The following is a 56,988-nucleotide window of genomic DNA, read 5'->3' on the forward strand; positions in this document are numbered from 1 at the left end:
CCCGCCGTTCCACCAAATTGTTCCGTTCCAGGATCCGCAGATTTTCCGTAAGGACTTTGGCACTGATGCCAGGCAGGATTCGCTGAAGTTCCCGGAAATGGCGGGGACGGGCGGCCAGCGCCAGCAGCAGGTCAGTACGCCATTTCCCCTTCAAGACCGCTATGAAACAGTCAAAAGGACAGTCATAAGTCTTTCCGTCAAATTGAGCCATAGTTGTCCCTCTCACCACGCTTTCTCTCCGCTTTTCCTCACCGTCACCGTATCCACCAGGGTCCCGTCGGGCAGGAAGCACTGGATCCGGAGCTGGTCTTCCTGTTTTTCCAGCACTAGATAGTTATCCGTTTCCGGCTGGGGGGCCACGGTCACATCCAGGGCATGGCGCTTCCAGAGGCTGGGATACCGCACGTCCCCGGCCACCCCGGTAATCACATAGGAGGGACCCCGGTCCGCCCGCTGGAAGTCATAAATCTTTCCCCGGTTCCGGTAAGTATGGAGATGGGCACTGAGCACCAAATCCACCCCGTACCGGTCAAAGAGGGGCATCCATTCCCTTCCTTCCGGAGAGAACCCTTCCGCCCGGTCCCGTCCCGGCCGGGTTGCCGGATCAAAGGCATACTGGAGGGGGTCCTTGTGCATCAGTACAATATTCCATTTGCCCCGGTTCCGTGCCATGTCTTCCTGGAACCAGGCCTCCTGGTCCCGGGCCAGCTCCGGTTCCCATTCCTTCAGTTCCTCGTTCTGGGTGTTCAGCACCACAAAATGCACATCCCCCACCGTAAAGGAATAGAACTGGTTCCGGTATTTTTCCCGGCCATTGTCCGGCAGGGCGAACCGGTGGAGATACCCTTCCGGCATCCGTACCTTCCAGTTCAGGTCGTAGGTTTCATGGTTCCCCATCAGAGGCGCCACCGGGATTTTTTCCGCCATGGGTTCCACCACCCCGAACCAGGCGTTCCACTGGCTGTTGTCTTCCCCGTTGTCCACCAGGTCCCCCATGTTCACAAAGAAACTGGCGTCCGGGTTCCGCTGCCAGGCAGGCTGGGCGGTGGCCTTCCACATGCTGTAATCCGCCGACTGGGAATCCGGGAAGATCAGGGCCTTGAAGGTATTGCCGGCAAAGGCTTTCAGAGGCATCCACTCCGTGGCCTTCTTTCCCGCCCGGATCCGGTACTCATAGGCCTGTCCCGGTTCCAGCTGTTCCAACCGGGCCGTGTAGATCCAGGTATCCTTGCCTCCGTCTCTGAATTTTTCTTCCGTCACCGAAGCGACTGTCAGGGAACTTTCTCCGGTCTTCCGGTATTCCAGCACCGGTTCTTTCACCGGATAATCCGACTGCCACTGGATCACCCGGCTCCGGGAGGGATCCGCCGTCATCACCTGCCGGATGTTCCGGGCCTCCACCTGGTCCAGCAGATCATAATGGATGGCCGCTCCCCGGGCCTGGTCCACTTTTCCCAGGGCCCAGGTCCGGAACCAGGGAGAAAAATGCCAGACACCGGCCACCAGGGCCACCGCCAGCGCCAGGAACCCCATAAGGATCCGGCTCTTTTTTATGGAAACGTTCTTCTTCACCGTACTTTTCACTCCTTTAGTTCTGTACTTGCCTGTCTATAGCATAAAAGAATGGCCGCCACAATACAAATACTTTATGCTCATGGGATTTTATACGAAAACAGTATACTGACCAAAAGACCAAAAAGCAACAAGGAAGCAGAATCCCCTTCCTGCGTCTTGACACTTCTGAAGAAAAGCTCTATACTGCAGATGACAGATTTAAATTTATCAATATGAAAGGAGGCTGGCAGATGGAAGACCTTGCTTTTAAAGCCCGTTTGTTCAAGGCCCTGGCCGATGAAAACCGGCTCCACATCCTGGAACTGCTCCAGGGCGGGGAACGGTGTGCCTGCGTGCTGCTGGAAAATCTCCATCTGTCCCAGCCCACCCTTTCCCATCATATGAAGATCCTGTGCGACGCAGGGCTGGTCACTGGCCGGAAAGAAGGCAAATGGGTCTACTATACCCTGAACCGGGAAACGGCCCAGGAACTGGAAGCCCTGATCCGGGACCTGTTCCGGGAAACCCCGTCCTTCCAGCCGGCGGACTGCGCCTGCTCCAAATGCCAGTAAAATTTTTTGCGTTAATGAATCGATAAATTTCAATCTATAAATTTATTTTTCGGGAGGAATCTATTATGGAAAGAAAACAGGTACAGATTTTTGAACAGGCCATGTGCTGCCCTACAGGACTTTGCGGTCCTGCCATCGATCCGGAACTGCTGCGGATTTCCGCCGTACTGGACACCCTGGAAAAACACGGCATCCTGGTGGAACGGTACAATCTGAGCAATGCGCCCCTCAAATTCATCCAGACCCCGGCGGCAGCGGAATTCCTACAGCACCATGGGCCGGAGGAACTGCCCCTGGTCCTGACAGACGGAAAAATCTGGATGGCCGGCCGTTACCCCACCAATGAGGAATTCGCCCGGATGCTGGATTTCGCTCCGGCTCTGCTGGACGAAGCCTCGGCCCGTCAGGACAGCGGAACGGAAGAAGCCGGTTCCTGCTGCTGCGGCGGCGGCAGTGAAGAACCGGCTGCCGAAACCTCCTGCTGCTGCGGTAGCGGTGAAAAAGAAAGCAGCAGAGATTCCAGTTCCTGCTGCGGTTCCGGTTCTTCCAGCTGCTGTCAATGACGAAAGGAGACTGCCATGGAACTGTATGATCCTTTTGCCGCCATCCGGACCCAATATGTGTTCTTTACCGGCAAAGGCGGAGTGGGAAAGACTTCCACAGCCTGTGCCACCGCCGTGGCCCTGGCCGATGCCGGTCAGAAGGTGCTGCTGGTCAGCACGGACCCGGCTTCCAATCTCCAGGACATCTTTTCTCTGGAACTGAAAGAAACACCCACTCCCATTCCCGGTGTCCCCGGCCTGGAAGCGGCCAATCTGGACCCGGTGAAGGCAGCCGCCGCCTACCGGGAAAGTGTAGTGGGTCCTTACCGGGGGCTTTTGCCGGAAGCCGCTCTGCGGAACATGGAAGAACAGCTGTCCGGCTCCTGTACCATCGAAATCGCCGCCTTCAATGCCTTTACGGATTTCCTCACAGATCCGGAGACCGCAGCGGCCTACGACAAAATCCTTTTTGATACGGCCCCTACCGGCCATACCCTGCGGATGCTCCAGCTGCCTTCTGCCTGGAGCCAATTCATCAGTACCAGTACCCACGGAGCCTCCTGTCTGGGACAGCTGTCCGGTCTGGAAAACCGGAAGGCCCTGTACCGGCAGGCCGTGGAAACCCTGTCGGATCCTGGCCGCACCACCCTGCTCCTGGTAGCCCGTCCTGACCGGCCCCCGCTGCTGGAAGCGGACCGGGCCTCCCGGGAACTGGCCAAACTGGGCATCGGCAGTCAGCAGCTGATCATCAACGGACTGTTGGAAAAGACCGATGACCCGGTCACCGGGGAACTTTTTGCCAAACAGCAGGCGGCTCTGGAAGAAATGCCCCAGGGTCTGAAAGAAATGCCCTGCTGGCAGATTCCCTTCCGGAGCTACAATGTTACCGGCCTGGACCATGTCCGGGCTCTCCTAAAGGGAGAAGTTGCCCCTGCCACCAACCGGGAACAACAGGCTCCCGTCCATACCCTCCAGGAGGTGGCAGATGATCTGGAGCAGCACCATCGGAAAGTCATCTTCACCATGGGAAAAGGCGGCGTGGGAAAAACCACCGTGGCTGCGTCCCTGGCTCTCCGGCTGGCTCAGAAGGGCCACCAGGTGCTGCTGACCACCACCGACCCGGCCGGCCATCTCCAGGAAATCCTGGAACAGACGGACCGGATCCAGCTGTGTCAGATCGACGAACAAGCCGAGCTCCGCCGGTATCAGCAGGAAGTCCTGGACCAGGCTCGGAAAAACGGACTGAAGGAAGGAGACCTGGCTTACATCGAAGAAGACCTCCGTTCCCCCTGCACCCAGGAAATCGCCGTGTTCCGGGCCTTTGCAGAAATCGTGGCCCGGGCCGGGGATCGGATCGTCATCATCGACACCGCCCCCACCGGCCATACCCTGCTGCTCCTGGAATCCACGGAAAACTACGACCGGGAGATCCGCCGGACCCGGGGCAGTGTCCCTCCTGCCGTCCAGCAGCTGCTGCCCCGGCTGAAGGGACCGGAGACGGAAGTAGTGATCGTCACCCTGCCGGAAGCCACTCCGGTGTATGAAGCCCTGCGTCTGGAAGAAGATCTGAAACGGACCCGGCTGTGCAGCCGCTGGTGGATCATCAACCGTTGCTTCAGCCAGACTGCCGCCCAAAGCCCCCTGCTGAAGGCCAAAGCGGACCGGGAGATTCCCTGGATCAACCAGGTGGCAGCCCACTCCGGCGGCCATGCAGCGGTAATTCCCTGGAAACAGTCGGAAATCAAAGGAAAGGTGCTGGAAACCTTATGAACCGAAAACCTGTTGTCGCTTTTCTCTGTATCCAAAACTCCTGCCGGAGCCAGATGGCCGAAGCCTTTGGCCGTCACCTGGCAGAAGATGTGTTTGTCAGCCGGTCTGCCGGCACCTGTCCGGCAGACCGGATCAATCCCTCTGCCCAGCGGCTAATGCAGGACCTGTACGGGATCGACATGGAAAAAGAAGGCCAGTTCCCCAAAAAACTGGAAGACCTGCCAGCTCTGGACATGGTGGTGACCATGGGCTGCGGAGTCCGCTGTCCGGTACTACCCGGGGTGAAGGCCCTGTCCTGGGAAATCCCGGACCCGGCCGGGAAACCGGATCCGGAGTTCCGTGTCATTATGGAAGCCATCCGGGCTCAGGTGCTGGCCCTCCGGGACCAGCTGAAAGGAGCTGGCACAAAATGACGGACGCCAAAAATCCGGGCATCAGCCCGTTCCAGCGGTATCTCTCCCTATGGGTTTTCCTTTGTATGGCGGCCGGTGTGCTGGTGGGCCGTTTCCTGCCGGCGGTGCCCCGGTTCCTGGACCGGCTCCAGATTGACGGGATCTCCATACCCATTGCCATCCTGATCTGGATCATGATCTATCCCATGATGATGAAGGTGGATTTCCAGAGCATCCGGGAAGTGGGCCGGCACCCTAAAGGACTGTTCGTCACCTGGATCACCAACTGGCTGATCAAACCCTTTACCATGTACGGCCTGGCCGCTTTTTTCTTTTATCAGGTATTCCAGGCCTTCATTCCCCGAGATCTGGCCACCCAGTATCTGGCCGGCGCCGTGCTCCTGGGGGCCGCCCCCTGCACCGCTATGGTTTTTGTGTGGAGTACCCTGACCCAGGGGGATCCGGCTTATACAGTGGTCCAGGTGGCCACCAACGACCTGATCATCCTGGTGGCCTTCGTGCCCATTGTAAAATTCCTTCTGGGCGTATCCCATGTGACGGTCCCCTACAGCGTGCTTTTCCTGAGCATCTTCCTGTTTGTGGTGATTCCTCTGGCAGGGGGCATCCTGACCCGGGTCACCGTAATCCGTCAGAAGGGAGAAGCCTATTTCAACCAGGTCTTTATCCACAAATTCGATCAGGCCACCACCTGGGGACTGCTGCTGACCCTGTGCATCATCTTCAGTTCCCAGGCCCAGGTGATCCTGTCCAATCCCTTCCATATCCTGCTGATTGCCATTCCCCTGGTGCTCCAGACCTATCTGATCTTTGCCATTGCCTACGGAGCCAGCACCCTGCTCCACCTGCCCCACAGCATCGCAGCTCCGGCAGGGATGATCGGAGCCTCCAACTTCTTCGAACTGGCCGTAGCCGTGGCCATCGCCCTGTTCGGAGTCACCAGCCCCGCCGCCCTGGCCACCACCGTAGGCGTCCTGACGGAAGTACCGGTGATGCTGAGTCTGGTGAAGATAGCCAATAAAAAAAGAGGTGCTGCATGAAATAGGTAGCACCTCTTTTGTCAGCGGCAAACAGTCAGCGGTTAGCGTCCGGTGGAAATCAATTTTTCAAATCGACTTTGAATTGGAGAAAAACCGGAAGTCGGGACAGACGTGCCATGGCACGTCTTTGCAATGCTGCCGTGAGCCTGCTGACCGCTGACAAACACAAAGACGCCTGCATCTTTTGATGCAGGCGTCTTTTCCTAACCGGCAGCTCCCTATCCTCCCGGACCGTTTCCAGTCGAGTACTTTCGGCGTATAAGGGCTTAACTGCTGTGTTCGGCATGGGAACAGGTGGATCCCCTTAGCTATCGCCACCGGATTATGTAACTGAAGGCATGAGCCCTCAAAACTTCATGAAGAGACGTTCTTTCATCTAACGGCCCGATTTAAGTCAAGCCCTCGACATATTAGTACAGGTCAGCTTAACATATTGCTACGCTTCCACACCCTGCCTATCAACCTGGTAATCTTCCAGGTGTCTTACCAGCTTACGCTGTGAGAGATCTCATCTTAAGGATGGTTTCACGCTTAGATGCTTTCAGCGTTTATCCGTTCCGGACGTAGCTACCCAACTATACCCTTGGCAGGATAATTGGTACACCAGCGGTCCGTCCACTCCGGTCCTCTCGTACTAGGAGCAGCCCCCTTCAAATCTCTTGCGCCCGCGATGGATAGGGACCGAACTGTCTCACGACGTTCTGAACCCAGCTCACGTACCACTTTAATGGGCGAACAGCCCAGCCCTTGGGACCGACTTCAGCCCCAGGATGTGATGAGCCGACATCGAGGTGCCAAACCTCCCCGTCGATATGGACTCTTGGGAGAGATTAGCCTGTTATCCCCAGGGTAGCTTTTATCCGTTGAGCGATGGCCCTTCCACTTGGATGCCACCGGATCACTAAGCCCTACTTTCGTACCTGCTCGCCGTGTTTGGCTCGCAGTCAAGCTCCCTTCTGCCTTTACACTCCGCGCGCGGTTTCCGTCCGCGCTGAGGGAACCTTTGGGCGCCTCCGTTACTCTTTAGGAGGCGACCGCCCCAGTCAAACTGCCCGCCTAACACTGTCCCGGCGATCGTTGCTCGCTCGGTTAGAATCCCGATAATTGAAGGGTGGTATCCCAACGTCGGCTCCGGCANGCCCCACATCCTTTTCCACTTAGTATGGCATTGGGGACCTTAGCTGATGGTCTGGGCTGTTTCCCTTTTGACAACGGGACTTATCTCTCGTAGTCTGACTCCCAGGCTCTGCAGCATAACCATTCGTAGTTTGACAGGGTTCGGTAACCATTACAGTCCCTATCCCGATCAGTGCTCTACCGCCTATGCTTACTGCCTGAGGCTAGCCCTAAAGCTATTTCGAGGAGAACCAGCTATCTCTGCGTTCGATTGGAATTTCACCGCTACCCACGATTCATCCGAAAGTTTTTCAACACTCACCGGTTCGGTCCTCCACACGATTTTACCCGTGCTTCAACCTGATCATGGGTAGATCACTACAGTTTCGGGTCTACGAACACCAACTATCCGCCCTTTTCAGACTCGGTTTCCCTACGGCTCCGCATTTCCTGCTTAACCTCGCTGGTGCCCGTAACTCGTTGGCTCATTCTTCAATAGGCACGCCGTCGCTTGCGCTCCGACTGCTTGTAGACATACGGTTTCAGGTTCTCTTTCACTCCGCTCCCGCGGTTCTTTTCACCTTTCCCTCACGGTACTATGCGCTATCGGTCACTAAGGAGTGTTTAGCCTTGGAGGGTGGTCCCCCCGACTTCCCGCAAAATTCCTCGTGCTTCGCGGTACTCTGGATACTGGCCGCTCATCCGATCTTTCATCTACCCGGCTCTTACGGTCTGTGGCTCACCTTTCCAGGTGATTCGACTAGATTGGACTTTGCTTCTGCCAGTCCGTAACCCCAGGGAGCCGAAGCTCTCTGGTTTAGGCTCTGCCCTCTTCGCTCGCCGCTACTGTGGGCATCTCGTTTGATTTCTCTTCCTCCGGCTACTTAGATGTTTCAGTTCACCGGGTTCCCCTCCCGAAGGATGCCATCCCATGACGGATGGCGGGTTTCCCCATTCGGACATCCACGGATCGAAGCCTGCTTGCGGCTCCCCGTGGCTTTTCGCAGCTTACCACGTCCTTCATCGGCTCTTAGTGCCAAGGCATTCGCCGTATGCCCTTAGTAGCTTGACTTAAAATTGCTTCGATAAATTGTCTGCTCCTTTGTCGCTCGTCGTTCGCCATCCTCGACATACTAGAGTATTGTCTCCGGTGGCTCTCTTCCTCGCTTCGCGGATCAGAGCAATTTCTCTTCGCAATTTAAATTGNTCTCTCCATGCGGAGAGAGGATCACATTCGGTATTAGCATCCCTTTCGGAATGTTGTCCCCAACCAGAGGGCAGGTTGCCTACGCGTTACTCACCCGTTCGCCACTAAGAACATTCCGAAGAAAGTTCTCCGTTCGACTTGCATGTGTTAAGCACGCCGCCAGCGTTCGTCCTGAGCCAGGATCAAACTCTCCAAAATAGATATTTTGAAGAGCCGCTTGGCTCCCGAAAAACTAGCTTTGATTTTTTAACCTGGTTGTCATCCAGGTGACTCGATCTCATCACCGTAAAGGTGACTTGACCCGCACATCTGTCAACAATATTCAGTTCTCAAAGTTCGTCTCGCTGTCTCAGTGACAGCTTTTATAGTTTATCACGAATTTCCTTCCTTGTCAACAGCTTTTTTATCAAGCTGAAGGTATTGGAAGTGATTCTTGAAGTCATTCCCTCTCGAGAATGCTTAATTATAATACCATACTTATCCACAGCCTTCAAATTTGATATTTTAGCGCAGATTCGATTTATTTAAGTTTGTTTACGTAATTTTTACTTTTATATCTATTTTTTACATTATTTTTCTCTATTTTTTACTTTAATTTATGCTAAAAATAAAAGAACGTTTAATTGTCCGCTCCATACCGAACAATTAAACGTTCTTTTATTATATTTATTATATTTATTTTATTTTATTCAGTTTTGCAGCTACCTCTGCTGCTGAAGGGTCATCTCCTGTACAGGTCATAATCGGCTGTTCACCCATCATCACCGTGTCTCCGCTGGCGTAAGCTTCTGGTGCCGTTTTGTTGTTATGGTATACAGCGGCCAGATTGCCCATGACAAAATAGGACCGCTCTTTGCTGGACATGGATCCGGATGCGCTGGGAGTGATGAATTCCTTTTTGTTTACATACACCACCCCGTCTTTATTGTCCACGTGCTTATTGCTCCAAGCGTTGAGTTTCTTTACATAGTTTTCCCGCCGCTCTGTACAGGTAGGATGATCGCTCCAGCGGACATTCATATCCCCGTATTTCTCCAGGAACCGCTGCCATACAGCAGCCGTGGCCCCTGGATTGTAATTGGTATGGGTGATGTAGTCAAATGACAAATTGTCTGCTTCCCATTCCATCGGCTTGGACAGATGGACATTCCGGGTATAAGTATACAACTGGCTGATAGCGCCTCCGGCGATGCCTCCGGTAGCTGCATTGGCCATTTCGGCAAGTACGGCTGCATTCAGGGATTTCTTGACTCCCTGGATGGGATGGTCTTTCTGCCCATGCCCCAGCTCATGGCCAATGACTACAGCAATTTCGTCATCGGTGGGAAACAGAGTAAAGATCCCTCGATAGACGTTGACATTGTGGCCGATGGTGCAGTAGGCATTGGCATCATCGTTGGGACTGATGAAGTAGTTATAAGGTTTCTTATAGACGGTAGGATCCACCGCTCCGATCCCAGCAACCACATTTCCCATAATCGTATCCAACCGATTGTTCAGATACTCGTCTTCCACCACTCCTTCTTCTTTTTTCATCTGTTCGAACCATTCCTGCCGACCTTTATCTGTGTTGTTGTAGGTCTTGTAGACTCCCATGACTTTATCCCGATACATGGTCCCGGCAATGGCAGTCCCCAGCACATCTACTAAGACGCCTCCCGCTTCCGCACGGGGTACAGGCAGCGAACCAAAAGCAGCCCCCATTCCCAAAAGGCCTGCTAAAGTACATCCGATCAAGCGATTCTTCCACAGTTCCATCATTGCTTCCACTCCTTTATTTTCCATCCTGTACTTCTTTTGCAGAACAGAGACCCGTCTGCTGCCCCTGGGTCCACTCAATGGCATAACCATAGCCCAGTTCCAGCGGATCCGGTCCATACCGATTGTCTCCGTCTGTCCCTTTGGCAAAAAACAGATACAGCATAAAAAGCAAATTCACAAAAGGAATCCCCGTCAAGATCAAACACAGCTCAGATTGGCCCAGATCGTGGATCCGCCGCAAGACCAGGCTGTACCCCGCCACGGTCAAGAAGCCGATGCCGGGGACCGTACAAACAGCAAGGCTCAGGCTAACCGCCCCCAGAATCAAAATAGCAGCATCACTCTTGTCTGTCACGGACATCTTCACAAAGAGAACCCAGCATACAACAAACAATAAAATCAGGCCCACCAGGGTCAGCTGGCGTTTCAGGTACCTCTTCCGGTTCAGCCGGCCGCTGCACTGATAAAACTGTTCCCAGAATCTTTCCGGACGGACTGCACAATTCGGGTGATCCATTATCCTCTCCCCCCATTTTCTTCCCTTACGCCTATTTTAAACCAAAACAGACAGCCGGACCACTCCCTGCCAACTGTCTGTTTCCATTGCCTGAAAACCGTTTCCTTCTTTACACTCCCAGGCCCATATTCAAATCGATGATTCCTACTGCATAGGGTGCGATTTCATACTGCCCAAAGACAAAATGGATCTTGCCTCCTTCATCCAGGTAGTAGTTTTCCGGAAGTTTTTCCAATCCTTTAAAATCCTGGAAGAAGTAACCGCCTTTTCCATACTCTGTGTTCCAAAGAGCCTCATTGATCTTGTCCAAGGTGAAATGATTCCGCATCTTCAGCCCGATGACTTTCTGCCAGGGTACCAATTCTCCCGTCTGCAAATCAAAGGTCTTTCCCAATTCCCAGCTGGTGGGATGGGCGGCCCGTTCAATGTAATCGTATCCATAGGTCTGAAAAGACAGGTATCTCTCTCCATGATAGCTGACCTGATAGTCCACTCGGGAAGTCAGTTTTTCTTCCATAGTATTGGCTCTGTCATAATTTTCCCGGGAAACATTGGCCTGTTTTTCAAAATAACGGGAAATTTTCCGGGATACTTCCTGTTTCCCCACCACCCGAACCTGGGGATAATGAAGGATCAGATTCCCTTCCCGGATGACTCGGCTCCGAACGACCAGTCCCTTTTGGGCATAAACCACCTGGCCGGGGACATAACTCTGCAGTTCCTGCTCCACTACATGGTGAGCCGCTTCCGCTGCTGTCGTCGGCTGCAGCTGGGCAAAGCCGGTTCCTCCAAGCGCACACAAACCTGTCAGGAGCATCCCACAGGCAAGGATACGGATTTTTTGCTGGTCCATGAAACATCTTCCTTTCGATTTTCTCCATCATCCGTATTATACAAAGAGTCCTTCCCTGGTGCAAGGAAAAGAAGATTCCAGGGACCTTATTCAAAGACATATCGGATACTGATTGATTTCCGGCAGGAGATGGGGGTGCCTGAAACATCCCGAGCCGGCAGGAACCGCCACTTCCAGGCGACTTTCAGAGCCGCCCGGTCCAGCCGATCGTAACCGGAACTTTCTTCCAACCTGGCAGAAGTCACCGTGCCATCAGCACTGATCACCACACCGACAACAGGGGTCCCTTCCTCTCCTGCCTTCCGGGAAGCCGGAGGATATTCCTTGTCAAAGGGAAGCAAAGTGGCATCGCAGCTGAGGTCCTGTCCGGAAGATCCACTTCCTTCCTCCCCCGCTTCTCCGTTCCCAGAGCCATCTCCATTTGTTCCCCCATCCTGCCCCACTGCCGTCCCATCACCGGTTCCGCTGGACATGCTGCTGGAAGGAGTCCCAAAAGGAACTCCAGAGGCCGTTTTTGCTCCGCCAGGGGCCTGGACAGTTCCTTGATCGCTGACTAGACTGGGAGCCTCCAGCAGCTGTTCCAGCAGCGCTGCCTGTGCCTTCTCACCCTGATTTCCTGCCGGAGCCGTTTTCTCTTTCCCGCCTGGAACAGTCACCGGCATATCCCCACCGGATGTGCTTTCCCCACCTGTTCCTTCTCTCCCGGCAATAGGTTCTGCCAGGTGGACCCGGATCGGTCCGGGAGCCTTTTCCGGCAGGGACCGATGGGCATAGAGCAACGCGCCGCCCAGGGACAGGAACACCAAATGCAGGAAAAGTGACAGCCGAAAGTATCGATTCCATTCAGATTTTCCCATGATTCTCTCCTGCAGAAACGGAAAGAGAGAAATCCTTCAGACCAGCCCGTTTCAGTTCTCCCAGTATGCCCATGACCCGGCCATAGCTGATTTCTTTGTCAGCCCGCACCGTTACAGTCCGGCCAGGGTCTTTGACGGCTTCAGCAGCAGCTTCCTGTACCAGGGCCTCTACGGTCACCGGATGATCCTGGAACCAGATGGTCCCGTCTTTGGGCAGCGTCACTTCCAGTCCAGCCTTCTGCTGGAGGGATCCCCGCCCCTCCGGCAATTCCACCGGCACCCCTTTCTGCTGGGTCATGTACATGGTGCAAACAATGAAAAAAATCAACAGGAGGAATACCATATCGATCATAGGGGAAATCTGGATGGAAGGCTTCTTTCCTCCGCCAGACCGGTGCAGACGGATCATAGTCTGTCTCCTTCCTCCCGGGGCAATGTTCCGGCATTTTCCATAAAAGCATTGTCCATCTGCTCCACTTCCCCCATCACCTCATCGACTCGCTGGGAAAAATACGTATGGAAACAAATGGTCCCGATGGCAATCAGGAGGCCGAACACGGTCGTGATCATGGCTTCTGCTACACCAGCGGTCACCCCCAGAGGATTCTCCCACCGGTCTCCCAATGCTTGAAAGGAGGACATCATACCAGTGATGGTCCCCAGAAGGCCCAGGATAGGAGCCAATGTCACGATTACAGAAAGATAGTTCAGCCCTTTTTCAAAACGATTCACCAGCTGCTGACTCTCTCCCAAGACATAGCTTTCCTTTTCCCGAGCATCCCGAGGGGCTGTCAGCAGCCGTTCTCCCAGCCTGGCTTGGGCCCCGGGGGTCTGCCGGCTCAGCTGGAGGAGTTCCTCCCAATGCTGCTGCCGGACCAGCCGACAGAAATCCCGGGCATAATCCCGGCCGGAATCCTCTCGGCGAAAAAACGACCACCGTTCCAGGATGATGGTCAAAGATACCAGGGAACACAGCAGCAGCGGCCACATGACCAGTCCTCCCCGTACAAAATAACTCCAGCCATGCTGCAGCCAGTCGATCATTTTATCCTTCCTCTCTCTTCCAAGATTTTTTGGAGCAGCTGCTCCCTTCGGGCATCCGGTTCCGGACAGGCTGCCACCTGGAATACACCGCCTTCTCTCCTAACCTGGAACGGAGCTCCATAAGCCTGTTCCAACTTCTTTTCCTCCAGGACTTCCCAGGGCATACCCTGTCCCAACAGCCTTCCCCTGCCCACAAGGAGCAGCCGGTCACAGCAGCGGGCAGCCAGTTCCAAATCATGGAGGGACAGGAGGACAGTCCGCCCTTCCTGCGCCAGTCTCCGACACAGCCGCAGGACCAGCGCTTCGTAAACTGGATCGAGCTCCGCCGTGGGCTCATCCAGAAGGATCACAGGTGCCTGCTGGATCAGGACCCGGGCCAAAAGGACCCGCTGGCGCTGTCCCCCAGAAAGCGCCGTCACCGGCTGTTCAGCCTCTTCTGCCAATCCCAGGAGGGTAAGACAATCCTGCGCCATTTCCCGTTCCCGTCCATTTTCCTGCTGATACCAGGCCAGATGAGGATAGCGTCCCATGAGGACCGCTTCACGGGCCGTATACCCAAAAGAAAGCTCCCTTTCCTGAGGAAGATAGGCAATCTTCCGGCTCAGCACCGGCCGCGGCAGCTGTTCCAGAGCCTTCCCATCCAGCAGGATCTGGCCTCCCAAAGGGGGCTGGATCCCAGCCAAAGTCTTCAGCAGGGTACTTTTCCCGGCTCCATTGGGGCCGATCAGTCCGATACATCCCCCAGGTTCCAGAGAAAAATCAAGTTCCTCCAAAACAGGGTGTGTCCCATATCCCACTTGTCCTTTTACCATGCTCAATTCCATTTCAATATCCTTTCAGCAGCGGCTCCGGCCCCAGCTTAAAAAGTTCCCTTCCGTAAGCTCCGTTGGCCAGAGCCTGTATGCCATAGACGGCCATAGGAGACGCATCGTAAACATACCGGTCGGGCAGAGCCACCCGTCGGGCATACCCCTTGACAGCCTGAATAGACGGGTCCCCAAAAAACTGTTCCTGGAATCTGTCATAGGCTTCTTTTTCCTCTCCATAGGGAAGAGAAACCAGAAAAAAATCCGGATTTGCCTGGAGGATGGCCTCCCGGGTCAAGGGCTGTCCATTTTTCAGGCCAGCTTCTGCCAGTCCATTGCGGATATGGGCCCTGTGGCACAAGTCATCGTACAAAGAACCGGTGCCACCGTAGCGGCTCATGAGAGAAACCAGCATCCCCACCGGTTCCGGTCCCTGGATGCCGGACAGGACTTGTTCCGTCTGCTGCAGCCGTTCTTCCATCTGGGATATGACCTTTTCTCCCCCTTGGGGATTTCCCACAGCATGGGCCATGAGGCGGACATTTTTCTGAATCTGCTCCAGATCTACCGGCCCGTAGCAGACAACTACAGGGATCCCCATCTCTTCCACTTTCTGGATCAATCCAGGGTCGGACCAAGTGGATGCCAGGAAAAGGTCCGGCTTCACACGGGCCACAGTTTCCGGTGTGTAATCTCGCAGGACCGGCTCCACTTTCCGGGCCTCTTCTGCAACAAAGGAAATCCCCGGTTCCCGGTCCAGATAATAGGCTCCGGCCAGCCGTTCCGCCGGTACCAGGGTCAGCAGGGTTTCATCCAGATGAAGAGAATCGGTGAGGATCTTTTGGGGAGGATGGGACAGACGGACACTCTTGCCCCGCACATCTTCCACTCCATAGCCTCCCGGTTCCGGAGCCGCCGGCCCGCAGCCGGCAGCCAGCAGCAGAAACAGGATTCCCATGAGCCGCAGCAGTTTCATACCTATCCTCCTTTTTAATCCAAAAAAGGGGCTGTTTTGCCAACAGCCCCTGGTTTAACTGAAAAAGTGGATCCTTGCCCGAGTCCCTCCCGGAGCCACATAGTAGAGATTCCCCATCCGCAGTTTCCCATCCACCAGTTCGAACTGGGGCGCCACAATATCGCCCCCATCCGATTTGATTTCCACATCACTGAACTTCAGCTGTTTGTACTGGTTGGAAAAAGTCCCTTTGATGGAGTTGAACTTGATGATGGCATAGATGCCCTTGCCGGAGTAGAAAGAACCATACGTCAGGGTGGACCGGCTGTTCCCATCACAGAGCATTTTCAGGTCCAGCTGGACCAAGGTGCGGAAATAAGGGATATTGGTAGCATCCTCACTGTGGAGGTCATAGCCCATCACACTGACATTGTAAGCCTTGGTATCGATGTTGAAACCGCCTTTGGCATCGCAGTGCCCTTCAAAAATATCCGCAGTCACATTTTGAGCATCGATATAGCCGTTTTCATACTTGAAATTTCCCTTGACATTGGTAAATCTCAGTCCTGGGAGATTCAGTTTTGGCATATACAGCTCCCCTACGATCACCGGATCAGGCAAGTCTCCATTCACCGTGGCACTGGCGGTCACCCTTTCCTTGATATCCAAGCCAGTCCCCAGGGAGGAGGGATTCAGCGCCTTGATGCCCAGTTTCAGGTCATAGGTGGAAACCGCCGGTTTCAGATCCACATTGCCTTGGATATCCACCCCCTGGCCTTCCAGGGTCCCGCCCAGTTCTCCGGTGGAAAAATCGATGGTCAGCTTGTCATTGCTGTTGTAGCGCAGATCCGCATTTACATCCTGGAAAGTATGGGTCCGCTGCTTATAGTAGGCCGTCATCCGGCAGTGGTTCAGTTTTACATGGGCATCCACATTCTTCAGCTTGATGTCGAAATTCTTCTTTTTTTTCTTCGGGTCCGCTGGTTTCGGCACTTCTGCGGCCCGGATCCCCCGGATGTGCATGTTCTCCGTAAAAGTCAGTTGGATTTCCGCTTCATTGAGTTCCAGTTCCTGGATGGTCCGGGTGCTGATCTGCTTCAGCACAATGTCCAGCGGCCGTACCTGAAAAGAGCCGCTGGGGATGGATACCCGGTTGCCGTCATGGCTGCCTTTCCATTCCAAGTCTTCAAAACGGACACGGCCCAAGGGAGTCGCCGTCAGCCGTCCCACCGTTATGGTCCCGTCAAAGAAATGCTGTTTGGCCATTTCCCGGTTGAAGATCTGGGCCGCATGGATGCTGGCAATATAGGCCAGCCATACCAGCACCAGGATACTGGCCAAGACGCTGAGCAGGATCCATTTGATTTTCCGGCGGTGTTTCTGCAGGAATGCTTTCATGATGTTACCGCAGGGCCGCTACCGCTTCCTGCATATCCGGGGCGCCAAAGACAAAGGATCCAGCCACCAGCACATCGGCCCCCGCTTCCCGACAGGCCTTGGCGGTTTCTCCATTGACTCCGCCGTCCACTTCGATCAGGGCCTTCAGCCCCCGATCCTGGATCATTTTCTTCAGCCGGCGGATCTTATCCACGCTGGAAGGAATAAATTTCTGGCCGCCAAAACCAGGGTTCACGCTCATGATCAGGATCATATCCGCATAGGGCAGGATCTCTTCGATCTGACACAAGGGCGTTGCCGGATTTAGGGCCACTCCAGCCTGGATTCCCTTGGTGTGGATGGTCTGGAGCAGCCTGTGGAGATGATGGGTGGCTTCTGCATGGACACAGATCAAATCGGCGCCGGCGGCAGCAAAACTATCCACATAGTTTTCCGGGTTCTCCACCATCAGATGGCAGTCAAAGAACATCTCCGTCCGTTTCCGCAGGCATTTGACCACTGGAGCTCCAAAGGTCAGATTGGGAACGAACTGGCCGTCCATGACGTCGATATGGCACCAGTCGGCTCCGGCATCCTGGATACGGGCCACTTCTTCCCCCAGGCGGGAAAAATCAGAAGACAAAATAGAAGGCGCAATGATGGTCATGATTTCTTTCCTCTTTTCTTTTGTTCCGCCAGTTCCTGACGGATCGTACAATAGGAGGCATAACGGCTGGAGGCGATTTCCCCCCGTGCCACCGCAGCCTTGACTTCACAGTCTGGTTCATGGGTATGGGTGCAGCCGGTGAAACGGCAGCCGTTTTCCCTCTGCTGGATTTCCCGGAACCCAGCTGCCGCATTCTCCATCTGGAGTTCCGACAGGTCGATGTTCCCAAAACCAGGGGTATCCACGATATACCCCCCTGCAAAAGGGAGCAGTTCTGCAAACCGGGTGGTATGCCGTCCCCGTCCGATTTTGCTGCTCACATGACCGGTTTTCAAGGTGAGGGACGGATCCAGATGGTTCAAGAGAGTGGATTTACCCGCTCCTGAAGGTCCTCCGAAAGCCACCGTATTCCCCCTGACTTGTTCCAGGATAGGTTCCAGCCCCAAGCCTTCCCGGGCCTGGATGGGGAATACCGGATAGCCCAGCGGCTCATAAATGGATTGGAACTGTGCCACCAGCCCTTCCGGAGCCAAATCTTTCTTGTTGAGGACCAGGGCCGCCGGAATACCGGCGGCTTCCGCCAGGGCCAGGAGTTTATCCACCAGCAGGAAGCTAGGGTCGGGATCTCCGCAGGCGAAGACCGCCATCAGACAATCCAGATTGGCAACCAGAGGACGTTGGAGGAGATTTTTCCGGGAAAGGACCTCCCGGATCATCCCTTCCGTGCCCCGTGCTTCCAGTTCTACCCGGTCGCCAGCCGCCATGATGAACCGTTTCTGCTTCATCCGCCCCTTCACTTTGCAGGTATATAGCTGTCCGTCGTCTCCGGCCACATAGTAATAGCCGTTGTAAGTCTTGATGATTCTCCCAGTTGCTGTACTCACAGGGCTTTGTCCTCCGCCAGTTCTCCGTTTACATAAATCTGGACGCTGGCACCGGATCCCACATTCACAGTCCGGGTGATCCGGGTTCCAGGGGCCACTGCATCCGAAAAGATGGTCCGAGTGCTGCTGTCATCCGATACGATGATCTTCACATTTTTGGCATTGCCGCTGCCCGGTACCGTATAACCGATGGTCCGGGTGCTCCCGCCGCTGCCGGAACTGCTCCGACTCTTCTTTTCTTCCTTTTTCCCAGCAGATATCACCAGGCTCACTGTAGAGCCCTTGTCCAGCACAGCACCGCTGTCCGGGCTGCTGGAGAGGACTGTATCCTTAGCTTTATCGCTTTCCGCCGTCTGGATACTGCCAATGGTCAGCCCCATACTGCTCAGCTGGGACCGAGCATCCGACAGGCTCAGGCCGGTCAAGCTGGGCACCACAGTCTGGTTCCCGCTGATGTTCATCACCAAATCCACACTGGTCCCTTCACTGACTTTCTGTTTGGGGGCGATGCTCTGGGAGATCACAGTTCCCTGTGGCGCACCGGCTTCATATTTCACAGTGACGCTGCCCACTTTCAGTTTGGCCTTTTCCAGCATAGCAGTAGCCTCTGCCAGTGTCTTTTTCTTCAGGTCCGGCACCACTCCAGGTTCCGGTCCCTTGCTGACCACCAGTTGGATCTTCCGTCCAGCCTTGACCCTGCTGTGAGCGGCTGGATTCTGTTTGATGATCACTCCCGGGGTGGCCTTGGCATCGTATTCTTCCGTCAAGGTATACCCCAATTTATCCTTGGTCAGGATGGCTTCCGCCTCCACAATGGTCTTGCCCTTCAAGTCCGGGACCGTCACATCGCCGCTGGTATATCCCAGGATGGCATAGATGATCCCGCTGAGGACCACGATGGCCGCCAAGAAAAACGCCAGCAGCTTCTTTTTCCCATACCGTTCCAGCAGGCTGTCCTTTTCTTCAGCGTTCTCCTTTTCCGGTTTTCTGTCTTTTTCAGGCTGCCCAGTCCCTTCGGCTTTCTGGGACTGGAGCAGTCCATCCAGCATATCGCTTTTGCTGATGACCATGGTTTCGTCACTGACGGGCTTCTTCCTGGGCTGGGTCCAAGCCTCTTCCTCCAGGCCCGTATCCCCCAGGAGATGAGCCTGGGCATGTTTCAGGTCTGTCAGGAAATCATCTGCCGTGGCATAGCGCAGCCGGGGATTCTTGGCCAGGGCCTTGGTGATGATATTGTCCAGATAATAGGGAATGTCCGGATCATACCGCCGGGCCGAAGGCGTGGAAGATTCCAAATGCATCCGTGCCACTTCCAAAGGGGTATCCCCGTCATAGGGCAATTTCCCGGTCAGCATTTCGAACAGCACCACACCCAGGGAATACAGGTCCGACTGAGGAGTCACAGGCTGTCCCGCGGCCTGTTCCGGGGAAAGATAATAGACCGATCCGATGACATTCTTATCAGAAGCATTGCTAGGCTGCCCAAAAGCACGGGCGATGCCGAAATCGGTGATTTTGGGCACTCCTTTGGTGTCGATCAGGATGTTCTGGCTCTTGACATCGCAGTGGACGATGGAATGATCATGGGCCTGCTTCAAAGCTGAAGCAATGCCGATGGCATAACGGACCGCCGTCTTGTAATCCAGGGCCCCGTTTTCTTCGATTACTTCCTTCAGGGAACGGCCTACCACATATTCCATGACAATATAGTAAATGTCATTTTCATTGCCACTGTCATAAATATTGACAATATTGGGATGGGACAGGCAGGCTGCATTGCAGGCTTCCTGGCGGAAACGGGCCACGAACTGCTTGTCCTGGATGAACTGATCCCGGAGGATCTTGATGCCCACATCCCGGTGGAGGACCGTATCATAGCCATGGAACACTTCGGCCATACCGCCTCCGCCGATTTTGTCAATGATTTCATAACGGCCATTGAGCGTTATTCTTCCTTCCATTCTGCAGCCTCCAAATCAATGACAATAAAAGAGATGTTGTCGTCCCCACCGGCGGTCATAGCTCCGTTCATCAGGCCGTCTGCCAGCCTTTCCAAGTTCCGGTCTCCCATGATCCGTTCGATTTCCGCTTCTGTGATCATATTGGTCAGTCCGTCAGAACAGACCAGCAGTTTCTGGGCCCCGTCCAAGAGGACCTCGAAGGTATCCACCTGGACTTGAGGGTCCACCCCGATGGCCCGGGTGATCATATGCTTCTGAGCAGACGCCTCTGCTTCCTCCCGTGTCATCTGTTTCTGCCGCACCAGTTCCGCTACATAGCTGTGATCACTGGTGACCTGGCGCAGGGTCCCTTCCTGCCACACATAGATCCGGCTGTCCCCCACATGGGCCACGAAAGCGCTGTGGGAATTGGGCAGATAGACCGCTGTGAGGGTCGTCCCCATACCGGTGAAATTTTCTTTTTCCCGGGAAAGTTCCCAGATTTTTTTATTGATATTCTGGATACTCCGTTCTAAAAACGGAAGGATCTCCTTTCTTCCCAGTCCTGACAAATCCAGACGGCCCAGCTGATGGACTGCTTCATAGCTGGCCACTTCCCCCGCATCTGCTCCGCCCATGCCATCGGCAATGGCATACAGATCCGGTTCCCGTACCAGGATGCTATCCTCATTATTGGGACGCACCATTCCCCGGTTGGTCCGGCTCACTGCTATCATTTACTTCCGTGCCTCCTTTAATGCACTGGCCCGCAGCTGCCCGCAGGCCGCATTGATGTCCTTTCCCATTTCTTTCCGGACGGTCACGTTCAGCTTCCTTTTTTTCAGCAGCTGGAAGAACCGGTCCACTGCCTGATCGGTGGGACGGGCAAACCCCTTTTCCGGAACCGGATTGGCCGGGATCAGATTGATGACACACTCTCTGTGTTCCAAGGCATCTGCCAGACGCCGGGCATCTTCCGGACGGTCGTTGATCCCGTCCAGAAGGATGTATTCATACATGACCTGCCGGCCATTGCTCTTTTCATACGCATCGGCCGCCTGGATCACTTCCGGATAGGGATATTTCCGGTTGATGGGCATCAATCGGTTCCGCAGTTCCTGGGAAGCCCCGTGAAGAGAGATGGCCAGATTGATATTCCTGCCCTGGGCCGTCAATTCTTCGATTCCCGGGACCACCCCGCAGGTGGAGACAGTCATATTGCGATAGCCTATACACTGGCCCCGGTCACTGTGGAGGATATCCAGAGCCTTGAGCACATTGTCCAAGTTCAGCATAGGTTCCCCGCTGCCCATGACCACCACCCGGCTCACCCGTTCTCCCTGAGGCTGGAGTCCGCTCTGGAAGAAATACAGCTGGGCCAGGATTTCCGCCGCCGTCAAGTTCCGGACAAAGCCATGGAGCCCGCTGGCACAGAAGGCGCAGTTCATGGCACAGCCCACCTGGGACGACAGACATACGCTGTAGCCGTAATCATGGTGCATGAGCACAGTTTCCACCGTGGCTCCGTCCGTCAGTCCCAGGAGCACCTTGTGGGTCAGTCCATCCTGGGACCTATATTCTTTCAGGACCTTCACCTGGGCCGTGGCAATGGTATACTGGTCCGCCAGCTGCTGCCGGGCTTCCTTGCTCAGGTTGCTCATCTGGGCAAAATCGGTAGCAGCTTTTTCATAAAGCCAGCGGAACACCTGCTCTGCCCGGAACTTCTTCATGCCCAGGCCGCCCAGTTCCTCCTGAAGTTCTTCCAGGGTCAATCCCATGATTTCTTTTTTACACATGGTGCGTTCTCACTTTCGTTTGGCAAAAAGACAGAGATAAAACCCATTGATTCCATCCCGCTGGGGCAGGATCTGGAGCTCTTCCAGGCTTTCTCCCGTCACCGGATGGGAAAAAGGAACAGAAACGAACTCTGGATGTTTTTCCAGGAACCATTTCCGCATCCGGGTATTTTCATCCTGTTCCAGGGTACAGGTACTGTAAAGCAGACGGCCCCCCGGTCTCACATAGCGTGCTGCATTTTCCAGGATTTTTTTCTGTAAAGGGGGAAACTGGCTAAGAGACCGTTCCTCCTTCGTCCAACGGGCTTCTGCCCGGCGGTTCAGTACCCCCAGTCCGCTGCAGGGGGCATCCACCAGGACCCGGTCCGCTCCATTTTCCCATTCTGGGACAAAGACGGTTCCGTCCTGCTTTTCTGTCCGGATACACTGGATGCCCAGGCGGTGGGCATTCTCCCGGACCAGTTCCAGCTTGTGGTCATAGAGATCCAGAGCTAGGATTTCTCCCCGGTCCTGCATTTTCTGAGCCAGATGGGTGGTCTTTCCCCCCGGTGCACTGCACAGATCCAAGATCCGTTCTCCGGGCTGGGGATCCAATACTGCCGCATCCAGCATGGAGCTTTCGTCCTGGATGTAGATATCCGGTCCGAACTGTTCCACAAGGATTTCCAAAGAAGGGAGGCTGTCACAGATGAGCCCGTCAGGGGACCAGCGTGAAAGATGAGTCGCGATGCCTTTTTCCGCCAGTTTCTTTTGGAGGCTCTCCCGGCTCTCCCGAAGGGTATTCACCCGGAAAGAAAAGGCCGGACGTGCGTTGTCGAAACGGCAGAGTTTCACCGCTTCTTCCAGTCCGTAACGGAATTTCCACCGCCGGACCAGCCATTCTGGATGGTAATATTCCAAAGCAATCCGTTCCAGTTCATGTTCCGGTCCCTTGGGGAACTTCCACTGGTCCCTGGTCCGTGCCAGCTGCCGCAGCGCTCCGTTCACCAGTTTGGCAGCTCCTTCATGGACCCATTTCTTCGCCAGTTCCACGCTTTCGTTGCAGGCGGCAGAGACGGGGATCCTGTCCAGATACAGCAGCTGATAAGCCCCCAGACGCAGGATCACCAGCACCAGCGGATCCAGTTTCCGCAGCGGCCGGTTCACCACTCTGGACAGGTACCAGTCCAGCGTCCCCATGGTCTTTACCGTTCCGTACACCAGCTCCGTAGCCAGTTTCTTGTCCAGGGCCGACAGGGGCGCCCTGCGCAGTCCCTGGGCCAGAGCCAGATTTGCATAAGCTCCCTTGAGAAAGATTTGTTCCAATATCAGTAAAGCGGCTTCCCTTGGATTCTTCCCTGTTTCCTTCATTGTCCTTCCTCTTCCAAAATAAATGACCGTATGGCCTCTTCGATTTTTCCCATATCTGCCCGGGTATTGAAACAGGGTCCGTTGGGACGTTCGTTCAGTACTCCGATGACCGGCAGCGGAAACACATCCTGGATCCCGCTGGTCAGGTCCCGTTCACAGGCCACCGCCAGGATGGCCTTGGGCCGGGCTTTCTTTACCGCCTGCCGGGCCAGGGTCCCGCCGGTGGCAATGGCCACATGGACTCCGTATTTTCTTGACAGAGCCAGCAGCTGCCCCACTCCGCACCGGCCGCATTGATGGCAGTTGTTGATGTCCCGGGTCACTTTATAGGGACAGGTATCCAGTTGGATGCAGTGGGGGGTCAAGATCAGCAGCCGGTTGGCCGGCACTCGGATATGCTGCCGCCGGACCAGATGGTTGCTCACTTCGATAAAAGACTGCTCCACCCGCCGTTTGGAAATGCCCATGAGCTTTCCCAGGAAAAGAGCCAGCGGATAGAGGAAATTGATGATGTGCCAGGCCCAGAAATAAAAGAACCGGATGGTAGGAAAGCCCAGGATGGCCAGGACGATTCCCACCACCCCTGAACAGAGGGCCAGGATCACCAAGAGAACACCCCAGCCCACCACCCGGGGCAGCCAGGGATGGAGCTGGGTAAGCCCCGGCACCATGATCTGCCACAGGCCGTAGCCCGCCCCGGCCGCCAAAAGGACAGCCAAGGAGGCCAGTGCAATAAAAAGCCGTTTTTTCGGCCGGAATCCCATACTCATGATTTATGCCAGCCTGTCTCCAGCCTTCACATGCTTGCCATTGATGAAAGGCGCAGCAGCCATCCGCTTCTTTCCTTCCGGCTGGCATTCCAAGATTTCCAGGCTGCCTTGGCCGCAGGCCACCCAGAATCCCCGGGAATCTGCCCGGAGCACGGTCCCTGGAAGATTTTGGCCAGTAGTTTCCAATACCCGGCTTTTCCAGATCTTCAGCCGTTTGCCATCGGGCAGCAGGGTGAAGGAGCCCGGCCAAGGATCGAAGGCACGGATCTGATTGTGGAGTTCCTCCGCCGTTTTGTTCCAGTCCAGTTTCTCCATGTCCCGGGTGATGAGGGAGGCATAGGTAGCCTCTCCTGCCGGCTGCGGCACCGGCTTAAGGTTCCCTGCGGCAAGCTGGGGAATGGTATCCAGGAGCAGCTGGGCGCCCTTTTCCTTCAAGATGTCATGGAGTTCTCCCTGGGTCATCTCTGGGCCCACCGGTACAGATACTTTGCTGAGCATGGCGCCAGTATCCATTCCCACATCCATCTGCATAATGGTCACGCCGGCTTCCGTCTCTCCCTTTAGGATGGCATAATGGATGGGAGCCGCTCCCCGGTATCGGGGCAGCAGGGAAGCATGGACGTTGATGCAGCCGAATCGGGGCAGATCCAGCAGGCTTTTGGGCAGGAACTGCCCAAAAGCCGCCACCACAATGAGCTCGGGCTGGAGCTTTTCCATTTCTTCCTGGAATCCCGGGGTCTTCACCCGTTCCGGCTGGAGCACTGGCAGACCTTGGGTCAGGGCATATTCCTTCACAGCGCTCATCATCACTTTGTGGCCCCTTCCTTTGGGACGGTCCGGCTGGGTGACAACCGCAACGATTTCATATTGATTGGATTCCACCAGGGCCTTCAGGCTGGCCGCAGCAAATTCCGGAGTTCCCATAAATACGATTTTCATGCGTTTTCTTCCTTTGGTTTGGCAGAAAGGCTGATGGCCTTGTCAATGAACAGGATTCCTTCCAGATGATCACATTCGTGCTGGAGTGCCCGAGCCAAGAGGCCCTCTGCCGTCAGCCGGTAATGGTCCCCCTTCCGGTCCTGGAAATGGACGGTGATCTGGGCAGCCCGTTTGACCTCCCCCTCATAATCAGGTACACTGAGACAGCCTTCCGAATCCACTGCTTCTCCCACCGGATCCGTCAGCACCGGATTCACGAATTCCCGGATGCCTGCACCGTCCCCGGCGTCAATGACCACCAGCCGTTTGCTGAGGCCGATCTGAGGTGCCGCCAAACCGCAGCCATTGGCCGCATACATAGTCTCTGCCATGTCTTTCAGCAGACGGCCCAGTTTTTTATCAAATTTGGTAACAGGGACGGCCTTTTCCCGGAGGATCGGGGCTCCTACTTTTACAATATCATAGATTGCCATATATCATCGACTCCTATCGCAATTTTACTCTCTATTATACCATAGGAGACAAAAAAGGGGGGTGTGAAAAAATTCACACCCCCCGGTCGCGACCCGCGACCCTACACCACACTGATCGGATCTACATCGAAATACACATTGGCCATATTCCGGTATTCAGAGTGCCGGAGCCATTCTTTCACCGGTTTCATCTGGGAACTCTTCAGCAGCACATTGATCCGGTAGATTTGGTTCACCCGGGCTACGATAGCCGGGAACGGGCCTAAGATTTCCAAATGACGGCCGGTGTCCATTTTCCAGGCTTCCAAGGCGTTTACCAGACGCTGGGCCGTGGCCAGGGCTTCTTCCTCCTTTTTGTGGAGCACCGTGACCTTCAGCATCCGGATAAAGGGCGGATACGCCAGTTCCTTCCGCTGGGCCAGTTCCAATTTGGCAAAGCCGTCATAATCCTGCCGGGCCGCCAGCTGAAGGATAGGATTTTCCGCATCATAGGCCTGGAAGATCACCTGCCCAGGCTTGTCCCCCCGCCCCGCACGTCCGGCAGCCTGGGTCAGGAGCGCAAAACAACGTTCTCCGCTGCGAAAATCCGGCAGATTCAGCTGGGAATCAGCACTGAGGACTCCCACCAGGGTCACATTGGGGATGTCATGGCCCTTGGCCACCATCTGGGTTCCCAGCAGCACATTGTAAGCACCGCTGCGGAATGCCTGAAGGATCCGGTCATGGGCGAACTTTTGACCGGTAGAATCCTGGTCCATCCGCAAAGGCCGCACCCCCGGGCACAATTCCCGGATCTCTGTCTCCGCCTTTTCCGTCCCGGTCCCGAAGAATCGGATCCGGGAACTGCCGCAGTGGGGGCATCGAGTGGGCACTGGTTCCGTATGGCCGCAGTAATGGCATTCCATCAGCTGTTCCCGGGCATGGTATACCAGAGAAACGGCGCAGTTGGGACAGCTGAGAGCTTCCCCACAGTCCCGGCACAGGACAAAAGTGGAAAATCCCCGCCGGTTCAGGAGGATGATGGCCTGTTCCCCATTTTTCACGGTGGTTTCCAGCTGGTCACGCAGGGCATCGGAAAGGACGGTCCGGTTGCCCTGCTGGAGTTCTTCCCGCATATCCACAATGGATACTTTGGGGAGATGGCTGCCGGCTTTGGCCCGATGGGTCAGCCGCAGATGGGTGTAGACGCCTTTTTCCGCCAGATAATAGGATTCCAGATCCGGCGTGGCGGACCCCAGGACCACCGGCACTTTCCAATAATGCGCCCTGTACTGGGCCACCAGCCGAGCATGATAACTGGGCCGTTCTTCCTGTTTGTAAGTCCCTTCATGCTCTTCATCGATGAGGATCAGCCCCAGAGAAGAAAACGGACAGAACACTGCCGACCGTACCCCGATCAGTACCCGTGCCTGGCCGGAACGCATCCGGCACCACACATCGGCCCGTTCACCGGGGGACAGCCGGCTGTGGGCTACGGCCACTGCCCCGCCGAACCAGGCTTTGAAGCGTTTGACGATTTGACCAGTAAGAGCGATTTCCGGCACCAGGACCATCACCTGCCGGCCTGCTTGAAGCGCCCTGGCCGTCAGCCGCAGATAGACTTCCGTCTTACCGCTGCCGGTTATGCCCTGGAGCAGGAAAGTCCGGGCTTCCTGCTTTTCCCGGGCTTCTTCCACCGCCTGGATGGCCGCCTTCTGTTCACCAGTCAGTTCCAGGGTTTCCCGGGAAACTTCCATCCCCTCATAGCTGTCCCGGAGGACCCTTCTGCGTCCTTCCAGCAGCCATCCTTTCCGGACCAGGTTCCGCAGGACTTCCGCGGAGATTCCCTGTTTTTCCAACTCCCCTGCGCTGTAAACTTTTCCGGAACACAAAAGGTCCAGGGCAGCCTTCTGGCTTTTGCCCCGGACCTCTCCATTTCTTTCTGCAGCCAGCCCTTCCGGCGTTGCGGCAAAAGTCCGTTCGCTTTTCTCTCGCAGTTTGTATTTCACATCATAGGACAGGACAACGGCCTGCCGGGTGATCAGCCCCTTCAGGGCGTTTTCCCCTCCCGGTAGCTGGCGGATGGCCTTCCGGGACAGCGGCCCTTTCAGGGTCAAGAAATCATACAGTTCCTGCTCAGCTGCGGAGAGCCCGGCAGCTCCCGGCACCGCAACGTATTTCCCCACCGCAGCCAAACTGCGTTTCCCCGGGATGAAAAGCCGCAAGGCTTCTGCCAGGGTGCACAGGTAATACTGGGACAGCCAGTAAGCCGTAGCAAGCATTTCTCGATCGAACCAAGGTTCTGTCCCCACCACATCGGCAATATCCTTCAATTCCCGAGTGCGGTCCGGGTCCCGGTCCTCTTCCACGATGAAACCTTCCAGCAGCTGCTGGCCAAAAGGTACCACCACACGCCAGCCCTGGGTCAGGAAATCCAGTGTTTCCGGAACATGGTAAGTGAACTGTCGAAAGATATTTTTGGCCGGCAGATTAATGGCGACCTTTGCGTATTCCATTTCAGTCCAGTGCTTTTTTCAGCACTTCCACTTTATCCAGCCGTTCCCAGGGCAGTTCCACATCCGTCCGGCCAAAGTGACCGTAAGCTGCCGTCTGCCGGTAAATAGGCCGGCGCAGATCCAGGCTCTTGATGATCCCAGCCGGGGTCAGGGAGAAGTTCTTCTCGATCAGTTCCACGATCTTCTCTTCCGGAATGGCTGCTGTCCCAAAAGTGTTGATGCTGATGGAAACAGGACGGGCCACCCCGATGGCATAGGCCAGCTGGATCTCGCACTTCTTGGCCAGGCCGGCAGCCACCACGTTCTTGGCCACATACCGAGCCGCATAGGCTGCGCTCCGGTCCACCTTGGTGGGATCCTTGCCGGAGAAGGCACCGCCCCCGTGACGGGCCATTCCTCCATAGGTATCCACGATGATCTTCCGTCCAGTCAGGCCGGAATCCCCCTGGGGGCCCCCGATCACGAACCGGCCCGTAGGATTGATGTGGAATACGGTCTTTTCATCCAGGAGATCTGCCGGAACCACCGGACGGATCACCTGTGCCAGGATATCCTTCCGCAGCTGTTCCATGGAAACCTCCGGGCTGTGCTGGGCAGAGACCACGATGGTGTCCACCCGCACCGGCTTGTCATCATCATATTCCACGGTGACCTGGGTCTTCCCGTCAGGCCGCAGATAAGCCAAGGTCCCGTCTTTCCGCACCTGGGCCAGCCGGCGGGCCAGCTTATGGGCCAGAGAAATGGGCAGAGGCATGTATTCCGGAGTTTCGTCAGTGGCATAACCGAACATCATCCCCTGGTCCCCGGCCCCGATCTTTTCCTCTTCATCCCGGGCACCCTGTTTGGATTCATCAGATTCATCCACCCCTTGGGCGATGTCCGGAGACTGTTCGTCGATGGAAATCAGTACCCCGCAGGTGGCTCCATCGAAGCCGTATTTGGCCCGGTCGTAGCCGATATCGATCACCGTCTGCCGAGCGATTTTGGCAATGTCCACATAACAACTGGTGGAAATTTCTCCTACAATATGGATCTGGCCGGTGGCCACCAGGGTTTCGCAGGCAACCCGGGCATCCGGGTCCTTTTCCAGGATGGCATCCAGCACTCCATCAGAAATCTGATCGGCAATTTTGTCAGGATGGCCTTCCGTGACAGATTCAGACGTAAAAACTTTTTTCATTGTTTCCTCCTTACGCAAAAAAAATACTCCCAAAAATGAGAGTACCTATGGGACTCTCATCTTACAATCGACAAACCGCATTGCAGGAATTAGCACCGTTGGCCCAAGGCCATGGTTGCTGTGGTTTCACAGGGCCATTCCCTCCGCCACTCTTGATGAGCAATATGTAATTTTGCTTTGTAATTATATCAGATACAGTACGAAAATACAAGAGGGACCCGCTCAGTAATGGACCACGTCCTGCTCTTTCCGGATCCGATCCAGAATGGGCCGGGCGTCTTCGCTCTGGAGGAAGTCCCAGGTGGTGGCAGGCACCTGCTCCCGGACCAAGTCCCAATTCCCTTCCTGGATGGCCTTCCGCACGGTAGAAGCGCTGACCACTTCCCCCTGTTCTTCCCGGCGAGGGACTACGATGCACTGGATCCCCGCTTCCGGCAGCCGCTGCTGCATCACCCGATTGTAGAGACCTGTGACCACACTGGTAGGTTCTTCTCCCACATACCGGGCAGTGATGCCCAGCCGATGGGCAATCTTTGTGAAGATGGCCAGATCCAGATTGGCATGGCTGGCGATCACCGCTTCCGCATCTTTTTGGAAATAGCTGGGGAAGGTGGCCTGACTGATGATATAGGGACCGCTGTCATGGTACCGGAGGTTGGCCAGATGCCGGGTCCCTTCCTGGATCAGCTTTTTCCGCACGGCATAAGGGAACAGGCTGGCGTCCTCGCTGACCATGAACAGATGGACCAGATCATTTTCTGCCGCTGCTTTTTCAACCAGATACTGATGCCCCAGGGTAAAGGGATTGGCATTCATGACAATAGCTGCCACTTTGGGCGCTTCCACCCGGCTTTGGGCCAGCCGGTCCAGGTAACTGGAAAAACCGTCCTTCCGGTTCTCCATGAAGACGATCTGATCTTCGATCCGGGCAATCTCATAGAACCCCAGGTCACCAAAAAATTTGGCAGAACTGCATTTGGTATACAGGAAAAGGTGCAGATTTCCCCGTTCGTACTGGTACTGGACCAAATGGGATACGATCTCGTTCATCAGCCCTTCCCCCTGATGGTGATGGTCCACGGCCATGCACCGGAGGGTGTTGCCGAAGCAGCTGCCGGTGGCAATGGCCCGATAGTCATTGTCAAACATCACACAGGTATAGTCCAGATTGGCATCCCGGCGGATCCCTTCCTGCTCCAGCAGGGCATCCACCTGGGCATTGGTCCGTTTGTCGGAAGGATATACTTGGGAAATAAAATAATCAGACATCATTTGTCTCCTTCAAGTTTCAAATTCAACCCATTATAGCACAGAAACCAGAGTGAAAACGTTGCCCCGCCAACTTCTGTTTTCTTTTCTCCCGGTTCAGAAGCCCAGTTCATCGTTGATCAGGATTACATGGATCCGTTCCGGATGACGGGCATACCGGGTGATGAGGATCTGGCAGCAGCGGGTTTCCGGGGCCTTGCAGTGGGAACAGAACCCAGTAGTCCGGCAGGGAGTCTGGATATCGAACTTTTGGGCACAAACAGCGGCTGCAGTATTTTCCGCTCTGTCCAGTGCCGTTTCCAGGCTGGAACAAACCTTGTTCAGACTCACCAGGAACAATACATGGTGGGGCCCGTAAGAGATAGCGGAAACCCGGTTGCCGTTGCCGTCGATGTTCACCAGGATCCCGTCCCGGGTCATGGCGTTGCAGCTGGCCAGATACCAGTCCGCATCATAGGCCTTCAGATGGGCCGGCCGCCGACTGGGAAATTCGTCCCGGTCGATGAAAGTCCAATTCCCTTCCTTCAACCGTTCCACCAGACCGCTTTCCCGGACTGTCGTGCTGCCGCCCATGTTGACCACGCTGCCTTCTGGGATCAGTTCCAGGGCCTTCTGTACGGCTTCTTCCACCGTTGCCGCATAGTATCCCTTCATATTCCGGGATGCCAGCCCTCGGATCACTACCGGGGCCAGCAATTCATTCCGTCTTCTCAGCGCCTCCTGCATATCGATTCCCCCTCATTTGCGTTTTCTTTTTTATTTTATCATAGAAAAAAGAGGTTGCTGCAACTTTTGTGCAGCAACCTCTCCCTGCCTTGCCTTCTTATTTTGCAAAATACCGTGCCAACAGGCCATCGAATACACGGCCGTGACGGGCTTCGTCCTTTGCCATTTCATGGACGGTGTCATGGATGGCATCGTAGCCCAGCTGTTTGGCCAGGGTGGCGATTTCCTTCTTGCCGGCGCAGGCGCCCTGTTCCGCAGCTGCCCGCATTTCAAGGTTCTTCTTGGTGCTGTCGGTGACCACTTCACCCAGCAGTTCCGCAAACTTGGCAGCGTGTTCGGCTTCTTCGAAAGCGATCCGCTTATAGGCTTCTGCCACTTCCGGATACCCTTCCCGGTCAGCCACCCGGCTCATGGCCAGGTACATGCCCACTTCGGAGCATTCACCGGTGAAATGCTGGCGCAGGCCTTCCAGGACCCGTTCATCCACGCCTTTGGCCACACCCACTACATGTTCATCAGCGTATTCTTTGACGCCTTCTTTCAGTTCATCGAACTTATCCTTGGGAGCACCGCACTGAGGGCACTTTTCCGGAGCTTCTTCACCTTCATAGACATAACCGCACACTCTGCAAATGAACTTTTTCATAATATTGCCTCCCCTAAACTTTTAACTCTTAAACATTTAATATTTATTGATATTCATTATCTCTTACGGTTATTATTATAACAGACTCTCAAAATAATGCAAGTCTTTTTGGAAAATATTTTTCCATTTGTTATATTATTTTTTAGTCAGCCGTTCCACGAGCTCTCTGAGTTTCTCCTGCAGCAGCGTCCTCCGCTTGTTCGGATCTGGTTCTTCCGCTTTTACCTGCTGCCGATAAATCCCCATCTGTTCATTGAGGGAACCTAAGCCGACGGGCAGCACCTGCTGGATCTTTGTTTTCACATACTGGGTCACCAGAGGGCTTCTTCCTCCGCTGCTGACGGCACAGACCACTTCCCGGTCCTTCAGGAGGGCCGGGAAGATAAAAGAACACAGTGCCGGATCATCCACCACGTTCACCGGGATCTTCCGTTCCTGACATAGCCGGCTGACCCTTTCATTGATTTTTCTTTCACCGGTAGCTGCCACCACCATGCGCCAACTTTCCCGGGCAATGTCATCCGGCACGAATTTTCTTTTTTCCACCTGGACCGGAAGGTCCTGGAACCCAGGTGCAAGGACGGGAGCCACGACCTGGAGCCTGGCCCCGAAGGCCAGCAGGATCCGGGCTTTGTGGAGGGCTGTCCGGCCTCCTCCCACCAAAAGGACAGGCTGCCGGTCCAGCTGGATCATCAGCGGAAAATAACTCATGGCTGCTCCCCCTCTTCTTCCAAGACTGCGCAGATTCCAGCCACCGTATGGGTCCTGGCGCTTTCCACCCGGCAGCATCCCTCTTCCAAAGCAGCCCGGGCCGTCACCGGTCCGATGCACAGGACCCGGGTTTCCGGACTCAGCCCGAACTGCCGGAAGAAAGCATGGACACCCTTGCTGCTGCCAAAGATCATGACCCGGGGAGAAAGCCGCTGCCGGTTCTCTGTTTGGTTCTCCAGAGAACGGATCCGATAAACAGCCACATCTCGATACGCCTTTCCAGCCTTTTCCAGTTCCCGGAGCAAATCCGGAGACCCTTCTTCTGCCCGGAGCAGGAGGCAGCGTTCCTGAGGCTCCATGGCTTTCCCCAGGGCCTGTCCCAGAGACTGGGCGGTGAAACTATCAGGCACCAGATCGGCCCGGAACCCCTGATCAGCCAGTTCTCTGGCGGTTCCTTCCCCAATACAGGCGAACCGGAGCTTTCCCAGCAGCCGAAAATCTTTTTTCATATCGCGGAGCCACTGGAAAAACAACCGGACCCCGTTACGGCTGGTAAAGACCAGCCAAGGATACCTGGCAAAATCTTCCGGGATATTCTGGAAAAGAGGCTCCACTTCCAGAAGGGGCATCGCTGCGGCTTCCATCCCGGCACGTTCCAGCTCTCCCGTTGCTTCTCGACAGAAGGAAGGGGTTCCTGTTACCAGGATTTTTCCAGTCTTTCCCGCTGGCGCTGGATGCAGCCCCAAGCCGGCAGCTGGTCCCACCAGGATCACCGCCGGGGCAAAAACACCCTGCTGCCGAGCTCTTTCCGGCAGATCGTTCAAAGTTCCATCAATGCGGATTTCCAAAGGGCCATAGCCTCCGCAAAGTACAGCAGCCGGAGTATCCGGATTTTTCCCTTCCTCCACCAGGCGCCGGCAAATGGTTTCCAGCCTTTCCAGTCCCATCAGGAAAACCAGTGTCCCCTGCAGCCGGGCCAGGGCCTGCCAGTCCTCGTCCTGTCCGTCCCGGGTATGGCCGGTGACCACGGTAAAAGAACGGGCCAATCCCCGATGTGTCACTGGGATGCCAAAATGTTCCGGCACCGCAATGGCAGAACTGACGCCCGGCACCACATGCCAAGGGATTCCTGCTTCTTGGAGGGCCAGGGCCTCTTCCCCACCCCGTCCAAAGACGAAACTGTCTCCTCCTTTGAGCCGGACCACCCGTTTCCCTTCCCGGGCCTTTTGGATCAGCAGGCAGTTGATGGCTTCCTGAGCCATACTGTGATGCCCGCTGCGTTTGCCCACCGGCAGCAGCTCCGCATCAGGTCCGGCCTCCTGGAGTACTTTCGGAGGCACCAGGGCATCGTACAGCACCGTATGGGCCCGAGCCAGGACACGTTTGCCTTCCAGGGTCAGGAGTCCCTCGCCGCAGCCGGCACCTACCAGCCAGACTTCCCCTCCTGAAGCTTTATCTTCCGTCATACAGTTCCTCCTTCAGGGACTGGCACAGGGCCGTTCCGTCCTTTTCCTTCCCCATCCGCTGGGCCCGTTTCCCATCCACCATGGCCATGATTTCCATCTGTTCCTTGTCACCCAGCCGGCAGTGGATCCCTACCGGGCAGGAACAATCCACCTTCATGGAACAGAACAGTTTCCGTTCCCACCAGAACCTGCGCCAAGTCTCTGGATCGGAGATCTGCTGCAGGAGCCGGACCAAATCCTTGTCCCCCTTCCTGCATTCAATGCCGATGATGCCCTGACAGCCGGCGGGGATCACCTGGTCCACGGCGAAAGGAAGCACCTGGAATCGATCCATATCCAGGCCCAACCGTTCAATGCCGGCCATGGCCAGCACAATGGCATCATACTCTCCCCGTTCCAGCTTATGGAGCCGGGTGGTCACGTTGCCCCGGATATCCCGGAAGGTCAGTTCCGGCAGCTGCCGGTGGATTTCCTGGATCCGGCGAGGGCTGCCGGTGCCTACCACGTCCCCTGGACAGAGTTCCTTGCCCTGGAGCAGAACCAAGGCATCCCGGGGATCTGCCGCCCTAGGAGTCCCGGCGATAAGCAGCCCTTCTGCCAGCTGATAGGGCAGGTCCTTGGCGCTGTGGACCGCGATATCCGCTTCTCCGCAGAGCAATTCCCGCTCGATTTCCCGGACAAAGATCCCCCGGCCGCCGATTTTCACCAGGGCATGGATCCGATCCCGGTCCCCGGCCGTGGTGATAGTCCGGATTTCCGTTTCCACGCCCACATCCGCCAGCATCCGGCAGACGATTTCTGTCTGGACCAGGGCCAGTCGGCTCCCTCGGGTCGCCACAATGAGTTTCTCCATTTTACCTCCCCACCAGCGGGCCCAGTTTCCGATAAACCAGGACCGCCAGCATACAAATCGCAGAATCCGGGATCACCGTACTGAAAAGCCAGACTTCCAGCAGCCGGACGAACCCGATGCCACCTGTATTCTGCAGGACCAGATTGAACATTACATCATAGTATACCAGCCCCCAGGCATAATAGGCCATTTCACCGCCTAGAGCAGCTGCCAAGAGCCGTTTCGTCCCCCGGGAACCGGACGGTTTCCCCGCCAGTTTTCCTGTGAGCCAGGCGGCACAGGGAAACCCCAGCAGAAAACCGAAGGTAGGTTTCAGCAGGTACCCCAACCCTCCGCCATGGGCAAAGACTGGCAGCCCCGCAAGGCCCAGGACCAAGTACGCCAGGATGCTGAGGAATCCCTGCCGGGAGCCCAGGAAAAAACCGGCCAGCACCGCCACGAAGATCTGCAGGGAAAGGGTCACCTGCCAGATCCCGATGGGGACCGTAATATGGATCAAGGCCCCCACCGCCATGAGAGCTGTAAAAAGGCCGCAGAGAGCCAAAGAATTGTGCGCTGGCTGCATGTTCCCCTCCTGAAAGACTGTTTCCCGCCGGTCAAAGCCGTCACATTTTTTGTATCTATTATAACAGAATAACAGTATATCCACCGTTGTTTCGCAAACTCTGCTGAAAAAAAATCCATTTTTATCTATTTTTCTTATCATTTCCATAAGTGAACCTGTTGTTATTTTTCCTTATTATTTTGTATATAATGTATACAAGACAAGACATTAAGAAAGGGATATCGGGAACCTCCTGGTTCCAAAGGAGATTCCCCAGGTTTGGGAGGAAAAATCCATGAAACTACATCAACTGCGCTATTTTCAGGAGGTTTGCCGCCAGCACAGCATCACCAAGGCGGCTGAAGAACTCCACATTTCCCAACCTGCTGTTTCAGCTGCCATCAGAGAGCTGGAAGAGGAGTTTGGGCTGAAACTGTTCAAACGTTCCCACAAAAAGCTGATCCTGACCACGGAAGGGTCCTATTTTTCCCTGGAAGTAGAGGAACTGCTCCAGCGGGCCAAACAGATTGCTGATGACATGAACCGCCTGCAGAAGAAGAATACCTCCATCCGGGTAGGTCTTCCCACCATGATCGAAGCCCTGGAGACTCCCATGCTGGCCCTTTTCCACAAGGAACATCCGGAGATCCGTCTGGAACTCCATCACGGGACCTCCCTGAGCCTGCGGAAGGCTCTCCAGGACGACCGGATCGACATTGCCATCGTAAGCGGGAAAGACACAGCTTCGGATACCATGGCGGCCAGTGCCATGCGCAAAATCGAAATCGTCTACTGTGTAAACCGGAATCATCCTCATGCCCAAGAAAAGAAACTTTCCCTGACCCAGATTGCAGAAGATGATCTGGTAGAAATCGAAAACGGCCAGCATTTCCGGGAGACGATCCTGGAACGGTTCCATATGGAACGCTGCACCCCCCGGATCCAGTGGTCCACCACCCAGCTGTATACCAAGCTCCAGCTGATCCGCAGCGGCGTAGCCGGCGGGTTCCTATACCGGGCTCTGGCGGATAGGGAGCCAGATCTGATCCCCATTTCCCTGGAACCGCCGCTGTCTTACGAAATCGAAATGCTGTGGCAGAAAAACGCCGCAGAAAATGAAACCATCCGTACTTTCCTGGACTTTGCCCGAAAACACGATGTCATCCAAGGATCCGACGGGGCAGACAAAGGATGAACAGAACAGGAAAAAGCCTTCTGCTGGGGAAGCAGAAGGCTTTTTCCTTGAAAGGAAGTTGTTTATGATGATTTGATGGGGAAGATGTAACAAGGAGGGGTAATCCCTGTTACGGTTATCAGTATACCCATGACCTGTGTCAAAGGAAGGGCAAATCCTTGAATGATTTGTGAATTTGGCTCTTCAGTCAGACAGTCCAAAATATTCATAGATATTCTGGATCATTCCTTGGGCATTTTCCGGACTCAAGCCGGTCTTTTCACTGAGCTGGAGCAGTCCTTTCAGCTGTTTCTTCAGATAGCCATTGAATTTTTCCGGGTCCAAGGACAGATTGTCCCCCTCCAGCCGGTCGCTTTTGCAGGAGAGCATCACCAACAGCTTCAAGGTCTCCCCTTCTTTTTCAGCCAGGAAAAAGAGGAAGGGAAAAGCCTCTCCCAGCTTCCGGACAAATTCTACAGCTCCCTGGTTCTCCCATAAAGCCGGACCGCAGTCCTCCCCAAAGGAAAGGCCCCAGCGGCTGCAGAACTTCCGGGCCAGAGCCGTCTGGCTCCCCACATAGTCCAGCAGCCGAAAATACCGCTGGAGCTGCTCCGGGTGGTCCAGTTCTGCCTGGTGCACCTGAAAGCCAATAAAATCCTGCCGTTCCAGATAGGAACGGATCTTTTCCTCATCCATAAAGCCCTACCTTTCTTTGATCATGACGGTCCACTGGCCGGGGAGTTTCACCCGCTTCCAGGTGCCGGGCCAGTCTTCCTCCAACTTGGTCTTCAATTTCCGAGTCTTGGTATCCACCAGTACCACAGCCTTTCCCGGCTGCTCCTGGACCTGTCCGTAGGTGGTCCAGGGCATGATATTCTTGGCCGACCAGCTGTCTTTCCGAGGCTTGAAGGCTTCTGCCTCTGCATCGGGCACCAACATCACCATTTCCCGGCCGGTATAGAATACCCCGGAAGTGGGATAGCCCCCGCCCCGGATGTAAATGGGCATATCTTCCGGTACCACAGCATTGATGAACTGGGCCGCCGTCTTCCCCGTTACATCCTCCATGAGCGGTTTGGCCAAAAGGTCCAAGCTGCAGCAATGGAAGGCGATGGTCAGCAGCACCACCGTAGAAAAGACTTCCTGGCTGCTTTTGCCCTTGTATTTGTGGAAGGCCAGTACAGCCATGCAGAGCGTATAGAGCAGCATGAAATAGAACAGGTTCTGGGGATTGGGGAATACCCCCGGAGCCAGTTTGGTCACTTTGGAGGCAGCAAAAGTCAAAGCCCCGTAGAAAAGGATGTTGCCCAGGAGCATCCACTTCAGTTCCAGTCCGCTCCCCTTCTTCCAGATGTAATCGGCCGTGAGCACGCACAAGGGAAGAAGCAGCGGATAAGTATAGGTAATATATTTGGTGGCCATGCACTGGAAGAACACGAAAATGGCAGCGATCCAAAGCAACAGGAAAGCTTCCCGAGGCGCCGGATAATGCCACTTCCCGTTTTTCCGGAGCAGGTTCCAGAGCATGCCCGGTACAAAGCCTACCCAAGCATAAGCGTTCAGGAAATTCACCGCCGTATAGTACCAGATCACGTTGTCCCGGGGATGTTCGGACACAGTAGCCCGAAGTACATTCTGAGTTCCCAGGAAACTGCCCAGGAAATCCGGATGGACCCGAGCCATGGCAATGTACCAGGGCAGGGCCACCAGCAGGAAGAGCGGGATCCCGAGGGCCAGTTTGGCATCCTTCAGACATTTCCAGTCCTTTTGGTACAGCAAGAAAAGGGTGATGATGAACCCGGGCATGAGGAAACCGATGGGGCCCTTGGTCAGGGTAGCCAGAGCGGAGAGGATGTACACTCCGTAATACCAATTCTTTTCCCGGCTGCTATACCCCAGGAAGAAGCACAGCAGAGCCCCGTCCATGAACAGGAACAGCATCCCGTCCGTCAGGACGCTTTTGGAAATGGTAAAGAATTCCAGGGTCATGAGCAGCAGGACGCCGCTGAGGAATCCCACTTCTTCCCGGTACAATTTCCGTCCTGCCTGGACCGTAAGCCACAGGCCTCCCAATCCAAAAAGAGAGGGAAAGAACCGAGCCCCGAATTCGCTGAACCCGAAGATCTTGAAACCCAAGGCGATCATCCAGTAGGCGAAGACCGGTTTGTCATACCAGTAGCGGCCGTAAATCTGGGGAGACAGCCAATCCCCGCTGAGGACCATTTCCTTGGCCGTCAGGGCATAGTTTCCTTCCACGCTGTCCGTAAGGGGCAGGGCAGAATTCATGAAAAACAGCAAAAAAACCGCTGCGGCCCAAAACCCCAGCCAGTATTTCTTTTTCATACACGTTCCTCCAATGCTTTAGCGTAGACGTATCTAATCTATTTTACACTAGAATGGGGGAAGAAGAAAGAGGCTGTTGCAGATGCAACAACCTCTTTCTGGATCGCGGGTGAATCCTTCACCCCCTATTTTTTATACCCCGGATTATACGGACATCTCTCCCCCAGACACTGCTCGTTCTTTGGATAGAACCCGCAGACGGTCTTTTCTTCCGGCAGGGTGATCCCGAACCGTTCCTTTACATAGGGAATGGCTGTTTTCAGAGCCGTATAGGCATCCCGCTTGCAGCACCGGGGACCTCCGATAGCCGCCAGATTGGCCAGGGCCCGGGCCGTATACGTCATATGGCTGCCCCAGGAGGAATCCGCAGAAAGAGGTCCTGTTCCTTCCAAAAGGGCCAAGGCAGCCCCCAGGGAAGCCACTGCTCCGCAGACGCCCCAATGGCCGCAGATGGCTCCCGGCATCTGGAGTCCCTCCTGCCGCAGTCTGGTCAAAAGTTCCGGCAGATCGAACTCCATGCCGGCATTGCGGAGAGCGGTCAAGAGGCAAGCCCCATCCAGCACATGGTGTTCCGGACCGTGGATCCGGACGGATTCCTGACCGGCCACATGGCGGAAAATGGCCAACGGATTGGTTTCCTTTTCTTTGACACAGGCTTCGATGATGGCCTGGGTCCGCTGTTCCAGATTATTCATGCTGGCACGCCTCATTTCATCCGTTTCAGCACTTCCAGCAGCAGTTTCCAGGTCCGCTGGACGGAAGCGATGTGCATGGTTTCCCGGTAGGTATGGATTTCCGTCAGTGTAGGCCCCAGAGAAATGCAGTCCAGTCCCGGCAGTTTGGCGGCGAACATGCCGCATTCCACTCCCGCATGGATGGCTTCTACCTTGGGCTCCTTTCCGTACTGTTCCCGATAGGCCTGGACGAACAGATCCCGCAGGGGCGAATCCGTCCGATAGGCCCAGCCCGGATAATCTCCAGCCCGGACGGTCTGTCCGCCCAGCTGCCGCAGGAGTCCTTCGATCCGTTCCGCCACCATTTTCTTTTGGCTTTCCACGCTGCTCCGGACCAGGAGCCCGGCACAGACCTGCTCTTCTTCTGTGTACAAGATTCCCAGGTTCAGGGAGGTCTGGACCATGCCAGCCAGTTCCGGACTCATGGCCTGGACTCCGCTCGGCAGGCTGGTGAGGAGGCACTGGACTTTTTCCGTGGAAAGCCGGTCCATGGGCAGTTCTTCCGTATTCCCTGGCTCCACCGTCACCTGGAGTCCTGGATCCGTCACGCGATGCTCTTCCTGCACCGCTTTCCCAAAGGCTGCTGCACCTGCCTGGAATTTCTCCGGTTCCGGCGTGATGACAAGCGCCCGGGCTTCCCGGGGAATGGCGTTGTCCTTGGTGCCGCCTTCTACTTCCACCAGCCGGTACAGGGCTTCCCGGTCCAGCTGCAGCAGGAGACGGCCCAGGAGCATATCGGCATTGGCTCTTCCCTTACCGATTTCCGCTCCTGAATGGCCTCCAGTGAGGCCGCTGATTTTTATTTCCAGGCAGGTCCCAGCAAAGGCTTCCCTATGGATGGGCAGGATGCAGTTCACATCCACTCCGCCGGCGCAGCCTACGGTGAATACCCCTTCTTCTTCCGAATCCAGATTGATCATCCGCCGTCCTTCCAAGCAGCCGGCATCCAGATCCACTGCCCCCAACATGCCGATTTCTTCATCCACCGTAAAGACCACTTCCAGCCGGGGACGGGGAATCGAGAGATCATCCAAGAGGGCCAGGCCCATAGCCACGGCGATCCCATCATCCGCTCCCAGGGTGGTGCCCCGGGCAGTGATTTCATCTCCGGACACTTCCAGATCCAAGCCTTCTTTCTCCATGTCTTTGGTACAGCCCGGTGCCTTTTCGCAGACCATATCCATATGGCCCTGGAAGATCACTGGAGCGGCCTGTTCATAGCCGGGAGAAGCCGGTCCCACCAGGATCACATTATTCAGGGCATCCTGATGGACCTCCAGGCCCCGTTCCCGTCCAAAGGCTGCCAGCCAGTCGCTGACGGCCTTGGTATGCCGGGAGCCATGGGGGATCTTCGTCAATTCTTCAAAGAAATGGAACACCCGCCGGGGTTCCAGAGAAGCCAGTACATCCATCATTCAGAATCTCCTTTGCTGTTTGATTGGTTCCATTATACTGCAAACGGGTCATAAAATCCCCAACATGGGTGCCACAGAAACGATGATGCCGCCAGTAATGAGGAGGAGCAGGGCGCCTTTCAAGATAAACCGGAGATAGATGTCATAAGGCACCTTGTACAGTTCCAAAGTCCCCATATTGGTGGCACTGGGATAAAGAGCACTGGTGAAGTTGAGCCCGATGGTGAAGCTGGCAATCAGCAGCACCTGGCCCCCCACCGGGCCGATGGGAGCGGTCTCATAGAGGGCATAGGCCACGGCACCCAAGATGGGCATGGTGATCCCGGCCACCCCGCTGGTGGACTGCATGAAGAACCCGATGGCCACATAGGACAGGATGACTGCCAAAGAGAAAGCCCAGGAAGGGACTCCCTGAAGGGCATTCTGGATCCAGTACACGAAAGTGACGGACATGCCTGCGGTCTTGCTGCCCATGATCACAGAGATTCCGTTGGCAATGGCCAGCACCAGGACCACACTGAGCAGGTCCCGGGCCCCAGCGATGAATTCTTTGATGAAGGTGGCTTCCGGGATCTTGTTGATGATCCCCAAGAGCAGCGCCCCAGCCAAGAATACAAAGGAAAATTCTTCAAAATACCAGTCCCCGAAATGGGTGTAATGACCGGCACCCAACAGATTTCCCACCACCGGCACTTTGGCCAAGGAGGTGAAGGGCAGGTTCACCAAGGTCTTCAGGGTGGTCCCATCAGCGAATTTGAGGGAATCCCAGGGCATGTAGCCGCAGATCATGGCCAGGACGATCAGCACCAGGAGGCCGATGGACCAAGCCTGCCGGGACGTGATCTCCACTTCTTCCTGTTTTTCTTCCACCAGGGTGTTCACCGGCAGCCCGGCCACAATGGATTTGGAGGGATCCTTCTTCACTCGGGCTGCATACTGGAGCATGTAGGCCAGTGCTACCAAGTAAAGGATCACAAAGAGCACCAGCCGCAGGACGATGCCGCTACCCAAGGAAAGGGATTCGTTGCCGATGGCCCCCACCGCTGCCCCCAGGGAGAAGGGGTTCACCACACTGGCCATATTGCCTGCCGTGGCCCCTACGGTCAGGACCCCGATCCCGGTGACCACATCGTAGCCGGCCAGGACGAAAAGAGGCACCACCGCCATGGAATAAGCGGGGATTTCTTCCCACAGCCCATAGACAGCCCCAAAGAGCGCGGAAAAGAAAGTCAGTACCACAATCAGGGTCTTTCCGGTAAAGCGCTTCAACAGCCAGCCGATCCCGGCCCGCATGGCCCCTACATAGTTCAGCAGGTGGAGGAAGGCCCCTGCCATCAGGAGGGCAAAACAAAGCTGGGCCGCTTTGACGAACCCTTTGGCCGGTGCCATGATGATGTCCCACAGACCCATAGGCTGCAGTCCCTGCCCGGCCATCACTTTCCCTTTCACCAGGATGGCATCGTAGATGATCTTCTTGGTCCCATGATCATTGACGACCACCGACTGGGGCACGAACCAGGTCAGGATGGCGGTAAAGATCAGGAAAAGGAACACGATGGAATAGGAGCTGAGCATCTTGCTTTTCTTTTTGGGTTGATCCGACATTTTACATTCCTTCTTTCTCCAGTCGCAGGCATGGAAAGGCTGCCGTTTGCAGTTGTCCACTATAAAAAAAATTATAGCATAGATTTTTGAAAGTTTCGAATCCTCAGTGTATTTTTGTTTGACTACGTCTGTCCTGCATTTGTCAGGAAAGCCGTATCTTATTTTACATTTTTTCTCTATTTACTCCCTGTTTTCCTGTTTTATTTGACAACATGGTGAAATCGTATTATATTTTTATTTATTTACAATAGACATTGCGCAGCAAGGGGATAAAAAGGAGTCTTTACCATGAACAAGGTCGTAACCGTCAAAAACATCAAGATCGGCGAAGGGATCCCGAAAATTGCCATACCTATTTCCGATTCTGACTATGCGGGAATCAAGAAATCTGTCAACCTGATTATGAATTCCCCTTGTGATCTCATCGAATGGCGGGGGGATTTCTACAATGATGTCACAGATCCGGAGGTCCGGATCAAACCTCTGACCCTTTTCCGGAACCAGCTCTGGAACCTGCCCGTGCTGTTCACCATCCGGACAGATGTGGAAGGGGGCATGATGGAGATTGACACCAAAGACTATACAGATCTGCTCCTGGCCGTCATCGACAGCGGTCTGATCGATATCGTAGATGTAGAGCTGTCACGGGGAGAAAAGACCGTCCGGACCGTCGTTCAGGCAGCCCATGATGCGGGTGTCAAGGTCATGGGTTCCCGTCACAATTTCAAGAATACCCCGGATAAAGATGTGATCATCCGCAGCCTGGTGAAGATGCAGGAACTGGGCTGTGATCTGGTGAAATATGCTGTGATGCCCCAATCGGAACGGGATGTACTGACCCTCCTGGATACGACCCTGACCATGAAGGAAGAATATAGCGATACTCCGGTGGTCACCATGTCCATGGGACACCTGGGCGTGGTCAGCCGGATCTGCGGTCAGGTTTTCGGCTCCGCCATCACCTTCGGCACCGCCGGAAAGGCTTCTGCCCCCGGGCAGCTGCCGGCCAATGGCCTGTCCATCTTCCTGAAGAGCTTATCCTGACCATAAAAAACTCCACGGCCCAGAGGGGTTGGCCGTGGAGTTTTTTTATGGAAATCGGGAGAAGGAAACTTATTTATTCTTCGTCCATGCCCGGTTTGAAGAAATCTCCGAACAGTTCTTCATTGGAAGGCATATCGTATTTCAAAGGACGGGATACCCAGGTGGTATTCATGTAATGTTTCAGGGAAATGTTTTCAGATACAATGTTGCCGCCCCAGGTACCGCAGCCCATGGAAGAAGTGGGAGGCATACCGTTCCAGGCAGATCCGGAGTTGCCCCGGTTGTTGGGCTGACGGACCATAATCCGGGAAACCGGTGCTGCCATGCCCAGACGGTTGATGTGGTCATCATCAAAAGAGTAGATGCCACAGGAATGGCCCTTACCCCCTACTTCAAAGATGGCCCTCATCATATCCAGGGCATTTTCAAATTCGCCCTTGTATTTGAACAGGGTCAGCAGGGTGGTCAGTTTCTCGCTGGAGAAGAAGAACTGTTTCCCTACATGTTCGATCCCGCCACCGGTCACAGCAATGAACTTCCGGTCCGCCGGGATGGTGAAGCCGGCTGCTTCCGCCAGTTTCTGGGGGCTGATGGCAACGGTGTCCGGCAGGCGATGGCCGGTTTCGTCCCACATGACTTTTTTGATCTTTTCGGCTTCTTCTTCCGTGGCCAGATAAGCCCCCTGTTCCACCAAAGCCTTGACGAAACCGTCGTACACTTCTTCAGAAATCACCAGGTTCCCATCACAGGAACAGCCGGAGCCAAAGTCAGAAGTCTTGGAGATCCGGGTATTTTCAGCCGCTTCTTTCTGCCGTTCCGGAGTGTTGCAGGTGTTGTCGATGATGACCGTGGCATTGCCGGCCCCGCTGCCGTAAGCCGGTACACCCTGGCTGTAGGCGGCTTTCACCATGGGCCGTCCGCCGGTGGCGATGATCAGGTCCGCCCGCTTCATCAGTTCAGCAGATACGGCAATGCTGGGTTTCTCGATGCCCTGGAGGATATCTGCCGGAGCCCCCTCCCGCACCAGGGTATCCCGGATGATGTTGATGATCTTGTTGGTCACATTTTTCGCTCTGGGATGGGGAGAAAACACGATGGTATCCCGGCATTTGATGGAGAAAATCACCTGGCCGGCAGGGGTCAGACAGGGATTGGTGGTCGGCACCAGGGAAGCGATCACGCCCACCGGTTTGGCATATTTCACGATGCCTTTTTCCGGGATTTCTTCGATGACCCCGATGCTGGGATTGCGCAGGCAGTCTCTCAGGATCAGTTTGATTTTGTTCCGTTTGTTCCGTTTGCTGATTTTATCCCCCAGACCGGTTTCATCCACCGCTTCATCGCAGATAGGACCCCACACCTTCATATCGCAGACGGCTGCGGCTACAGCTTGGCACAGCCGATCCACACGGGCTTGGTCATAGGTTTCGATGATCTTCTGGGCAGCTTTTGCCCGGGCGATCTTTTCCTCCACCATTTTGATTTCTTCAGGGGTTGCTTCTCTCGTTGCCATTCTAATCTCTCCTTTTCTATTTTTATTGGATTTGTGTCATTCCTCTTGCTATTTAGAGTATACTGATAATTATGGGGAAACTCCAATACATGTTTTCTGGATTCATGATAGACGGTCTCTATGAATACGTTGTCCCTTCCCCGACCCTATGGTAGAATACAAGCAACAGGATAAGGAGGTAAATGTCCTATGACACTGCTGCAGCTGCTGTATTTCGAAACCCTTGCCCGGATGCTCCATTATACCCATGCAGCCCAGGAACTGCACATTTCCCAGCCCAGTCTTTCTTATGCCATGAACGAACTGGAAAAAGAACTGGGCGTCAAACTGTTCCTTCGAGAAAAACGGCGCATCGCCCTGACGCCCTACGGCCAGCGTTTCCTTCCCTATGTCCAGAAGGCCCTCAGCTGCCTGGATCAGGGAAAACTCTCCCTCCAGACCATGAAGGGAGAAGAAAAGAACATCCTCCACCTGGGCTACTTCCACTCCATTTCCTCTTCCTTTGTACCGCCTCTGATCGAATCCTTCTACCAGGCACCGGAACACCGCAGGATCCACTTCCAGTTCATGGAGGGGACTTCGTATGAAATCTACTCTCAGGTAAAAGAAGGGAAACTGGATCTAGGGTTTTCCACCCACCACGGACCGGGCATCCAGACCTGCCTGGTGATGAAACAGCCCCTGTACCTGGTAGTCCCTTTGGAACATCCTCTGGCCAAGAAGAATTCTGTGACTTTTAACGATTTCGCCAAAGAACCCATCATCGGTCTGACCCGGGGCAGCAATCTCCGGGATCAGCTGGACAGGACCTTCCTGTCTCATCACATTGCCCCTAACCTGGTGTTTGAAGTCCAGGAATGCAATGCTGCTCTCCAGTACATCGATCTGAAATTCGGAGTGGGGATCCTGCCGGAAATCCCCACCCTGCATACGGCTCGGGTGGTCGCCCTGCCCATTGCGGAAAAAGAAGCCACCTTCATCCGGAATGTATTCCTGATCTGGGATCCGGACCGGCCCATGAGCCCCGCAGTGGAAGCCGTAAGGGATTTCATCGTGGACCACTACAGCCTGAAAGGACAGGAGGATTCCCTCCCGGTGCCTACCCCTGACGGAAGAAGGAATAAGCCAGGGGGAACAGCACCGCGACATAAAGAAGGGTAGTTTCCAAAAAAGCGGCCACGGCCAGATCCACATTCAAGTGGAACAGCTGGGCGGTGATCACCGCATTGATGGCCACAGGGGCGGAGGCAGCCAGGAAAATAGTCCCCAGGATCACCGGATCCGTCACCACCAGGCTGGAAGCGCCGTAAAGCAGCAGGGGCACCAGCAGGAACCGGATGGGGAGCAGAGCCCTGCCGCCTGCCGGAGATAGTGGAAAGCCCGATGGAAATCGATGGTATACCCCACCGGTGTAAAGGCGATCCAAGCCTGGATATGGACCAACATCCGGAAGAAATCAGTGACGAAGCCGGGCCGCTCCACTTGGAACAGCTGGAGGCCCAGACCGATGAGCATCCCAACCACTCCCAGCTGTTTCGGGGTAAAAAGCAGTTCCCGGAGATTGAACTGCAGAGGGGCTTTCCCACCGACACTGCTTCCCCTGGCCGCATAATACTGGGCCAGAGGAAAAGCCAGCACCACCATCAAAATATTCTGGGGCACCGCAAAAAGCTGCACATAGGCAAAACTCAATTCCCCATAGAGGATGTAGCCGCAGATGCCTGCCAAGGTGCCGATATTGGCCAGCATGGCTGCGACTACCAAAGTCCCCTGGTCCACAAAGGACTGGTGCCGGCACAAAGGGGCCATCATCCCCGCCGAAAGGAAAGCGGTCAAAAGGCTCAGGAGCGGCAGCAGGAGGAGATCCCCCTGGAGGGGCAGGATCCAGAAGCTGAGCAGGTTCATCACCGTGATCAGCACCACCACATTGAACAGCATCATGCCGTTGCACTGGGCCATCGTCATCCATTTCCGGCGCCGGAGGAAATAGCCGGCTGCCAGAGGGCAGAAAACATCGAACAGGACGGTAAAAAGCTGGGCATGGTTCACAATTCTTTTTCCTCCTTATCCATCCAAAAATCAAACCCGCATAAAGGTATTTTACTCCTTTGTGCGGGTCTTTTGCTCTCTGATTATTTCTTTTCAGGAGTCTGTGTATGATTTTTTCCCTGCCGGGTAGGTACGTCCAGGATCAGGTCGCTGGCTTTCCCTGCCCGGAGCAGATAACTGTCCGTGGGACGGCCTAAAAATTCTGCCACCTTACGGCTGATGGCCATGAGCCGGTCCAAATCGATGCCCGTGGCAATCCCCATTTCATCCAACATGTGGACCACATCTTCACTGGATACGTTCCCAGCCGCTCCCGGTACGAAAGGACATCCTCCCGTCCCGGCAAAACTGGTGTCATACTGGGTGAAGCCTTCACTGAGCCCGGCCAAGATATTGGCGATTCCCAGTCCCCGTGTATTGTGGAAATGGAGCCACCAGGAACAATCCGGATATTTCGCCTTCACGGTCCGGCAGATTTCTGCTACCTGGGAAGGATAGGCCATGCCAGAGGCGTCGGACAGGCTGATTTCCCGGATTCCCACTTCCCGATAGGCTTCGATGATCTTGCACACCACGCTCACAGGGATCTCTTTGTCCCAGGGAGAGCCGAAAGCCATGGAAATGGAGCCGGAGATTTCGATGCCCTCTTCTTTTGCCCGTTCCACGCAGACGGCGAACCGTGCCACACTTTCCGCCGGAGTACAGTTCAGGTTGGCCAGATTATGGGCCACAGAAGCGGACACATTCAGTTTCACTTTTTTACAGCCGCAGGCTACGGCCCGTTCCACCCCTTTTAAGTTGGCAATGAGGGCCCGGTATTCCACCCCTGGCTTCTGGCGGATCCCCTGGAACACTGCATCCGTATCCGCTACCTGGGGCACCGCTTTAGGGCTCACGAAGCTTCCCACCTCGATGACCGGGAATCCGGCCGCTGTCAGGTCGTTCACGGCCTGGATCTTCTGTTCCGTGGTCATGATCTTCTTTTCGTTCTGCAGACCGTCCCGGAGGCCCACTTCGCAGATACGTACTTGTTTTACATCAGTCAATGCCATCCCGTTCACCTCTTATTTCTTGATGTAGCGGTTCCCCGCTTCCACCAGTTCATCCACATGGACCAGTTTGATGTAGGTCTCGAAATCGATCATATCTCCTTCATACCCTTCCGGTGTGCCATGTTCCTTAATATATTTCAGGATCCGGAGTTCCGCAGCCACTTGTGCGAACAGCACACTGAAGGGGAAAGTGATGATCTTGTATCCCAGTTTCTTCCCACAGTCTTCCGTAGTGAAATCTTTGAAGAAGGGCTGATTGGGGAAATATCCCAGATGGATGGGACCATGGACCTTTTCCGGCAGGCTGACCAGAGCTTCCCGGGATTTGGGCAGGATCTTCACCATATCCGCGCCCGCATCCAGATACGCATTGGCCCGGTCAACGGCTTCTGCATCCGGCGCATCGGTCCTGGCGATGATCAACAGGTCCGGGTCTTTCCGGGTATCCACGGCTGCCTGGATCTTCCCGCACATTTCATCCACACTGATGACTTCGGTCTTGGACAGGAAGGGGCAGTTGGGGGGCTGCTGCTGGTCTTCGATGAAGAACCCGGCCACCCCGGTCTTTTCATATTCCTTCACGGTACGGATCACATTCAGGGCATTGCCATATCCCCCTTCTGCATCACAGATGATAGGGATATCCACAGCATCGGCCATCTTGCTCAGGATATCCACCGATTCATTGAGAGCCAGGAGTCCGGAATCCGGCTGGGCCAGCACCACCCCGTGCATCCCATAGCCGGTGGTCCCGCAGACCTGGAAGCCCGCTACCTCGATGGCCCGAGCACTCAAGGCATCATAGGCGCAGGGCGCTACCAGATAATCATTTTCAGCCAGCAGACGGCGCAGTTTGGTAGTCATCCGCTCTTTTTTCTTCATGCTCATAGGGATACTTGCTCCTTTCATCCAGAAAAGGCTCTGTCCTCCAGGGAAAACAGAGCCTTGCACCTTCTATTATTTTCCCTTGTGGGATTTGGCATGATTGGGAGCGACAAATTCTCCCCGCTCATTTTTCACCAGTTTCCCGTCTTCCACCAGTTTGTTGGGGCTGTAGATATCATTGATGTTCCAGCAGCCCGGGGTGGGCACCACGATGTTTTCCATGGGCGCTTCCACCAAGAAAGGACGGCCTTCCCGATTGGCTTTCAGGGCTGCTTCCATGGCCGGCTTGAATTCATCTGCGCTGTGGACACAGATGGCTTCCACCCCGTAGGCACGGGCCACACCGGCCCAGCTGGGGCTGTAAGATTTCCCATCCGGGGTATGGAAAGTGGTCCCGAATTTGGTCCCGTAATTGGCATTTTCCAACCCGGCAATGGTCCCGAACGCAGAGTTGTTCATGACCACCCAAGTGCAGGGGATATCCTGTTCCACCGCCGTTGCCAGACAGGTAGGGTTCACCCCGAAACCTCCGTCGCCGGTGAGGGTGATGCAGATCTTATCCGGTTTTCCCAGTTTGCCTCCCAGGACGGCGGAAGCCCCGAAGCCCATGGTGGCCAGCCCGGAAGAATGGTGGATGGTCCCAGGGACCGTAATGTCATACTGCTGGGCCACCCCATTTTTGTTCCAGCCCACATCCGTGAAGATTTCCGCATCTTCCGGCAGGACCTCTTTCACATCCTTCAAGATCCGCTGAGGGGTCATCGGGAAGCGGCCGTCATTGGAGATGGCTTCATTCTGTTTCTTGAAAGCCGCTTTGGCATCTGCAATGGCTTTCCGCAATTCCGGATGCTGTTTTCCTTCCGGACAGATTTCCTTCACTTCCGCCAGGATCTGCTGGAGTCCCAGTTTCAGATCCCCTACGGCTCCAATGGCCACCGGATAATTCCGGCCGATTTCTGCCGGGTCGATGTCGATCTGGAGGAATTCCGTATGGTCCGGATCAAAGGTCACTCCCCGGTACCAGCTGGAGCTGTCGGCTTCTGCAAACCGAGTCCCCAGGCCCAGGATCACATCGGCTTTGGACGTCAGGGAATGGGTGAATTCCATGCCCCAGAAACCGGTCTGTCCGATCATCAGCGGATGGGCATCGCTGATGCAGCCCTGGCCCATCAAGGTCCGGGAAACAGGGATGTCCAGGAATTCTGCCAGGGCTGCCAGTTCGTCTGAAGCCTGGGCCAGGAGGATCCCGCCGCCGGCATGCATCACCGGATGTTCCGCAGCTACCAGTTTCTCGGCAATGGCTTTGGCCGCTGCCGGATCCAGAGCTGGTTTCATGGTGATATGGCTGTCTTTGTAAGTCCGGTCCCAAATATAATCTTCCACTTCCCGAGAGAAGATATCCATGGGCACATCGATGAGTACCGGGCCGGGACGGCCGGATTCTGCCAGGCGGAAGGCCTTGTCCATGATTTCCGCCATGGATTCCGGGTCATCCACCCGCCAAGCCCGTTTCACTACAGGTTCCAGGATCCGGTACTGGGTCCCGTCCCCGTGCATGTTCACTTCCTGATGGGGATGCTTGCCAAAATAATAGCTAGGCACATCCCCGGCGATGACCACCATGGGGATGGAGTCGAAAGCTGCATTGGCCACCCCGGTGAGCACATTGGTCAGGCCGGGTCCCAGGTGGCACAGGACCACGGAAGCCTTGTGGGTCACCCGGGCATAGCCGTCCGCCGCCGTAGACGCCACGGCTTCATGCCGATTGGAAATATATCTCACTTTTTTGCTGCGGCTCAAGGCATCCAGCATCCCGATCACCGTATGTCCGCACAGACCGAATACATATTTCACATCCCGCCGTTCCAGGTAATCCACCATCAGATCGGCAACCAGTTTCTTCGTCATTGCATTCCCTCCTGTTTATTCCGTATTGGCAAGGGCAATCCCTTTCCGTTGAAAATACTGATTCAGTACGTCTCCGCTGCGGATGACGTAATTTTTGAAATATTCCACGGCCGGAGCCGTATACCGTTCCTGATTCCACTGGAGGTAGATTCCCCGGTCCCGGATGCCGTCCTCGATGGAAAGGATCTTTGTCCCAAAGGGAACTCCTATCAGGGGATAAGGAACGATGGCCACCCCGTGGCCGGCTGCCACGATCCCGTAAAGGATCACATCATTGGGACTTTCCATGACCACATTGACCTGGATGCCCCGTTCCTGGAACAGCTGATCCACCTGGTTCCGGATCTGGCCGGAAGCATCGAAGGCGACAAAATCCACCCCTTGGAAATCCTTCATCTTCAGGCTTTTCCGCCGGGCCAGAGGATGATGTTCCGGCACCAGAGCCACCAGAGGATGTTTCCCCACATAACAGGCCCCAATCTGGGGGGCATCGATCCGGGTGCAGAAGATCAGGTCCACTTTCCCTTCCAGCAAATTTTTCCGCAGGTCATACCAGCCCTGGGAACCGTACTGGAACTGGACCCCCAGCCGGTTGGTCTCGCTCCGGTACCGGATCAACAGATCCGTTGCAAAGGCCTCCACCGAGTAAAATCCTGCACAATTGACACTCCCGGTGTTGGGATTGGTATATTCCTTCAGGGTATTGATCCCTGATTCCAGGGTATTCAGGGTCCGCAGGGCATAGGGCAGGAAGAGTTCTCCCGCCTTGGTCAGCCGGATGTTCCGGCCGTGGGGCTCGAACAGCTTGGTCCCCAGCTCATTTTCCATGTCCCGCATGGCATGGCTCAGGTTGGACTGGCTCACATGGAGCCGGTAAGCAGCCTTCGTATAATGTTCCAGTTCCGCGATTGCCGTGAAATAATACAGCCATTGTAATTGCATAACGTAGATTCCCCTAAAGACTGGATATGACAAGATTTACACATATTTTATCATACCCAGTCTTTTTCTGGGGTCAGCCAGGCTTATTTGCTGGCAGCATCCAGTTCCTTGGTCAGCAAGGTCCCCAGGCCGCCAACTTGTTCATCGATCTTTTTGTTCAGTTCCTGTACCCCAGGGAGAGCCAATACCTGATCATAGAAAGATTTTTCATAGGTCACCAGGGTCATTCCCTTCTTTTTCAGGGTTTCCTTGTTGTCCTGATCCACTTTGGACAGGGTGGGAGCCAGTTCCTTCAGGGCTTCCTGCACCGCCTGGTTCAGGGCTTTCTGATAGGCAGGATCCAGGCTGTCATAGGCCTTTTTGTTGATGCAGATCTGGTTGGCATAGAGGATGTGGTTGGTATCTGCCACATACTTCTGCACTTCATTGAAGTTAGCGGATACAATGGTGTCAGCCGCATTTTCTTCCGCATCTACGGTACCGCTCTGGAGTGCGAAGTACAGTTCCGGCCAAGCCAGCGGAGTGGGGTTAGCCCCCAGGGCGGACCAGAAGGCCATATGGTTCTTATTGCTCATGGTACGGATCTTCAGCCCTTTGAAATCTTCCAGGTTCTTCAGATCCTTGTTGGCAGTGGTCAGCCGGAAGGTAGCGTTCTGGAGGATCCCCAAATAATGGAGCCCGGCCTTTTCATAGGCTCCGGAGAGCTTCTTATGGAATTCCCCATTCCCGTTCAGGACCTTATCGATGGTCTTGCCGTCATATTTGGCAAAGGACATGGGCATATCGAAAACGGCGGTTTCCGGGATGATGGCGGTCACCGGAGCCATCTGGCTGACCACAATCTGGATGTCGTTGGATTTCAGCTGCCGGAGCAGGTCTTCGTCCCCACCCAATTCCGAATTGGGGTGATAGTCGATTTTCAGTTTGCCGCCAGTGATCTTGTCTACATTCTTGGCCACCAGTTCTCCAAACCGTTGGCCGGCGGAATCCTTCCCTGCAGAGTCGGCCCCAATCAGTTCCACGGTCTTCAGTTTGGCATATTCACCGCTCCCGGCCGCTTCTTTTTTGGTTTCTTCTCCGCCGCAGCCGGTGAGACCCATGAGCATCAAACTTGCCAGCAAGACACCTGCCGCTTTTTTCCAAGAGTTTTTCATGATATTGCCTCCTTTTTATAAAAATCTGTATTGGATCGATTTATTTGGCTGCTACTTTCAAAAGCCCGGGCAGATAGGTGGAGATACTGGGCACATAGGTGATGACGAACAAGGCCACCACGAAAGCCAGGATGAAGGGGACAGCTTTTTTTGCCACACTCATGGGCTGCTGTTCCGCGATGTTCCCGGCCACGAACAGGTCCAAGCCGAATGGCGGCGTGGCCAGACCGATGGACAGGCAGCATACCAGTACAACCCCCAGATGGACAGGATCCACACCCAGTTTCACACAGGCCGGCAGCAATACCGGTGCCAGGATGATGATGGCCGGACCCGTATCCATGACCATGCCCAGCAGGAAGAAGAAGATCACCAGGACAGTCAGGACGGTAAAGCTGGAATGGAAGTTCCCCAGGATGAAGGTTTCCACCGTCCGGGTAGCCCGGGTCAAGGACAGTACCCGCCCGAAAGCAGTGGCAAAAGCCAGGACGAATGCCAGACCGCCATAGGTCTTGACAGATTCGCAGAGCATGGGGATCAGTTCGCTGATTTTCATGGTCTTATAGATGAAGAGAGAAACGATCAGTGCATAGAACACGGAAACCGTAGCGGCTTCTGTAGGAGTGGTGAACCCGGTGTAGATGCCCCCCAGGACGATCACCGGGCAGAGCAGCGCCCAGAAACTGTCCTTGAAGAGTTTCAGGAAACCCTGGGCAGCTAGTTCATCCATACGGGCCTTGATTTTCTCTTTGTCTTCCCCGTGTCTGGCACAGTAATAGACTGCATAGACCATCAGTGCCAGGCCGATCAGGATTCCAGGGAATACGCCGCCCAGGAATAGGTCCCCAGTGGAGACCCCGGTGGCCAAAGAATACAGGACAAAAGGAATGGACGGCGGGATGATGACCCCCAGGCCGCCGGCTACGGCGATCAGCCCAGCGCTCCAGGTCCGGTTATAGCCCAGGTCCGTCAGGAAGGGGACACACATGGCCCCTACGGCAGCCGTGGTTGCCGGACCGGAACCGGAAATGGCTCCGTAGAACAGACAGGTAAGGATCACTGCACAGGGCAGTCCTCCGGTAAAATGGCCGGCAAAATAGGCAAAGAAGTTGAACAGCTTCCGGGAGATTCCCCCCTTGGCCATGATCACGCCTCCCAGGATGAACAGTGGGACTGCCAGGATGGGAGTAGAGTTGGCTCCGGAGAACGTATTGTTCAGGAGCTGCACCACGGATCCGCCCTTGTGGAGGATCTCGATGGGAGCCACCGACCCCAGGATCATGCTGACACTGATGGGAATGGAAACTGCGATGGCGATCAAGAATACTGCAAATACCATAACCGCTGCCATACTCAATCATCCCCTTCCTGTGCCATGCTGGCTTCTTTGGCTGCATCCTGCATGGTCTGCTCGATGGTACTCAATTCTTTCTTATGGAAATCCCGGATATGGATCACGATCATCTGGATGCCCCGGATCGTCCCCAGGAAAAAACCGATGACCATGAAGGCATAGACAAAAGCCATGGACCACTGCATGGCCGGAGAGATTTCCCGGCTCCGGGCGATGTTGTTATACACATCGATGGAATAATATCCCAGGTAAGCCATGCTGACGGCCGTAATGACATCCACCGCCAAATTGATGATTTTCTTCAGCAGATCCGGGAGCAGGTCCTTCAGGACACCCACCCGCAGCATGTTTTCCATCCGGATGGTATAAGGAAGGGAGATGAAGACGCTCCAGATCCACATGAACCGGCAGAATTCCTCTGCCCAGGTCAGGGAACTCATCCCCGGGATCTTCCGCACAATGACCTGCAGCATGCTGACGCAGGCGATCAGCACCAGCATGATGACCAAAAAGGTCTCCTCCAGGTGTTTGTCCAGCCACCGTATGACTTTCATGATTCCATTGCCTCCTTTATATCGGTTTATTTCCCTTCATTCCGTTCCGCCAGGATATCCAGAAGTTCCTGCCGCATAGCTTCCACTGGCGCTTTTTGTCCCGTCCACAGCTCGATTTGGGCGGTTCCCTGATACAGGCTCATGCTCAGGCCGTTCAGGATCCTGCAGCCTGCCGCTTCTGCATTGAGCAGGAACTGTGTCTTTGCCGGATTGTAGCAGGCATCGAAGAAGAATTGGCCCGGTTTGATGTATTCCTTGGGCAGAGGGCTCTTGCCGATGCTTTTGCCCATCCCCACCCCGCTGGCATTGAGGACGATGTCACAGGCGGCCAGCTTGGAATAGTCTTCGTGAGGAACGAATTCAGCCACCCGGCTGAAATTTTTGTTGATGTCTTCCACCAGAGATCGAGCGCTGTCCTCGAACAGATCTGTGATGTAGATCTTCGGTGCTCCGTGGTAGGCCAAGATGGAACACATGGCCCGTCCGGCGCCTCCGCCTCCGAAACAGAAGAACACTTTTTCTTCCACTTTGATGCCGGCTTCCACCAGAGCCTGGTAGAAACCAACTCCGTCCGTATTGTAGCCGATCAGTTTCCCTTCCGGAGTCCTGACCACTGTATTGCTGGACCCCATCTTGGCACACAGGGGATCCAGTTCATCCAGGTATTCCAGGACCTTCACTTTGTTGGGCTTGGTCACGGCAAATCCGGCAAAAGGCATGTACCGCAGTCCGTTGACGATGTCCCCCAGGTGCTCATTCCCTGCGACTGTGTAGAAATAGACCAGGTTGAGTCCAGCTGCTTCGTATCCTTTGTTCTGCATCCGAGCAGCAAAAGACTGTGCCAGAGGATCTCCGATCAAGGTAATCATACGGGTTTCAATATCCGGTATCATATGCATTCCATTCCTTTCTGTACAAAATTACTGGTCGACCAGCTGAAGGACTTCTTTGGCATGGGCCAGGCATCTTTCCACATGGCCCATAGCGCCGTATCGGTGGATGTATTCCTCATTGGGGAGTTCGATGGAACAGGGATTCTTGGGAAGGGCCTTGAGGATGGGCACCAGCGGGATGGCTCCCAGTCCTGGGTATTCCCTCCGGGCCCGCATGGTTTCCGTCCGGTCTCGAAGATAATGGTCCTTGGGACAGTCACAAAGATGGATCAACCCGAACCGCTCCGGTGCAATGGCTTGGATGGCCTCCGGTGTATCCTGGGCCCAGAACACATAGAGCATATCCAGGAACAATTTCAAGTTTGGTGCCTGGACTTTTTCCTGGAGCCGAGCCACTCCAGCCAGATCGTGGATGGCAGAAGAAGCCGGATATTCCAGATTCACATTCATCCCGAATTCCTGAGCCTGTTCACAGATTTTTCCAAAAGCTTCTACGGCAAATTCCTGGTTTTCCGTCCAGCAACTGGAAAGGATATCCGTTGCCCCCAGCTCCGCTCCTTTTTCAAAGACTTCCCGATAGTCCAGCGGCAGATCCTCCCGGACCCGGACCAACTCGATATCCAATACCTTCATACCTGTTTCCTGAAGGGTCCTGCGGATCTCTGCAAACAGGTCCTTTTCCCGGATCAGATCATTCTGGGGTTCCCCCTGCTGTCCCATGGGAATCGTCCGGAGGCTTACGGTATCGTAGCCGGCTTCTGCGGCCATCCGGATCTGGTCCACCGCTTCGATGCCGGGGACCGTCAAATACGCCAACGAGAATTTTCGTGCCATCAGTTTTCCCCCTTTGGCAGATTCTATCGCAAGACTATACCCACAACTTGGAATTATCAGTTTTCTTTGGATAGGTGCATCCCTGTGCTTCTTCTCCTGCATTCCTGTCCTGCTGCAGATTCCGCCGGAATTATTGCTGAAATCAGTATCTTCAGTCCTTTTTACAATTTCATTATAGCTTTCCCCCATATATGAATCTAATGGTACTTATGCATGTTCTGATGAAGGAAATTCATATATCGCCGATATTATAGAGCCATTCTATAGATAGTCTTCCCGATTTCCGGAAAACTCCAGTACTGATGCGCTTTTTTCTTTTTCTCTCCCAGCGTAGCCATTCCTTTATAGTTTTTTTCGATAAAGAAAAGTCCTTTTTAGGAGGAATACCGTCTCCTAAAAAGGACTTTTCTTTACAAATATCACCAATGGATTGATGAAAAGATTA

54 protein-coding genes, 1 rRNA gene, 1 riboswitch and 1 other annotated feature are annotated in these 56,988 nt (G+C 54.9%); of the genes, 8 read left to right on the forward strand and 47 right to left on the reverse strand.

Features of this window, described 5'->3' with window-relative positions:
- Both BQ2657_RS01055 and BQ2657_RS01060 read right to left on the reverse strand, forming a co-directional pair.
- Positions 1-211: winged helix-turn-helix transcriptional regulator (locus BQ2657_RS01055; RefSeq protein ID WP_075578978.1), on the reverse strand; the 211-nt coding region annotated here is incomplete at its 3' end.
- Positions 212-222: 11 nt separating this feature from the next.
- Entirely contained in the window at positions 223-1,572 is a 1,350-nt protein-coding gene (locus BQ2657_RS01060; RefSeq protein ID WP_083236122.1) for a purple acid phosphatase family protein, read from the reverse strand.
- Between the two features lie 233 nt (positions 1,573-1,805).
- Here BQ2657_RS01060 and BQ2657_RS01065 point away from each other — a divergent pair, with 233 nt between their 5' ends.
- The 5 genes from BQ2657_RS01065 to arsB all read left to right on the forward strand — a co-directional run bounded on the left by BQ2657_RS01065 (position 1,806) and on the right by arsB (position 5,888).
- Complete coding sequence (locus tag BQ2657_RS01065) at positions 1,806-2,126, forward strand: ArsR/SmtB family transcription factor (protein WP_075578979.1); 321 nt, start codon at positions 1,806-1,808, stop codon at positions 2,124-2,126.
- 65 nt (positions 2,127-2,191) lie between these two features.
- A complete protein-coding gene (gene arsD, locus BQ2657_RS01070; protein WP_075578980.1) occupies positions 2,192-2,689 on the forward strand; it encodes an arsenite efflux transporter metallochaperone ArsD in 498 nt (165 codons plus the stop codon).
- Between the two features lie 15 nt (positions 2,690-2,704).
- The gene (gene arsA / locus BQ2657_RS01075; RefSeq protein ID WP_075578981.1) at positions 2,705-4,438 is read left to right on the forward strand and encodes an arsenical pump-driving ATPase; all 1,734 of its coding nucleotides are present in this window, start codon (positions 2,705-2,707) and stop codon (positions 4,436-4,438) included.
- Positions 4,435-4,851: an arsenate reductase ArsC gene (locus tag BQ2657_RS01080; protein WP_075578982.1), complete on the forward strand. Its 417-nt coding sequence runs from the start codon at positions 4,435-4,437 to the stop codon at positions 4,849-4,851. Before arsA ends, BQ2657_RS01080 begins: the two co-directional genes overlap by 4 nt.
- The gene (gene arsB, locus BQ2657_RS01085) at positions 4,848-5,888 is read left to right on the forward strand and encodes an ACR3 family arsenite efflux transporter (protein WP_075578983.1); all 1,041 of its coding nucleotides are present in this window, start codon (positions 4,848-4,850) and stop codon (positions 5,886-5,888) included. Before BQ2657_RS01080 ends, arsB begins: the two co-directional genes overlap by 4 nt.
- A gap of 205 nt (positions 5,889-6,093) precedes the next feature.
- On the opposite strand, the gene rrf is transcribed toward arsB, so the two are convergent.
- The 28 genes from rrf to BQ2657_RS01225 all read right to left on the reverse strand — a co-directional run bounded on the left by rrf (position 6,094) and on the right by BQ2657_RS01225 (position 35,111).
- Positions 6,094-6,210: ribosomal RNA gene (rrf, locus tag BQ2657_RS01090) — 5S ribosomal RNA — on the reverse strand.
- Between the two features lie 68 nt (positions 6,211-6,278).
- Positions 6,279-8,401: a sequence feature (most likely nonfunctional fraction of RNA operon), on the reverse strand.
- A gap of 485 nt (positions 8,402-8,886) precedes the next feature.
- Positions 8,887-9,996 (reverse strand): M48 family metallopeptidase, encoded by a 1,110-nt coding sequence (locus BQ2657_RS01095; protein WP_198524502.1) that lies wholly within the window; start codon positions 9,994-9,996, stop codon positions 8,887-8,889.
- Positions 9,986-10,489, reverse strand: a complete 504-nt coding sequence (locus tag BQ2657_RS01100; RefSeq protein ID WP_075578984.1) for a DUF805 domain-containing protein — start codon at positions 10,487-10,489, stop codon at positions 9,986-9,988. The genes BQ2657_RS01095 and BQ2657_RS01100 overlap by 11 nt, the downstream gene beginning before the upstream one ends.
- Before the next feature lie 109 nt (positions 10,490-10,598).
- Positions 10,599-11,342 carry a DUF3298 and DUF4163 domain-containing protein gene (locus BQ2657_RS01105; RefSeq protein WP_075578985.1) on the reverse strand — a complete coding sequence of 248 codons (744 nt, stop codon included), beginning with the start codon at positions 11,340-11,342 and terminating at the stop codon, positions 10,599-10,601.
- A gap of 86 nt (positions 11,343-11,428) precedes the next feature.
- Positions 11,429-12,199 carry an energy transducer TonB gene (locus BQ2657_RS01110; RefSeq protein WP_075578986.1) on the reverse strand — a complete coding sequence of 257 codons (771 nt, stop codon included), beginning with the start codon at positions 12,197-12,199 and terminating at the stop codon, positions 11,429-11,431.
- Positions 12,186-12,608, reverse strand: coding sequence for an ExbD/TolR family protein (locus BQ2657_RS01115; protein ID WP_075578987.1), 423 nt, complete (start codon positions 12,606-12,608; stop codon positions 12,186-12,188). The genes BQ2657_RS01110 and BQ2657_RS01115 overlap by 14 nt, the downstream gene beginning before the upstream one ends.
- Entirely contained in the window at positions 12,605-13,243 is a 639-nt protein-coding gene (locus BQ2657_RS01120) for a MotA/TolQ/ExbB proton channel family protein (RefSeq protein WP_075578988.1), read from the reverse strand. Before BQ2657_RS01120 ends, BQ2657_RS01115 begins: the two co-directional genes overlap by 4 nt.
- Positions 13,240-14,055, reverse strand: a complete 816-nt coding sequence (locus BQ2657_RS01125) for an ABC transporter ATP-binding protein (protein ID WP_187119215.1) — start codon at positions 14,053-14,055, stop codon at positions 13,240-13,242. Before BQ2657_RS01125 ends, BQ2657_RS01120 begins: the two co-directional genes overlap by 4 nt.
- Before the next feature lie 13 nt (positions 14,056-14,068).
- A complete protein-coding gene (locus tag BQ2657_RS01130) occupies positions 14,069-15,025 on the reverse strand; it encodes an ABC transporter substrate-binding protein (RefSeq protein ID WP_075578990.1) in 957 nt (318 codons plus the stop codon).
- A 54-nt stretch (positions 15,026-15,079) separates the two neighbouring features.
- Positions 15,080-16,402 carry an AsmA family protein gene (locus tag BQ2657_RS01135; protein ID WP_075578991.1) on the reverse strand — a complete coding sequence of 441 codons (1,323 nt, stop codon included), beginning with the start codon at positions 16,400-16,402 and terminating at the stop codon, positions 15,080-15,082.
- Positions 16,403-16,406: 4 nt separating this feature from the next.
- Complete coding sequence (gene rpe, locus BQ2657_RS01140) at positions 16,407-17,048, reverse strand: ribulose-phosphate 3-epimerase (protein ID WP_075578992.1); 642 nt, start codon at positions 17,046-17,048, stop codon at positions 16,407-16,409.
- Positions 17,045-17,932, reverse strand: a complete 888-nt coding sequence (gene rsgA, locus BQ2657_RS01145; RefSeq protein WP_075578993.1) for a ribosome small subunit-dependent GTPase A — start codon at positions 17,930-17,932, stop codon at positions 17,045-17,047. The genes rpe and rsgA overlap by 4 nt, the downstream gene beginning before the upstream one ends.
- On the reverse strand, positions 17,929-19,893 hold the full coding sequence (gene pknB, locus BQ2657_RS01150) for a Stk1 family PASTA domain-containing Ser/Thr kinase (protein ID WP_075578994.1): 1,965 nt from the start codon (positions 19,891-19,893) through the stop codon (positions 17,929-17,931). The genes rsgA and pknB overlap by 4 nt, the downstream gene beginning before the upstream one ends.
- Positions 19,878-20,609: a Stp1/IreP family PP2C-type Ser/Thr phosphatase gene (locus tag BQ2657_RS01155; protein WP_075578995.1), complete on the reverse strand. Its 732-nt coding sequence runs from the start codon at positions 20,607-20,609 to the stop codon at positions 19,878-19,880. The genes pknB and BQ2657_RS01155 overlap by 16 nt, the downstream gene beginning before the upstream one ends.
- On the reverse strand, positions 20,610-21,668 hold the full coding sequence (gene rlmN / locus BQ2657_RS01160; RefSeq protein ID WP_075578996.1) for a dual-specificity RNA methyltransferase RlmN: 1,059 nt from the start codon (positions 21,666-21,668) through the stop codon (positions 20,610-20,612).
- A gap of 9 nt (positions 21,669-21,677) precedes the next feature.
- Complete coding sequence (rsmB, locus tag BQ2657_RS01165; protein ID WP_075578997.1) at positions 21,678-23,018, reverse strand: 16S rRNA (cytosine(967)-C(5))-methyltransferase RsmB; 1,341 nt, start codon at positions 23,016-23,018, stop codon at positions 21,678-21,680.
- Positions 23,015-23,788, reverse strand: a complete 774-nt coding sequence (locus tag BQ2657_RS01170; RefSeq protein WP_083236123.1) for a DUF116 domain-containing protein — start codon at positions 23,786-23,788, stop codon at positions 23,015-23,017. The genes rsmB and BQ2657_RS01170 overlap by 4 nt, the downstream gene beginning before the upstream one ends.
- A gap of 3 nt (positions 23,789-23,791) precedes the next feature.
- Positions 23,792-24,727 carry a methionyl-tRNA formyltransferase gene (gene fmt, locus BQ2657_RS01175; protein ID WP_075578999.1) on the reverse strand — a complete coding sequence of 312 codons (936 nt, stop codon included), beginning with the start codon at positions 24,725-24,727 and terminating at the stop codon, positions 23,792-23,794.
- On the reverse strand, positions 24,724-25,200 hold the full coding sequence (def, locus tag BQ2657_RS01180; RefSeq protein WP_075579000.1) for a peptide deformylase: 477 nt from the start codon (positions 25,198-25,200) through the stop codon (positions 24,724-24,726). Before def ends, fmt begins: the two co-directional genes overlap by 4 nt.
- 101 nt (positions 25,201-25,301) lie before the next feature.
- Positions 25,302-27,695 (reverse strand): primosomal protein N', encoded by a 2,394-nt coding sequence (priA, locus tag BQ2657_RS01185; RefSeq protein WP_075579001.1) that lies wholly within the window; start codon positions 27,693-27,695, stop codon positions 25,302-25,304.
- Position 27,696: 1 nt separating this feature from the next.
- Positions 27,697-28,875 (reverse strand): methionine adenosyltransferase, encoded by a 1,179-nt coding sequence (gene metK / locus BQ2657_RS01190; RefSeq protein ID WP_075579002.1) that lies wholly within the window; start codon positions 28,873-28,875, stop codon positions 27,697-27,699.
- Positions 28,876-28,928: 53 nt separating this feature from the next.
- A riboswitch (SAM riboswitch) is annotated at positions 28,929-29,037 on the reverse strand.
- A gap of 60 nt (positions 29,038-29,097) precedes the next feature.
- The gene (citC, locus tag BQ2657_RS01195) at positions 29,098-30,147 is read right to left on the reverse strand and encodes a [citrate (pro-3S)-lyase] ligase (RefSeq protein ID WP_187119157.1); all 1,050 of its coding nucleotides are present in this window, start codon (positions 30,145-30,147) and stop codon (positions 29,098-29,100) included.
- Between the two features lie 93 nt (positions 30,148-30,240).
- Positions 30,241-30,870, reverse strand: coding sequence for a lactate utilization protein (locus BQ2657_RS01200; RefSeq protein WP_075579004.1), 630 nt, complete (start codon positions 30,868-30,870; stop codon positions 30,241-30,243).
- Between the two features lie 97 nt (positions 30,871-30,967).
- Positions 30,968-31,516 (reverse strand): ferritin family protein, encoded by a 549-nt coding sequence (locus BQ2657_RS01205; protein ID WP_012938354.1) that lies wholly within the window; start codon positions 31,514-31,516, stop codon positions 30,968-30,970.
- 135 nt (positions 31,517-31,651) lie between these two features.
- A complete protein-coding gene (locus BQ2657_RS01210; protein ID WP_075579005.1) occupies positions 31,652-32,227 on the reverse strand; it encodes a precorrin-2 dehydrogenase/sirohydrochlorin ferrochelatase family protein in 576 nt (191 codons plus the stop codon).
- Positions 32,224-33,693, reverse strand: coding sequence for a uroporphyrinogen-III C-methyltransferase (gene cobA, locus BQ2657_RS01215; protein WP_075579006.1), 1,470 nt, complete (start codon positions 33,691-33,693; stop codon positions 32,224-32,226). The genes BQ2657_RS01210 and cobA overlap by 4 nt, the downstream gene beginning before the upstream one ends.
- Positions 33,680-34,546 carry a hydroxymethylbilane synthase gene (hemC, locus tag BQ2657_RS01220; protein ID WP_075579007.1) on the reverse strand — a complete coding sequence of 289 codons (867 nt, stop codon included), beginning with the start codon at positions 34,544-34,546 and terminating at the stop codon, positions 33,680-33,682. The genes cobA and hemC overlap by 14 nt, the downstream gene beginning before the upstream one ends.
- Before the next feature lies 1 nt (position 34,547).
- Positions 34,548-35,111: a biotin transporter BioY gene (locus BQ2657_RS01225; protein ID WP_075579008.1), complete on the reverse strand. Its 564-nt coding sequence runs from the start codon at positions 35,109-35,111 to the stop codon at positions 34,548-34,550.
- A gap of 274 nt (positions 35,112-35,385) precedes the next feature.
- Between BQ2657_RS01225 and BQ2657_RS01230 the strand changes: the two genes are divergently transcribed.
- Positions 35,386-36,285: a LysR family transcriptional regulator gene (locus BQ2657_RS01230; protein ID WP_075579009.1), complete on the forward strand. Its 900-nt coding sequence runs from the start codon at positions 35,386-35,388 to the stop codon at positions 36,283-36,285.
- A 183-nt stretch (positions 36,286-36,468) separates the two neighbouring features.
- Here BQ2657_RS01230 and BQ2657_RS01235 read toward each other — a convergent pair whose 3' ends face one another.
- From BQ2657_RS01235 to BQ2657_RS01255, 5 genes are all read right to left on the reverse strand, one after another.
- Positions 36,469-36,960, reverse strand: a complete 492-nt coding sequence (locus BQ2657_RS01235) for a hypothetical protein (RefSeq protein WP_075579010.1) — start codon at positions 36,958-36,960, stop codon at positions 36,469-36,471.
- Between the two features lie 6 nt (positions 36,961-36,966).
- Positions 36,967-38,607, reverse strand: coding sequence for an ArnT family glycosyltransferase (locus tag BQ2657_RS01240; protein ID WP_075579011.1), 1,641 nt, complete (start codon positions 38,605-38,607; stop codon positions 36,967-36,969).
- A gap of 125 nt (positions 38,608-38,732) precedes the next feature.
- Positions 38,733-39,302: a DUF5714 domain-containing protein gene (locus tag BQ2657_RS01245; RefSeq protein ID WP_075579012.1), complete on the reverse strand. Its 570-nt coding sequence runs from the start codon at positions 39,300-39,302 to the stop codon at positions 38,733-38,735.
- A gap of 11 nt (positions 39,303-39,313) precedes the next feature.
- Entirely contained in the window at positions 39,314-40,753 is a 1,440-nt protein-coding gene (locus BQ2657_RS01250) for an aminoacyl-histidine dipeptidase (RefSeq protein WP_075580936.1), read from the reverse strand.
- Between the two features lie 51 nt (positions 40,754-40,804).
- The gene (locus tag BQ2657_RS01255) at positions 40,805-42,361 is read right to left on the reverse strand and encodes a YfcC family protein (RefSeq protein WP_075579013.1); all 1,557 of its coding nucleotides are present in this window, start codon (positions 42,359-42,361) and stop codon (positions 40,805-40,807) included.
- Positions 42,362-42,649: 288 nt separating this feature from the next.
- On the opposite strand from BQ2657_RS01255, the gene aroD reads away from it, so the two are divergent.
- Positions 42,650-43,405, forward strand: coding sequence for a type I 3-dehydroquinate dehydratase (gene aroD / locus BQ2657_RS01260; protein ID WP_075579014.1), 756 nt, complete (start codon positions 42,650-42,652; stop codon positions 43,403-43,405).
- A gap of 73 nt (positions 43,406-43,478) precedes the next feature.
- Here aroD and BQ2657_RS01265 read toward each other — a convergent pair whose 3' ends face one another.
- Positions 43,479-44,918, reverse strand: a complete 1,440-nt coding sequence (locus BQ2657_RS01265) for an aldehyde dehydrogenase family protein (protein WP_075579015.1) — start codon at positions 44,916-44,918, stop codon at positions 43,479-43,481.
- Positions 44,919-45,107: 189 nt separating this feature from the next.
- On the opposite strand from BQ2657_RS01265, the gene BQ2657_RS01270 reads away from it, so the two are divergent.
- Positions 45,108-46,079 carry a LysR family transcriptional regulator gene (locus tag BQ2657_RS01270; RefSeq protein ID WP_075579016.1) on the forward strand — a complete coding sequence of 324 codons (972 nt, stop codon included), beginning with the start codon at positions 45,108-45,110 and terminating at the stop codon, positions 46,077-46,079.
- On the opposite strand, the gene BQ2657_RS12575 is transcribed toward BQ2657_RS01270, so the two are convergent.
- From BQ2657_RS12575 to BQ2657_RS01320, 11 genes are all read right to left on the reverse strand, one after another.
- Positions 46,018-46,242 carry an AEC family transporter gene (locus BQ2657_RS12575; RefSeq protein ID WP_083236125.1) on the reverse strand — a complete coding sequence of 75 codons (225 nt, stop codon included), beginning with the start codon at positions 46,240-46,242 and terminating at the stop codon, positions 46,018-46,020. The genes BQ2657_RS01270 and BQ2657_RS12575 overlap by 62 nt on opposite strands.
- A complete protein-coding gene (locus BQ2657_RS01275; protein ID WP_083236126.1) occupies positions 46,203-46,967 on the reverse strand; it encodes an AEC family transporter in 765 nt (254 codons plus the stop codon). The genes BQ2657_RS12575 and BQ2657_RS01275 overlap by 40 nt, the downstream gene beginning before the upstream one ends.
- An 83-nt stretch (positions 46,968-47,050) precedes the next feature.
- Positions 47,051-48,019, reverse strand: a complete 969-nt coding sequence (locus BQ2657_RS01280; RefSeq protein WP_075579017.1) for a hydroxymethylglutaryl-CoA lyase — start codon at positions 48,017-48,019, stop codon at positions 47,051-47,053.
- A 12-nt stretch (positions 48,020-48,031) separates the two neighbouring features.
- Positions 48,032-48,907 carry an isocitrate lyase/PEP mutase family protein gene (locus BQ2657_RS01285; protein WP_232708981.1) on the reverse strand — a complete coding sequence of 292 codons (876 nt, stop codon included), beginning with the start codon at positions 48,905-48,907 and terminating at the stop codon, positions 48,032-48,034.
- Between the two features lie 69 nt (positions 48,908-48,976).
- Complete coding sequence (locus tag BQ2657_RS01290) at positions 48,977-50,812, reverse strand: thiamine pyrophosphate-binding protein (protein ID WP_075579018.1); 1,836 nt, start codon at positions 50,810-50,812, stop codon at positions 48,977-48,979.
- A 15-nt stretch (positions 50,813-50,827) separates the two neighbouring features.
- Positions 50,828-51,754 (reverse strand): LysR family transcriptional regulator, encoded by a 927-nt coding sequence (locus BQ2657_RS01295; RefSeq protein ID WP_075579019.1) that lies wholly within the window; start codon positions 51,752-51,754, stop codon positions 50,828-50,830.
- An 83-nt stretch (positions 51,755-51,837) separates the two neighbouring features.
- Positions 51,838-52,908, reverse strand: a complete 1,071-nt coding sequence (locus BQ2657_RS01300) for a TRAP transporter substrate-binding protein (RefSeq protein ID WP_075579020.1) — start codon at positions 52,906-52,908, stop codon at positions 51,838-51,840.
- A gap of 40 nt (positions 52,909-52,948) precedes the next feature.
- Positions 52,949-54,259, reverse strand: coding sequence for a TRAP transporter large permease (locus tag BQ2657_RS01305; protein ID WP_075579021.1), 1,311 nt, complete (start codon positions 54,257-54,259; stop codon positions 52,949-52,951).
- A 2-nt stretch (positions 54,260-54,261) separates the two neighbouring features.
- A complete protein-coding gene (locus BQ2657_RS01310) occupies positions 54,262-54,816 on the reverse strand; it encodes a TRAP transporter small permease (protein WP_075579022.1) in 555 nt (184 codons plus the stop codon).
- A gap of 26 nt (positions 54,817-54,842) precedes the next feature.
- Entirely contained in the window at positions 54,843-55,709 is an 867-nt protein-coding gene (locus tag BQ2657_RS01315) for a shikimate dehydrogenase (protein WP_075580938.1), read from the reverse strand.
- 27 nt (positions 55,710-55,736) lie between these two features.
- Complete coding sequence (locus BQ2657_RS01320) at positions 55,737-56,543, reverse strand: sugar phosphate isomerase/epimerase family protein (RefSeq protein WP_075579023.1); 807 nt, start codon at positions 56,541-56,543, stop codon at positions 55,737-55,739.
- Between the last annotated feature and the right edge of the window lie 445 nt (positions 56,544-56,988).

Origin of the sequence: Acidaminococcus massiliensis (genome assembly GCF_900095825.1) — a bacterium.
Taxonomy (GTDB): domain Bacteria; phylum Bacillota; class Negativicutes; order Acidaminococcales; family Acidaminococcaceae; genus Acidaminococcus; species Acidaminococcus massiliensis.

What these genes read in the sequence shown, in the direction of transcription:
- BQ2657_RS01065 (WP_075578979.1), top strand. Translation starts at nt 1,806, where the DNA reads ATGGAAGACCTTGCTTTTAAAGCCCGTTTGTTCAAGGCCCTGGCCGAT.
- arsD (WP_075578980.1), top strand. Translation starts at nt 2,192, where the DNA reads ATGGAAAGAAAACAGGTACAGATTTTTGAACAGGCCATGTGCTGCCCT.
- arsA (WP_075578981.1), top strand. Translation starts at nt 2,705, where the DNA reads ATGGAACTGTATGATCCTTTTGCCGCCATCCGGACCCAATATGTGTTC.
- BQ2657_RS01080 (WP_075578982.1), top strand. Translation starts at nt 4,435, where the DNA reads ATGAACCGAAAACCTGTTGTCGCTTTTCTCTGTATCCAAAACTCCTGC.
- arsB (WP_075578983.1), top strand. Translation starts at nt 4,848, where the DNA reads ATGACGGACGCCAAAAATCCGGGCATCAGCCCGTTCCAGCGGTATCTC.
- BQ2657_RS01095 (WP_198524502.1), bottom strand. Translation starts at nt 9,996, where the DNA reads ATGGAAAATAAAGGAGTGGAAGCAATGATGGAACTGTGGAAGAATCGC.
- BQ2657_RS01100 (WP_075578984.1), bottom strand. Translation starts at nt 10,489, where the DNA reads ATGGATCACCCGAATTGTGCAGTCCGTCCGGAAAGATTCTGGGAACAG.
- BQ2657_RS01105 (WP_075578985.1), bottom strand. Translation starts at nt 11,342, where the DNA reads ATGGACCAGCAAAAAATCCGTATCCTTGCCTGTGGGATGCTCCTGACA.
- BQ2657_RS01110 (WP_075578986.1), bottom strand. Translation starts at nt 12,199, where the DNA reads ATGGGAAAATCTGAATGGAATCGATACTTTCGGCTGTCACTTTTCCTG.
- BQ2657_RS01115 (WP_075578987.1), bottom strand. Translation starts at nt 12,608, where the DNA reads ATGATCCGTCTGCACCGGTCTGGCGGAGGAAAGAAGCCTTCCATCCAG.
- BQ2657_RS01120 (WP_075578988.1), bottom strand. Translation starts at nt 13,243, where the DNA reads ATGATCGACTGGCTGCAGCATGGCTGGAGTTATTTTGTACGGGGAGGA.
- BQ2657_RS01125 (WP_187119215.1), bottom strand. Translation starts at nt 14,055, where the DNA reads ATGGTAAAAGGACAAGTGGGATATGGGACACACCCTGTTTTGGAGGAA.
- BQ2657_RS01130 (WP_075578990.1), bottom strand. Translation starts at nt 15,025, where the DNA reads ATGAAACTGCTGCGGCTCATGGGAATCCTGTTTCTGCTGCTGGCTGCC.
- BQ2657_RS01135 (WP_075578991.1), bottom strand. Translation starts at nt 16,402, where the DNA reads ATGAAAGCATTCCTGCAGAAACACCGCCGGAAAATCAAATGGATCCTG.
- rpe (WP_075578992.1), bottom strand. Translation starts at nt 17,048, where the DNA reads ATGACCATCATTGCGCCTTCTATTTTGTCTTCTGATTTTTCCCGCCTG.
- pknB (WP_075578994.1), bottom strand. Translation starts at nt 19,893, where the DNA reads ATGGAAGGAAGAATAACGCTCAATGGCCGTTATGAAATCATTGACAAA.
- BQ2657_RS01155 (WP_075578995.1), bottom strand. Translation starts at nt 20,609, where the DNA reads ATGATAGCAGTGAGCCGGACCAACCGGGGAATGGTGCGTCCCAATAAT.
- rlmN (WP_075578996.1), bottom strand. Translation starts at nt 21,668, where the DNA reads ATGTGTAAAAAAGAAATCATGGGATTGACCCTGGAAGAACTTCAGGAG.
- rsmB (WP_075578997.1), bottom strand. Translation starts at nt 23,018, where the DNA reads ATGAAGGAAACAGGGAAGAATCCAAGGGAAGCCGCTTTACTGATATTG.
- BQ2657_RS01170 (WP_083236123.1), bottom strand. Translation starts at nt 23,788, where the DNA reads ATGAGTATGGGATTCCGGCCGAAAAAACGGCTTTTTATTGCACTGGCC.
- fmt (WP_075578999.1), bottom strand. Translation starts at nt 24,727, where the DNA reads ATGAAAATCGTATTTATGGGAACTCCGGAATTTGCTGCGGCCAGCCTG.
- def (WP_075579000.1), bottom strand. Translation starts at nt 25,200, where the DNA reads ATGGCAATCTATGATATTGTAAAAGTAGGAGCCCCGATCCTCCGGGAA.
- priA (WP_075579001.1), bottom strand. Translation starts at nt 27,695, where the DNA reads ATGGAATACGCAAAGGTCGCCATTAATCTGCCGGCCAAAAATATCTTT.
- metK (WP_075579002.1), bottom strand. Translation starts at nt 28,875, where the DNA reads ATGAAAAAAGTTTTTACGTCTGAATCTGTCACGGAAGGCCATCCTGAC.
- citC (WP_187119157.1), bottom strand. Translation starts at nt 30,147, where the DNA reads ATGATGTCTGATTATTTTATTTCCCAAGTATATCCTTCCGACAAACGG.
- BQ2657_RS01200 (WP_075579004.1), bottom strand. Translation starts at nt 30,870, where the DNA reads ATGCAGGAGGCGCTGAGAAGACGGAATGAATTGCTGGCCCCGGTAGTG.
- BQ2657_RS01205 (WP_012938354.1), bottom strand. Translation starts at nt 31,516, where the DNA reads ATGAAAAAGTTCATTTGCAGAGTGTGCGGTTATGTCTATGAAGGTGAA.
- BQ2657_RS01210 (WP_075579005.1), bottom strand. Translation starts at nt 32,227, where the DNA reads ATGAGTTATTTTCCGCTGATGATCCAGCTGGACCGGCAGCCTGTCCTT.
- cobA (WP_075579006.1), bottom strand. Translation starts at nt 33,693, where the DNA reads ATGACGGAAGATAAAGCTTCAGGAGGGGAAGTCTGGCTGGTAGGTGCC.
- hemC (WP_075579007.1), bottom strand. Translation starts at nt 34,546, where the DNA reads ATGGAGAAACTCATTGTGGCGACCCGAGGGAGCCGACTGGCCCTGGTC.
- BQ2657_RS01225 (WP_075579008.1), bottom strand. Translation starts at nt 35,111, where the DNA reads ATGCAGCCAGCGCACAATTCTTTGGCTCTCTGCGGCCTTTTTACAGCT.
- BQ2657_RS01230 (WP_075579009.1), top strand. Translation starts at nt 35,386, where the DNA reads ATGAAACTACATCAACTGCGCTATTTTCAGGAGGTTTGCCGCCAGCAC.
- BQ2657_RS01235 (WP_075579010.1), bottom strand. Translation starts at nt 36,960, where the DNA reads ATGGATGAGGAAAAGATCCGTTCCTATCTGGAACGGCAGGATTTTATT.
- BQ2657_RS01240 (WP_075579011.1), bottom strand. Translation starts at nt 38,607, where the DNA reads ATGAAAAAGAAATACTGGCTGGGGTTTTGGGCCGCAGCGGTTTTTTTG.
- BQ2657_RS01245 (WP_075579012.1), bottom strand. Translation starts at nt 39,302, where the DNA reads ATGAATAATCTGGAACAGCGGACCCAGGCCATCATCGAAGCCTGTGTC.
- BQ2657_RS01250 (WP_075580936.1), bottom strand. Translation starts at nt 40,753, where the DNA reads ATGGATGTACTGGCTTCTCTGGAACCCCGGCGGGTGTTCCATTTCTTT.
- BQ2657_RS01255 (WP_075579013.1), bottom strand. Translation starts at nt 42,361, where the DNA reads ATGTCGGATCAACCCAAAAAGAAAAGCAAGATGCTCAGCTCCTATTCC.
- aroD (WP_075579014.1), top strand. Translation starts at nt 42,650, where the DNA reads ATGAACAAGGTCGTAACCGTCAAAAACATCAAGATCGGCGAAGGGATC.
- BQ2657_RS01265 (WP_075579015.1), bottom strand. Translation starts at nt 44,918, where the DNA reads ATGGCAACGAGAGAAGCAACCCCTGAAGAAATCAAAATGGTGGAGGAA.
- BQ2657_RS01270 (WP_075579016.1), top strand. Translation starts at nt 45,108, where the DNA reads ATGACACTGCTGCAGCTGCTGTATTTCGAAACCCTTGCCCGGATGCTC.
- BQ2657_RS01280 (WP_075579017.1), bottom strand. Translation starts at nt 48,019, where the DNA reads ATGGCATTGACTGATGTAAAACAAGTACGTATCTGCGAAGTGGGCCTC.
- BQ2657_RS01285 (WP_232708981.1), bottom strand. Translation starts at nt 48,907, where the DNA reads ATGAGCATGAAGAAAAAAGAGCGGATGACTACCAAACTGCGCCGTCTG.
- BQ2657_RS01290 (WP_075579018.1), bottom strand. Translation starts at nt 50,812, where the DNA reads ATGACGAAGAAACTGGTTGCCGATCTGATGGTGGATTACCTGGAACGG.
- BQ2657_RS01295 (WP_075579019.1), bottom strand. Translation starts at nt 51,754, where the DNA reads ATGCAATTACAATGGCTGTATTATTTCACGGCAATCGCGGAACTGGAA.
- BQ2657_RS01300 (WP_075579020.1), bottom strand. Translation starts at nt 52,908, where the DNA reads ATGAAAAACTCTTGGAAAAAAGCGGCAGGTGTCTTGCTGGCAAGTTTG.
- BQ2657_RS01305 (WP_075579021.1), bottom strand. Translation starts at nt 54,259, where the DNA reads ATGGCAGCGGTTATGGTATTTGCAGTATTCTTGATCGCCATCGCAGTT.
- BQ2657_RS01310 (WP_075579022.1), bottom strand. Translation starts at nt 54,816, where the DNA reads ATGAAAGTCATACGGTGGCTGGACAAACACCTGGAGGAGACCTTTTTG.
- BQ2657_RS01315 (WP_075580938.1), bottom strand. Translation starts at nt 55,709, where the DNA reads ATGATACCGGATATTGAAACCCGTATGATTACCTTGATCGGAGATCCT.
- BQ2657_RS01320 (WP_075579023.1), bottom strand. Translation starts at nt 56,543, where the DNA reads ATGGCACGAAAATTCTCGTTGGCGTATTTGACGGTCCCCGGCATCGAA.